The 57,671-nt window shown below is 45.7% G+C and carries 46 protein-coding genes (2 of these 46 only partly in view); 8 read left to right on the top strand and 38 right to left on the bottom strand.

Annotated elements, in window-relative coordinates:
- From P5V12_RS01590 to murJ, 11 genes are all read right to left on the bottom strand, one after another.
- On the bottom strand, positions 1-4,535 hold the 5' portion of the coding sequence (locus P5V12_RS01590) for a pilus assembly protein (RefSeq protein ID WP_316955485.1). The gene continues 523 nt to the left of window position 1, outside the view; 4,535 of the gene's 5,058 nt are visible here — the first part of the coding sequence; its start codon is at positions 4,533-4,535; the stop codon falls past the left edge of the window.
- 41 nt (positions 4,536-4,576) lie between these two features.
- The gene (locus P5V12_RS01585) at positions 4,577-5,263 is read right to left on the bottom strand and encodes a PilX N-terminal domain-containing pilus assembly protein (RefSeq protein WP_316955484.1); all 687 of its coding nucleotides are present in this window, start codon (positions 5,261-5,263) and stop codon (positions 4,577-4,579) included.
- A gap of 11 nt (positions 5,264-5,274) precedes the next feature.
- Positions 5,275-6,417, bottom strand: a complete 1,143-nt coding sequence (locus P5V12_RS01580; protein ID WP_316955483.1) for a PilW family protein — start codon at positions 6,415-6,417, stop codon at positions 5,275-5,277.
- Positions 6,418-6,450: 33 nt separating this feature from the next.
- A complete protein-coding gene (gene pilV, locus P5V12_RS01575) occupies positions 6,451-7,038 on the bottom strand; it encodes a type IV pilus modification protein PilV (RefSeq protein ID WP_316955482.1) in 588 nt (195 codons plus the stop codon).
- Positions 7,039-7,072: 34 nt separating this feature from the next.
- Positions 7,073-7,714, bottom strand: coding sequence for a GspH/FimT family pseudopilin (locus P5V12_RS01570; protein ID WP_316955481.1), 642 nt, complete (start codon positions 7,712-7,714; stop codon positions 7,073-7,075).
- A 122-nt stretch (positions 7,715-7,836) separates the two neighbouring features.
- Positions 7,837-8,769 (bottom strand): 4-hydroxy-3-methylbut-2-enyl diphosphate reductase, encoded by a 933-nt coding sequence (ispH, locus tag P5V12_RS01565; protein WP_316955480.1) that lies wholly within the window; start codon positions 8,767-8,769, stop codon positions 7,837-7,839.
- A gap of 7 nt (positions 8,770-8,776) precedes the next feature.
- On the bottom strand, positions 8,777-9,220 hold the full coding sequence (locus P5V12_RS01560) for a peptidylprolyl isomerase (protein WP_316955479.1): 444 nt from the start codon (positions 9,218-9,220) through the stop codon (positions 8,777-8,779).
- Between the two features lie 20 nt (positions 9,221-9,240).
- A complete protein-coding gene (gene lspA, locus P5V12_RS01555; RefSeq protein ID WP_316955478.1) occupies positions 9,241-9,744 on the bottom strand; it encodes a signal peptidase II in 504 nt (167 codons plus the stop codon).
- A complete protein-coding gene (gene ileS / locus P5V12_RS01550) occupies positions 9,731-12,538 on the bottom strand; it encodes an isoleucine--tRNA ligase (RefSeq protein WP_316955477.1) in 2,808 nt (935 codons plus the stop codon). Before ileS ends, lspA begins: the two co-directional genes overlap by 14 nt.
- Before the next feature lie 27 nt (positions 12,539-12,565).
- On the bottom strand, positions 12,566-13,564 hold the full coding sequence (gene ribF / locus P5V12_RS01545) for a bifunctional riboflavin kinase/FAD synthetase (RefSeq protein WP_316955476.1): 999 nt from the start codon (positions 13,562-13,564) through the stop codon (positions 12,566-12,568).
- Positions 13,565-13,655: 91 nt separating this feature from the next.
- A complete protein-coding gene (gene murJ / locus P5V12_RS01540) occupies positions 13,656-15,182 on the bottom strand; it encodes a murein biosynthesis integral membrane protein MurJ (RefSeq protein WP_316957399.1) in 1,527 nt (508 codons plus the stop codon).
- A 175-nt stretch (positions 15,183-15,357) separates the two neighbouring features.
- Between murJ and P5V12_RS01535 the strand changes: the two genes are divergently transcribed.
- Together P5V12_RS01535 and P5V12_RS01530 are read left to right on the top strand one after the other, a co-directional pair.
- A complete protein-coding gene (locus tag P5V12_RS01535) occupies positions 15,358-17,148 on the top strand; it encodes a DUF885 domain-containing protein (protein ID WP_316955475.1) in 1,791 nt (596 codons plus the stop codon).
- Positions 17,149-17,370: 222 nt separating this feature from the next.
- Positions 17,371-18,060, top strand: coding sequence for an OmpA family protein (locus tag P5V12_RS01530; protein ID WP_316955474.1), 690 nt, complete (start codon positions 17,371-17,373; stop codon positions 18,058-18,060).
- A 501-nt stretch (positions 18,061-18,561) separates the two neighbouring features.
- Here the strand turns inward: P5V12_RS01530 and P5V12_RS01525 are convergent.
- On the bottom strand, positions 18,562-19,467 hold the full coding sequence (locus P5V12_RS01525; protein ID WP_316955473.1) for a hypothetical protein: 906 nt from the start codon (positions 19,465-19,467) through the stop codon (positions 18,562-18,564).
- A gap of 661 nt (positions 19,468-20,128) precedes the next feature.
- The gene (locus tag P5V12_RS01520) at positions 20,129-21,769 is read right to left on the bottom strand and encodes a sigma-70 family RNA polymerase sigma factor (protein ID WP_316955472.1); all 1,641 of its coding nucleotides are present in this window, start codon (positions 21,767-21,769) and stop codon (positions 20,129-20,131) included.
- Between the two features lie 178 nt (positions 21,770-21,947).
- Here P5V12_RS01520 and P5V12_RS01515 point away from each other — a divergent pair, with 178 nt between their 5' ends.
- The gene (locus tag P5V12_RS01515) at positions 21,948-22,418 is read left to right on the top strand and encodes a nitrogen fixation protein NifB (RefSeq protein WP_316955471.1); all 471 of its coding nucleotides are present in this window, start codon (positions 21,948-21,950) and stop codon (positions 22,416-22,418) included.
- Between the two features lie 278 nt (positions 22,419-22,696).
- Here the strand turns inward: P5V12_RS01515 and P5V12_RS01510 are convergent, their stop codons facing one another.
- The 6 genes from P5V12_RS01510 to P5V12_RS01485 form a co-directional block, all read right to left on the bottom strand.
- Positions 22,697-23,338 carry a hypothetical protein gene (locus P5V12_RS01510; RefSeq protein WP_316955470.1) on the bottom strand — a complete coding sequence of 214 codons (642 nt, stop codon included), beginning with the start codon at positions 23,336-23,338 and terminating at the stop codon, positions 22,697-22,699.
- A complete protein-coding gene (locus P5V12_RS01505) occupies positions 23,338-24,216 on the bottom strand; it encodes a hypothetical protein (protein ID WP_316955469.1) in 879 nt (292 codons plus the stop codon). The genes P5V12_RS01510 and P5V12_RS01505 overlap by 1 nt, the downstream gene beginning before the upstream one ends.
- 219 nt (positions 24,217-24,435) lie before the next feature.
- On the bottom strand, positions 24,436-26,376 hold the full coding sequence (gene aceF / locus P5V12_RS01500) for a pyruvate dehydrogenase complex dihydrolipoyllysine-residue acetyltransferase (RefSeq protein WP_316955468.1): 1,941 nt from the start codon (positions 26,374-26,376) through the stop codon (positions 24,436-24,438).
- Positions 26,377-26,391: 15 nt separating this feature from the next.
- The gene (gene aceE, locus P5V12_RS01495; protein WP_316955467.1) at positions 26,392-29,046 is read right to left on the bottom strand and encodes a pyruvate dehydrogenase (acetyl-transferring), homodimeric type; all 2,655 of its coding nucleotides are present in this window, start codon (positions 29,044-29,046) and stop codon (positions 26,392-26,394) included.
- A 410-nt stretch (positions 29,047-29,456) separates the two neighbouring features.
- Positions 29,457-32,306: an insulinase family protein gene (locus tag P5V12_RS01490; protein ID WP_316955466.1), complete on the bottom strand. Its 2,850-nt coding sequence runs from the start codon at positions 32,304-32,306 to the stop codon at positions 29,457-29,459.
- 143 nt (positions 32,307-32,449) lie between these two features.
- On the bottom strand, positions 32,450-33,529 hold the full coding sequence (locus tag P5V12_RS01485; RefSeq protein ID WP_316955465.1) for an AI-2E family transporter: 1,080 nt from the start codon (positions 33,527-33,529) through the stop codon (positions 32,450-32,452).
- A 344-nt stretch (positions 33,530-33,873) separates the two neighbouring features.
- Between P5V12_RS01485 and P5V12_RS01480 the strand changes: the two genes are divergently transcribed.
- Complete coding sequence (locus P5V12_RS01480) at positions 33,874-35,325, top strand: M48 family metalloprotease (protein ID WP_316955464.1); 1,452 nt, start codon at positions 33,874-33,876, stop codon at positions 35,323-35,325.
- Here the strand turns inward: P5V12_RS01480 and P5V12_RS01475 are convergent.
- Positions 35,322-37,442, bottom strand: coding sequence for a putative bifunctional diguanylate cyclase/phosphodiesterase (locus P5V12_RS01475; RefSeq protein ID WP_316955463.1), 2,121 nt, complete (start codon positions 37,440-37,442; stop codon positions 35,322-35,324). The genes P5V12_RS01480 and P5V12_RS01475 overlap by 4 nt on opposite strands.
- A 367-nt stretch (positions 37,443-37,809) precedes the next feature.
- Here P5V12_RS01475 and P5V12_RS01470 point away from each other — a divergent pair, with 367 nt between their 5' ends.
- Positions 37,810-38,694: a UDP-2,3-diacylglucosamine diphosphatase gene (locus P5V12_RS01470; RefSeq protein ID WP_316955462.1), complete on the top strand. Its 885-nt coding sequence runs from the start codon at positions 37,810-37,812 to the stop codon at positions 38,692-38,694.
- Positions 38,695-38,703: 9 nt separating this feature from the next.
- On the opposite strand, the gene P5V12_RS01465 is transcribed toward P5V12_RS01470, so the two are convergent.
- Positions 38,704-39,516, bottom strand: a complete 813-nt coding sequence (locus P5V12_RS01465; RefSeq protein WP_316955461.1) for an ion transporter — start codon at positions 39,514-39,516, stop codon at positions 38,704-38,706.
- A 58-nt stretch (positions 39,517-39,574) separates the two neighbouring features.
- On the opposite strand from P5V12_RS01465, the gene yciH reads away from it, so the two are divergent.
- Both yciH and P5V12_RS01455 read left to right on the top strand, forming a co-directional pair.
- The gene (gene yciH, locus P5V12_RS01460) at positions 39,575-39,895 is read left to right on the top strand and encodes a stress response translation initiation inhibitor YciH (RefSeq protein ID WP_316955460.1); all 321 of its coding nucleotides are present in this window, start codon (positions 39,575-39,577) and stop codon (positions 39,893-39,895) included.
- An 86-nt stretch (positions 39,896-39,981) separates the two neighbouring features.
- Entirely contained in the window at positions 39,982-40,518 is a 537-nt protein-coding gene (locus P5V12_RS01455; protein ID WP_316955459.1) for an energy transducer TonB, read from the top strand.
- A 218-nt stretch (positions 40,519-40,736) separates the two neighbouring features.
- Here the strand turns inward: P5V12_RS01455 and P5V12_RS01450 are convergent, their stop codons facing one another.
- The 17 genes from P5V12_RS01450 to P5V12_RS01370 all read right to left on the bottom strand — a co-directional run bounded on the left by P5V12_RS01450 (position 40,737) and on the right by P5V12_RS01370 (position 56,865).
- Positions 40,737-41,237: a PilZ domain-containing protein gene (locus P5V12_RS01450; RefSeq protein WP_316955458.1), complete on the bottom strand. Its 501-nt coding sequence runs from the start codon at positions 41,235-41,237 to the stop codon at positions 40,737-40,739.
- Positions 41,238-41,494: 257 nt separating this feature from the next.
- Positions 41,495-42,079: a ribonuclease HII gene (gene rnhB / locus P5V12_RS01445; protein WP_316955457.1), complete on the bottom strand. Its 585-nt coding sequence runs from the start codon at positions 42,077-42,079 to the stop codon at positions 41,495-41,497.
- Positions 42,069-43,235 (bottom strand): lipid-A-disaccharide synthase, encoded by a 1,167-nt coding sequence (gene lpxB / locus P5V12_RS01440; RefSeq protein ID WP_316955456.1) that lies wholly within the window; start codon positions 43,233-43,235, stop codon positions 42,069-42,071. The genes rnhB and lpxB overlap by 11 nt, the downstream gene beginning before the upstream one ends.
- Positions 43,235-44,020, bottom strand: coding sequence for an acyl-ACP--UDP-N-acetylglucosamine O-acyltransferase (gene lpxA, locus P5V12_RS01435; protein ID WP_316955455.1), 786 nt, complete (start codon positions 44,018-44,020; stop codon positions 43,235-43,237). Before lpxA ends, lpxB begins: the two co-directional genes overlap by 1 nt.
- 11 nt (positions 44,021-44,031) lie before the next feature.
- Positions 44,032-44,472: a 3-hydroxyacyl-ACP dehydratase FabZ gene (fabZ, locus tag P5V12_RS01430; protein WP_316955454.1), complete on the bottom strand. Its 441-nt coding sequence runs from the start codon at positions 44,470-44,472 to the stop codon at positions 44,032-44,034.
- 56 nt (positions 44,473-44,528) lie between these two features.
- A complete protein-coding gene (lpxD, locus tag P5V12_RS01425) occupies positions 44,529-45,551 on the bottom strand; it encodes a UDP-3-O-(3-hydroxymyristoyl)glucosamine N-acyltransferase (protein WP_316955453.1) in 1,023 nt (340 codons plus the stop codon).
- 7 nt (positions 45,552-45,558) lie between these two features.
- Positions 45,559-46,068 (bottom strand): OmpH family outer membrane protein, encoded by a 510-nt coding sequence (locus P5V12_RS01420; RefSeq protein ID WP_316955452.1) that lies wholly within the window; start codon positions 46,066-46,068, stop codon positions 45,559-45,561.
- Between the two features lie 23 nt (positions 46,069-46,091).
- Complete coding sequence (gene bamA, locus P5V12_RS01415) at positions 46,092-48,812, bottom strand: outer membrane protein assembly factor BamA (RefSeq protein ID WP_316955451.1); 2,721 nt, start codon at positions 48,810-48,812, stop codon at positions 46,092-46,094.
- A 53-nt stretch (positions 48,813-48,865) separates the two neighbouring features.
- Positions 48,866-50,221, bottom strand: coding sequence for an RIP metalloprotease RseP (rseP, locus tag P5V12_RS01410; RefSeq protein WP_316955450.1), 1,356 nt, complete (start codon positions 50,219-50,221; stop codon positions 48,866-48,868).
- A gap of 29 nt (positions 50,222-50,250) precedes the next feature.
- Positions 50,251-51,429 (bottom strand): 1-deoxy-D-xylulose-5-phosphate reductoisomerase, encoded by a 1,179-nt coding sequence (gene ispC, locus P5V12_RS01405; RefSeq protein WP_410483330.1) that lies wholly within the window; start codon positions 51,427-51,429, stop codon positions 50,251-50,253.
- A 28-nt stretch (positions 51,430-51,457) separates the two neighbouring features.
- Positions 51,458-52,282, bottom strand: a complete 825-nt coding sequence (locus tag P5V12_RS01400) for a phosphatidate cytidylyltransferase (protein WP_316955448.1) — start codon at positions 52,280-52,282, stop codon at positions 51,458-51,460.
- Positions 52,275-52,973 carry a polyprenyl diphosphate synthase gene (gene uppS, locus P5V12_RS01395; protein ID WP_410483329.1) on the bottom strand — a complete coding sequence of 233 codons (699 nt, stop codon included), beginning with the start codon at positions 52,971-52,973 and terminating at the stop codon, positions 52,275-52,277. The genes P5V12_RS01400 and uppS overlap by 8 nt, the downstream gene beginning before the upstream one ends.
- A 69-nt stretch (positions 52,974-53,042) precedes the next feature.
- A complete protein-coding gene (frr, locus tag P5V12_RS01390) occupies positions 53,043-53,600 on the bottom strand; it encodes a ribosome recycling factor (RefSeq protein WP_316955447.1) in 558 nt (185 codons plus the stop codon).
- A 36-nt stretch (positions 53,601-53,636) separates the two neighbouring features.
- On the bottom strand, positions 53,637-54,368 hold the full coding sequence (pyrH, locus tag P5V12_RS01385; RefSeq protein ID WP_316955446.1) for a UMP kinase: 732 nt from the start codon (positions 54,366-54,368) through the stop codon (positions 53,637-53,639).
- Positions 54,369-54,486: 118 nt separating this feature from the next.
- Positions 54,487-55,356, bottom strand: a complete 870-nt coding sequence (gene tsf / locus P5V12_RS01380; RefSeq protein ID WP_316955445.1) for a translation elongation factor Ts — start codon at positions 55,354-55,356, stop codon at positions 54,487-54,489.
- Between the two features lie 143 nt (positions 55,357-55,499).
- A complete protein-coding gene (rpsB, locus tag P5V12_RS01375) occupies positions 55,500-56,249 on the bottom strand; it encodes a 30S ribosomal protein S2 (RefSeq protein ID WP_316955444.1) in 750 nt (249 codons plus the stop codon).
- A gap of 331 nt (positions 56,250-56,580) precedes the next feature.
- Positions 56,581-56,865, bottom strand: coding sequence for a hypothetical protein (locus tag P5V12_RS01370; protein ID WP_316955443.1), 285 nt, complete (start codon positions 56,863-56,865; stop codon positions 56,581-56,583).
- Between the two features lie 225 nt (positions 56,866-57,090).
- Here P5V12_RS01370 and map point away from each other — a divergent pair, with 225 nt between their 5' ends.
- Positions 57,091-57,671, top strand: partial view of a type I methionyl aminopeptidase gene (map, locus tag P5V12_RS01365; RefSeq protein ID WP_316955442.1) — the 5' portion only. The gene runs 190 nt beyond the window's last position; the window shows 581 of its 771 coding nt (coding positions 1-581); it begins with the start codon at positions 57,091-57,093; the stop codon falls past the right edge of the window.

Raw genomic sequence — 57,671 nt, 5'->3', positions numbered from 1 at the left:
CCTATTGACTGACCTCTTTTTCCTAGCAGCTGCCCGTTAGTTACAATCATCGTTGTATCAACAATATCGGTACCCACAGGATTACCTTGTTTGTATTGCAATTCCACGCCAGTTAATTTGCCTAAACTATCTTTCGGCTCTTTTAACCCATAGAACGAATTTTGATACTCGTAAAGATTATCTTTTTGGGTATAAAGTCTGCCCGTTCCCACATATATCCAATGCTCACCATAGGTATCAGTATAAGCAAGAGGTGGCGCGGAAAACGGTTGATTAGTGACATTTAACATGCTCGATACAGAGCTCGTTAAGTTACTAGTAACACCCGTCGATGACGAAAAAGGTACGTAACGGGAAAGTCTCCCTCCAGGAACCTCAGGCGTGCCATTTACTGTTCCAAAGTAAATTACATCGTCTTTATAATCCCTATCCCAATCGGCAACCTCAATACCACCAACAAAGCTATCGGCTAATCCGGTATCGACAGGTCCACCAGACTTAAGCTCAAGCGTATCAAGATTTAACATAAATAGTTTCGCAGTCTGGTTACTGACGCCAAAAGTAATAGCATCCTTTCGAGTGGCGTCTGTTGATCCACTGGGTCCAGAACCAAAAACTAAATACCAGGCATCCGATCGCTCATCACCAGCCGTAGTTGCGTCATCCAACACAACACTTTTTACCACCATTGGTTCAACAGTTGTGAAACCTAAATTCGGGTGAGTAAATTCCGCGAGTAATTTTGGCGGACTCTCTGGGTCAGTCACGTCCAGAACCACATAGGCTGATTTAAAATTAATGGCATCACTTAAGTCACCATCTTCATTTGGATCCACCTGATATAAGCCACCGCCAAAGCGCATGCCAACAACTAAAATAGCTTTCCATTCACCATTGATTTTCACATCAAAAACCTTGGTGGAACCATCCATGTAACTGACATGGGGATAGTTTTCCCGGCCAAGCCACTGTAAGTGGGGTAACAGGTTATAGGGAACATAAGCCCAAAGCTCATCACCTAATTGTGCTCTGGCATCAGACGAATAAGTATATTTATTTTTTGTCCCCGCATTGAACGCATGAATCATACCGTCATTGCTACCAACAAAAACCACATTACGCCGACTTTCATTAGCCTGCATATATGTCTGGTAAGTTTTGTCATCATAGACACCGTAATAACCGAATTTTGCATCATCAGGAGGGCCTAGAACCGCAGGAGAAGAATGGATAATATCTCCCAACAACCATGGTTCAGCATCCGTAGTTGACGTAATAAAATCGACTGTACGAGAGCGGAATCCAGCAATCCCTTCTTTACCTCGAATAAAGTTCACCAAATTATCGGTTTTCGTTTTTATCGACTCCTTACTTTTCGGATCTGAAGCACTGACAGAAGGGTCATATGAAGGGAAACCTAAGAACCGGTAGCGAGGCACACCATCTACCACATTCGAGCTAGATGTAGGATCAAACTCACCGGTAACAAAATCAACAAGAGTTGCTTCAGTTCCTTTAATAACACCGTCTCTGTTTGTATCAAAAGCCGTTACAATATAACGCCCGGATAATGCGCTATTACTGTATGTCCGTTGATTGACGTAATCGGTCACCTTCGCTAATTGATGATGACCTTGCCATACAGGATTCAACTCAGACAGAGGGAAACTTCCTTCAAACGTTTCGTTGCTACTGCGGAGCGCTGCTGTATATTTTTCCACAGCAAGTTCACCTAGTGACTCGTTATATCTGATCGAAATAATTTTATCACTATCTTCCATGATCCCGTCTCCGTCAGAGTCTTCTCGAAGACGTTTGTTGCCTCGACCGTAGGATTCAAGGAAAAACGCATTCAAACTACCCACCCAGTTTACAGAGCGATCATCCTCACCATTGAATTTCGGGTTATACAATGCCTGAACAACAATCCCGGCACCTTCCGTTGAACTCGCCACCACCGCAGCAGCTGTACCCGCTGACACTCGAGACGAAATATCGTTTAATGCTTCAACAAGATATTCTTTTAAATCACCAGGGTTTTGCGAGAAGAAATACTTATCAGGGACACCATCCTTATTCTCATCCCATTCGTAATGGGGGTTGTCCGTAGTTCCATTGGGAATGGCATCGTCATTCTCATCATTAAAACCGCCGTACTTTGCAGTATAAAATAGCGGCTGCTCCAGGAATTCTGCCGATGTGCCATTACCAAAGCCAAATGTCATTTGAACCGCACTATCTCCAACATTACAGCCGGAACAACCAAAACCGCTATATCCATTAATACCGGAATAGATATGAATGCCATCATCATCAGTACCACTTAGGATATAACCAAAACCAAGAACAACACTAGCTAGCTGGTATACCGCATCTGAAGATACCTTTAACTCAGTGGCACTCACTTCATATTGAATAATACCGCCAACATCCAGATCAAAGTCACCACCATGCTCGGTATCATCCCATACCACGTAAAAGGTACCGCCATGAACACCGGGAGAGATTTCATGGTCAGGCTCAATTATTTTAAAATCAGCCAATCCACAAGCCCCACTCCCACCAGCCATTAGGGCGTTACACGCAGGCACAATAGAAAGTTTTTTGCCTTGATTGGCCCCGGCAGGAACGGTAATTTCAATTTTTGGCACATTTGGAGCTAACGCAATACCATAAGTATTAACATTTTGCTCGCCAGAAATCAGAGGATTAATATCTTCGGTACGAGCAAAATACGACAGTCCTGCCGAATGGTAACTTCCTCTCAACCGAGGTGCCTCTGGACAGGTTCCAGAAACCTTGGATAAGTCCGTTATACTTTTTGCAGTACACTGACCATCATTACTGCCACCAGAAACACCAACAAAATACTTGTTCGTGCCAGCTCCTGTAATGCCTTCCAACTCACCAATGTACTTGGTATAAGCCTGGATATTACTTCTTGAGCTGGCACCGGAGAAATATGCGAAATCGCTATCAGCCAAGTCCGCATCAAATGAAATCGTACTTGCATTAAACGCCAGCACATTAAGTTTCGCACAAGAATTTTCTTCCTTAAGAGGCGAAGAAGAATTTGGGTCAGCGCCAGCCTTAGTACTCCAATTATCGTCAGACTCTAAACCGGAAATATACGTTGTGTCATCAGCTGAATGCAGAGGAGACCCTGCACCACCAAGGTATCGATAACATTCCAATAATATCTCACCAAAAGGGTTACCCCAGTTGGAACAGTTCCCATTGAGGAAGCTTAAGGTTCCCCAATTACAGCCATCATACAAATACCAACCGGAACCGTTATCTTCGGCAAAACGGTAATTTGCAATTCTGAACTTATCAATGGTACTAACAATACCGTTCACACTGGTAAAGGTACCATCGATAGTCGAATTAACCTCGTTACGAAAACTACTTACTTCTTTACGTAACGCACCACCTTCCATATTGCTGTCGTAAGAACCGGTCATTAACCCCCAATAAACTTGGTCGTCTTCACCAAATTTTTGTAAGACACCAACAGGTTTATAAGTACCATTTGGGTATTGTTTACAATCGCTTTCCAATAAGCCAACTTTACAAACTTCAACACGGGCAACGTAATCTCTAATGGTATTACCGTCACCTTGTGTTGCTCTGTCAGCGGTATTCGGAGCTCCGGCATTAGAATAAATACCAACATCAACCGGATCCGCAGAGTAATTTTGCCAGCGGTCAACAACATTCGGCTCATCACGATAAATACACTGCTGTCCAGTCAAACTTCCCCAGAGTAGGTAATTGCCTTCTACGACTCGCATTAATGGGGGCGCAGGACTATTACTGGAATTCCTGTTTGAGTAGGCATAACCATTCGAGGTATTACAAATAGTAATACCAGCGGCTTTACGCCTATCCGCATAATTGGAATTGGAAGGAGATAAACCGATATAAGAAGATTGATCCTTAACATTGTTAAAAGGCGTCAACTTGCCAACATCTTCGCCATCATAGTGTTTGGCAAAAGAATGCACATCCATAGGCAAAAAACTTCGTTCCAAAACAGTTTGGTTTGCACCATCTGTATACCTGTACCCTCCGTAGAGAATCTTTCTAACATGGTCAATACGGGTCATGCTCGCCCAGTTAAGAAAATTCCCATGCCATTGATTTCCCGCAGTTTCATTACAATAGTTGCCAGCTGCTGAAGCTTTTGACACAGGTTCAAAAAGTAAACTGCTACTGCTATAAACATAACATTTTTGAGGGTCAAAATAGCCTTCGTATGTAATGGAATGCTTATAACCAACATCTGGCCTTCCATCCCCATCCAGGTCATCCCAGTCAGTGTATGATTTAAAATACAACTGATGGTCATTGGACATCGCCAACATAACCAAAGGCGTTTCATTTTCAATCGTTGGGGGTATATAAATATAGTCTGTAATGTCTTGCGCTTGAGCATAACTAGAGAAGCAAAGCGAAAATAGAGCGCCAGACAATATTTTTTGCCAGCCCCTTTTGGATTCAGCTATAAACTTGGATATCAATATAGTACTCATAATATATTTCCAATCTGGGTCCGTATTAAACGCAACACAGGTTAACAATCAACGCAATTAACAACATAGGTACTTTGAAGTGCCACTGGCGCCACTCTTTTTCCACCAGCAGTAAAGGCCGTTATTCGAAAAAGAGGTTGCCCCCCATCGGGGTTCTGACCTGAAGCAATTCCGAAAATATCATTATCCGAAGGACTTGGATCCACAAAACACAAGAACTCAACAATATATTTCACTTCTATATTGTCATCTGACACCGTAACCACTCCATGACGCCCCGCGGTATCCCACACATCCAAGGTTTCGTCAGACCAAAACTTTACTCTTTCGCCGCCTGCTGCTGCGGTTTTTCCCACGGAACATTCGTATTCTGTTTTGGAAAACGGCCAAGAGCCATCGAAACAAAAACCTGGATAATCTTTTCCTCCAGTGCAATTATCAGTAAAACAAAAAGTCGTAGCCGGGTCGCAGTCATCTTCCAAATTTTCCCGGCGAATCTCTAGTTTTTTGGATAAGAGATATTCAACTTCCGTCAGCGCCGCATCAGCAAGAGCAAAAGCATCAGATCGATCCCTGTCATGAGAAACCATTTTCATCTGCATGTTTGTGGTTTCCATGTTAGAAACGCCTATAAGCGTTATCACACCCAATATCACCAAACTAACAATTAAGGCTGCGCCAGATTGCAGCTTTCGCGCCCTAATTATCGGTTGAAATTTCCTCTTCATAAAAACCTCAACTAATTCATTAAATCACGACGAGAACGGCTACGAATCTGAGCGGTCAAGCTCGCTGTGCGCCATAAAAATCTATCGGGACCAAAATCAATTCCGTGTAGCGTGGTGACTTGATCTGCATCGAACACATCACCTTGAGAACGGAAAAATAAATTTACTTTAACAGCTAACACTTGGTTCCAGTCAGCAACCGCATCAGCTCTTTGGTAGCTATCAATAATTCCATCGCCCATATCAGACAGCCAGTTGGGATTATCTATATGAGTCCGAATATCTTCATCAACACCATATAAGACTTCCATCCGCTCCACACCTTGAACCAACTCTTCCAAGCGCACACCAGAAGAGAGAAGTGTTGCCTTTTTAAGTGCAGGCATACCAGGGATAATCGCTGAATTACCGATATAATATGCAGCAGAATAAAATCTAAACACCGACGAGCCAGGTGAATATTCCGCAGGGCTGTTACCACCGCACGAAGTGGAAGTACAACTTCCATCACACTCAAAAGAAGAGATTGAAGCTTTAATCACTTTGGTACAATTTTGGTTGCTACCGCTTCCCGTATTGTGAACGATATGATCTGCGGGCAAGCTACTATCACTTGGGCCGCTAACCGAGAAAAAACCCATTTCACCACAATTAGAGTCCACGACGATTAGAGGTGTTCCCACACTAAAATTATGGCTCCCTGTCAATTTAATCTCTGCAGAATTGGGAGAGTGAGAAGCAACAGACACTTCCGTCGAAGTATCTGCGTAACGCAAAAGAATTGAGTCCGAATCGTTATACTGATCAGCTCTATATTCGACCGGGGCGAGCAAATCACCCTCATACCCCTCTATTGCCGTGAGGTTGAGAAAACTGTCGGCAGCAGAATTATCAATAGAGTTTGCAATTCTAAATTGAGATAAGGTACCACACTCAAAAAATCCCGCATGCTGAATATCCCGGGTTAACACATCAACAGAATAGCGAATATTTTCTTGAATATATGTCGACTCTTCCTCCACCCTATAGGTGTTGTTACTGTTCAATATTACATTTACCACACCGCCAAATATAATCATTGAAATCAAAATAGAAACCAGCAGTTCAACCAGAGAAAAGCCTGCATCTTTCTTTACCATCTTTACGGTACTCATATTCTCTGCCTATAAATCCTCAATAACTTTTTACTATCCACCCAAATGAACAATGGTAGTTTTTAACGTGACACGCTCTTTAATTACATCAGAGGGAACAACACTTCCTCCCTGACGCCCAACCGCATTCGATTCCCTGTCCACCCCCAAAGAAAACTCAATAGTAATGGTCACATCGTAATTAGTTGTATTATCAGGAGTTGTACTAGCAACATAACTAATCGCCCCTTTGCCAGCAGGCAACTGGTTTTCTATATTTTCACGCCATTCACGTATGTACCACCTGGCCAAATCAGCATAACCACAGGTACTACCTTCACAGTTAGCACCACCAGGAGAGGAATCATCCAAACCGATTTTAAAAAGTTCAATGCAAGCCTTGGCATTGTTACCCCGATCACCGCAAGAATGAATAGCTTCCAGAATTTCTTTGGAAAGCATATCGGCTTGAGAATATAGATACGCGTTATTGTTTAATTTAATAGAGTTAGCCTGCATTGCTAAAACACCCAGCATGCCAACAGCAAGAAGAAAGAGTGCGACCATCACTTCAATTAATGAAGAACCGGCAGTTTTATCTACTCTCTGAACTCGATTGCCTAAAACTTTTTTTAAGCTCATATCACTCGTATTCACTTCAAATTCTCTAGTTAATTTACGGACAACTAATCTCTTCACTGAACACAGTACCATCATCCTGACTGAGTACGACTTCATGAATGCCATTTGCATCCAGATCATGGGACTGGAGCGTTCTTCCATTTAGCTCAACCAATAAGCCTCTGGCATTAGAAGCAATATTATCTACAGGACAGACAACAATAAAATGTCTTAAGTTGCTAAGGCTGTAACCGCGGAAATTAAAACCAAATGAGGCCACATCTGTGGATGTGTTTGTTCTACTTCTAACAGAGACAGTCGCATCACAAGAAGGGGTATAGCTCGAATAGAGTTTCTCCGTTGCGTCTCTTACTCCGTTGCCTGTCTGATCAGCAGCAACTGAATCATCCTCAAAAACAATAAAACCACTACTCCAATCGGCAGCAGTAGCACAAGTCTCACCATCCACTGAAGCACACAAACGCATGTTATTTTGCGTATCCATTGCTAAGCGCCTTGCGCTAAGAATCGTTGCAGCAAAATTATGTACTCCAGCCGTAACACACTTTTTGTTTTGGTAAGTTGTCATGGAGGGGGCAGCGATAGAAGCCAGAATCGCTACGATAAGAACCGTCACCATTAGCTCAAGTAGAGTGAATCCAGCTATCTTTGACTTGGGAGAGCTACAAAATTTCATAGGGCGAAAAGACCTGAAGACTGTTAACTTAGTTATATCAGGGCCTTTCCGGGGATGAAAGCCAGCTCGGACGACTGGCTTTCAGGGGCGATTAACCGCGGGAATAATTTATAAAAGGTGAACTAGCGCAAATCTTTTGGCAGGGAGAAGCTGATGTTCTCTTCACGGCCGTGCATCTCAACCGGCACCTTAGCTCCCAGTTGCTGCAGTCCTGAGATAACATCTTTCACTAACACTTCTGGCGCTGAAGCTCCCGCAGTTATGCCTATGGATTTCACATCGGCAAACCATTTCTTCTTGATGTCTTCCGGGCCATCAATCAGAAATGAGCGCGCACCACACCGCTCAGCTAACTCTCGCAGACGATTAGAGTTTGAGCTGGTTGGCGAACCAACCACCAACACCAAGTCACACTCAAGAGCCAGCTGCTTCACGGCATCCTGGCGATTTTGCGTGGCATAACAGATGTCGTCTTTTCTCGGTCCAGATATTTTGGGAAATTTCTGCCGCAAGCTATCGATGACCTTGGCCGTATCATCCATTGAGAGTGTTGTCTGAGTTACATAAGCCAGTGAATCCGGATTCTGAACCGTTAGTCGGGCGACGTCCTCTTCGTTCTCGACCAAATAGATTGCCCCGCCATTCGCAGTATCATATTGCCCCATGGTGCCAACCACTTCGGGATGGCCTTCGTGACCAATCAAGACACACTCACATCCGTCCTTACTATACTTTGCCACCTCCATATGCACCTTGGTTACCAAGGGACAAGTTGCATCGAACACTCGCAAACCGCGATCGGCAGCTTCTTTTCTCACTGCCTGAGATACGCCATGGGCACTGAAAATCACGATCACATCATCAGGGATCTCTTCTAACTCCTCGACAAAAATCGCTCCGCGTTCTTTCAGGGACTCGACCACAAATTTATTGTGTACCACTTCGTGACGCACATATATCGGCGCACCAAAAACATCCAACGCTCGGTTCACGATATCAATGGCGCGGTCGACACCGGCACAAAAGCCTCTTGGGTTAGCAAGTTTAATTTCCATAACGCTATTAATTCTTCACCACAGGTTGGACGTCAATTATTTTGACATCAAAGACAATCGTTTTACCGGCAAGGGGATGATTAAAGTCGATCACAACTTCGTTATCATCAAAGCTTTGCACCATACCAGGCCGCTCTGCGCCCGCAGCATCCGCGAAAGACACCACTAAACCGGGTTCAAGTGTGAGACTTTCATCAAACAGGCTTTTCTTCAATACCTGAACATTATTCGGGTTGGGCATGCCAAACCCATCGGCAGGCGATACTTTAATCGACCGCTCATCGCCAGAACGCAAGCCCATCAAGCTTCGCTCAAACCCCGGTAATAGATTTCCATCACCGACGGTAAAGGTCGCTGGCTCGGCATCAAAGTTGGAATCGATAACCGAACCATCTTCCATACTCAGGGAAAAATGCAAAACGACTTGGGTATGGGAATCAATCACACACATACAGACTCTTCGCTCCGCACCTAATTCGCTTTTTCTGCGTCACTGTGACGACCAAAAAATGCATCCAATATTAACAGCGCCGCACCAACGGTAATCGCGGAGTCAGCAATGTTAAACGCCGGGAACCAGTGGAAAAAGATAATGAAATCCACCACCTCCCCCATCATGACGCGGTCGTACAAATTACCAACAGCACCGCCTAACACCAGGGCCAAGCCTAACGCTTCAAATTTACGTGTTTTATCGACAAGTGCTATCCAGAAAATTAAACCGAGACTGACCACAGCCGATAAGCCGCTTAAAAAATATTGTTGCACTCCGCCCCAATCCGCAAACATGCTGAAAGCAGCGCCTGGGTTATAGCGTAAAGTAAACGCAAAAAATGAGGTGAACTCCATAAGCTCACCTTCGTAAAAATTCGCGACAACTATATGCTTTGAACTTTGATCAACAACGATAACCACCGCGGCGATTGCGTAACAAATCCAAGTCCAGCGCTCACGTAAACCTTTATGCAAATTCACGCACTTCCCCTTCGCCTTCAATATTGGTTACACAACGGGCACAGATAGATGGGTGTTCAGCATTACTGCCAACATCTTCGCGGAAGTGCCAGCAACGTTCACACTTCTCATGTTCCGCTTTAGTTACGGCAACACGCAAACCCTGCACGTCAGTGGCTTCGCCTTTGCTTTCATCAAAACTTTCCAATTGAGTGGAAGAGCAAATCAAGACAAAACGCAGTTCATCTTTTAGCGATAGCAACTGCTGCTTCAGTTCATCCGAACAATACAAGGTCACTTCGGAAGCCAATGAACCACCAACTACACCTGCATTACGTTTTGCTTCGATGGCCTTATTCACAGCAACTTTGACTTTGGCGATTTTCTGCCAGAATTCGCGAGAGAAAGTTTCGTTATCCAAGCGAGGTAAGCTTAACCATTGCGCAACAAAAACGGAGGATTCTTTCTCGCCGGCAAAACCACCATCAAGCTCTTGCCAGATTTCATCCGCAGTGAACGACATGATCGGCGCAATCCAGCGAACAAAAGCATGCACAATATAATGCAACGCAGTTTGAGCAGAGCGACGAGCCACACTATCAGTTTTAGCTGTGTACTGGCGATCTTTAATAATATCGAGATAAAAACCACCCATATCCACCACACAGAAGTTATGTAACTTCTGATAAATAAGATGCAAATTATAATCGTCGTAATGTTGAAGAATTTCTTCCTGCAACTGCGCCACACGATCAACGGCCCATTTATCCAGTTCTACCATTTGATCAAATGGCACCATATGCTCAGCCGCATTAAAACCGTTTAGGTTCGACAAAAAGAAACGCGCGGTATTACGGATTCGTCTGTAAGAGTCGGCGGTACGCTTAAGAATTTCATCAGAAACACTCATGTCTCCGCTAAAGTCCGTAGCCGAAACCCATAAACGCAAAATATCTGCACCCAACTCGTTCACCACTTTTTGTGGCGATACGGTATTGCCCAACGACTTGGACATTTTTTTGCCTTCCGCATCCACGGTGAAGCCATGGGTCAATACTTGTTTATACGGCGCGGTTTTATTAATCGCCATCGCAGTTTTTAATGAAGACTGGAACCACCCCCGATGTTGATCCGACCCTTCAAGATATAAATCCGCGGGATAACCCAAGTTGTCACGCTGTTGCATAACGGAGTAATGCGTAACACCGGAATCAAACCAAACATCCAGAGTGTCTGTCACTTTGCTGTAATAATCCGCTTCATCGCCCAACAACTCAGCAGCGTCCAATTCAAACCACGCATCCATGCCTTTTTCGTCGATACGTTTTGCCACTTCTTCAACAAGGCGGGGCGTATCCGGGTGAAGCTCTTGGGTTTCTTTATTCACAAACAATGTAATTGGCACACCCCAAGTACGCTGACGGGAAATACACCAATCCGGGCTTGCCTCTAACATGGAACGGATACGTGCTTCACCCCAATCGGGAATCCACTGCACACCATCCACTGAGGCTTTTACATCATTTAATAAGTTATTTTTTTCCATGCTGATAAACCATTGTGGTGTTGCACGGAAAATTAATGGCGTTTTGGTTCGCCAACAGTGAGGAAAACTATGAACAAATTTTTCCTGATGTAACAAAGCGCCTTTTTCTTCTAACAAGGCAATGACTTTCTCATCGACTTTATAAACATGGTCACCGGCAAAAATTTCAACGCTATCGCGATAAGTACCGCCCTCGTCCACATAATTCAGAGTGCCGATGTCGTATTTTTTACCCACCACGAAGTCTTCCATACCGTGATCAGGCGCAGTGTGTACACACCCCGTACCTGCATCGGTTGTCACATGGTCGCCCAATAAAACCGGAACACATTTATCGTAGAAAGGATGAGATAACTGCAAACCTTCCAGCACAGAACCGGAGCAGTTACCCACGACGTCCAACTCACCCAATCCCGCACGCTGGCAAACCGATTCCACCAAGGCTTCGGCCAGCAATAAACGTTCACTACCGTTTTGCAGCACAACGTAATTGATTTCGGGGTTCACACTCACAGCCTGGTTTGCAGGGAGCGTCCAGGGCGTTGTTGTCCAGATAACAACCGATACTTTGCCGGAACCTTTCAGGTTTGGAATGGCAGTCGCCAGTTTTTCTTCTTCCGCTACGGCAAAACGAACATCGATAGAGAATGAGGTTTTATCCTGATACTCCACTTCTGCTTCCGCCAATGCAGAACGGCCAACCACACTCCAATAAACCGGCTTAAAGCCTTTGTGTAAATGGCCATTTTGGACGATTTTACCGAGAGCACGAACCGTGTCGGCTTCGGTTTTAAAATCCATTGTCAGGTAAGGCGTATCCCATTCACCCAACACACCCAGGCGAATAAAATCTTTTTTCTGACCTTCTACTTGCCGCGCAGCATACTCGCGACACTTTTTACGAAACGTCGCATGGTCAACTTTCTCCCCCGCTTTACCGACTTTCTTCTCAACATTGTGTTCGATCGGTAAACCGTGGCAGTCCCAACCGGGAATATAGGGCGCGTCAAAACCACTTAAAGTTTTGGCTTTGATAATAATATCTTTCAACACTTTGTTAACGGCATGGCCAATATGAATGTCACCATTCGCATAGGGAGGGCCATCATGCAGAATAAATTTGTCCCGTCCAGCACGCGCCTGACGAATGGACTCATATAATTTCTCCTGCTGCCAACGTTTTAACATTTGCGGCTCTCGTTGTGCGAGGTTCGCTTTCATTGCAAACTTGGTTTGAGGCAAGTTCAGTGTCGATTTGTAATCGCTCATAATGTTTACTTAGTGTTGTTGTCGATCTTAGTTAAGTGTTGAATCGTTAAAGTTATCTGCGAAAAAACGTTTCGCTTCTTCTGTATCGATCGCTATTTGCTTTTGTAAAGCCTCCAGCGATTCAAATTTTTTCTCGTCCCGTATTTTTCGTTGAAAAACTACCGAAACATAATTTCCGTACAGGTCGCCGTCAAAACCAAAGAGGTGCACTTCTAATATCGGTTTCTTTTTTCTACGTCCATCACCGTCGATGGAAGGACGCATACCGACATTGGCCACACCTTGATATTCACGCGCACCAAAACCATCGCGGGTTTCCAGTGTAACCGCAAACACGCCATTAACCGGTGAGCGGAATCGTCCAAGTGCCACATTCGCGGTGGGAAAACCAATTTGTCTTCCCAACTGGTTGCCATACACCACTTTGCCAAAAATGCTGTAGGGCCGACCCAAAATACGCTCGGCATCGGCTAAGCGATTTTCCGCTAATAACTGCCGGATACGGGTACTGCTAATACGCTCCCCGCTGTCGCTCAATGTTTTGGTGTCTTCAACAGAAAAACCATACTGCTCACCAGCCTGCTTTAACTTATTGAAGTCACCGGCTCGGTCACAACCAAAACGAAAATCATCGCCGATAATCAAGTGCTTTACCGCCAGGCCTTTCACCAATACCCGCTCGATGTACTCCTCCGCCGATAAAGACCGCAAGGCCTCGTTAAACTTCAGGCACACCACCTTATCGATGCCCAAAGAAAGCAACTCGTACACTTTTTCTCGCAGCCGGGACAACCGGGAAGGCGCCTCATCCCGAGCAAAAAACTCATAGGGCTGGGGCTCAAAAATCATCACCACCGAAGGCAGCGAATACTCACGCGCCTTGCTCATGACAGACTCAAGTAATTGCCTATGTCCCAGGTGTACGCCATCAAAGGTCCCAATGGTTGCTACACAGCCTTGCCCATCGGCATTTATCTGCTCGGGTCGCAATGCGGAAAGGCCATGCACAAATTGGTATTGATTCATTTTGGGATCAGTTTTGACAAAGCGGCAAGTATACCCTAGCTCCCCCACGCAATGCAGGCAGGATAAAGGTTTTTGCCTGAAAATACTTGATTTAAGCTGCTTTTGGACGAAGATCTCCAGGCCTTAGCCCTGAAACCAGCAAGGTGACGACATACGCCAAAAATCCTCCGCCGCACAGCATGGCCACAGAGAGCACCCGAGACTGCCACACCATGTCGATAAAAGGGCTGACCTGCGCCTGTAAAACCACCAGGCACACCACCATCACCATATTGGCAGCAAGCATTCGCAGGGCAAAAATTCCCCAGCCGCTTCCAGGTAAATACGCCCCCGAACGACGCAAAGCCAGGAACAGTAAGCCCGCATTAATAAACGCCGATGCCGAGGTTGCCAGGGCCAAACCCGCATGGCCAATCGACCAGACAAAATACGCCGGTACCACAAACACCACATTCAACACCATATTGGCGATCATGGCGATCACGCCGATTTTTACCGGCGTTTTCGTATCCTGCCGAGAGAAGTGAGCACTCGCCAACACTTTGATCAACATAAAAGCGGTGAGCCCCACCGCGTAGGCCTGCAAACTGGCAGCAGACATCGACACATCCCGACTGGTGGTGGTGCCATATTGAAACAGCGTATACAGAATAGGCTCTGCCAGAACAAACAACGCCAGAGTCGCGGGCAACGCAATCAGGAAGATCATACGCAGCGCCCAATCCAGCGTGTGGCTATAGGAATCACAACCGGACACATGCTTACGCGACAAGCTCGGTAAAATCACCGTGGCAATGGCGATACCAAATACCCCCAAAGGCAGCTCCGTTAATCGGTCGGAATAATACAGCCAGGACACACTGCCAGACGGTAGAAACGAAGCCAGTATGGTGTCGAAGGTCAGGTTAATCTGGCTGACAGACACGCCGAATATGGCGGGAGCCATCAGCTTCAACACCTTACGTATCGATTCATCCCCCCAATCGATTTTTGGATGAGGCAACAACCCCAACCGCATCAAAAAGGGCAGCTGGAAACACAACTGCAAAATACCCGCCGCAATCACCCCCCAGGCCAAGGCCATAACCGGCACATCCATCATGGGAGAAACCACAGCCGCAGCGGTAATTAAACAAACATTCAGCAGAACCGGGGTAATCGCTGGTACAGCAAACTGGTCGTACGAATTGAGAATCGAACCGGCAAAGCCCGTAAGGGAAATCAACAATAAATAGGGAAAGGTAACGCGCAATAAATCCGTTGTCAGGGCAAACTTTTCCGGGTCAGCCCCCGCACCAAACAAAAAGCCACTGGCAAAAATCACCGTCACCAGGGGTGCCGCCAAAACCACAAACAGGGTAATACCCAACAACGAAATACCCAGACATCCGGCGACCCGATCAATAAAATTCTGCACCGCCTCGCGGGCACCTTTTTCACGCAACTCCGAAAGAACCGGCACAAACGCCTGGGCAAACGCCCCTTCGGCAAATAAACGACGTAAAAAATTGGGAATCTTGAATGCGACAAAAAACGCATCCGCGGCTTCGTCTGCACCGATAAAACGGGCGAAGATCACATCTCTGGCCAAACCCAAGACTCGGGACAACATAGTCATTGCCGACACAACTACGCTGGATTTAACTATACTTTTTTCCGACTTTTGGGAGGAGGCGATATCGCTCAAGCTGAAATCCTGATATTTTGCAGTTCAAAAACTGACGCGAATTGAGCCACGAAATTCATCAGAAAACAATACACAATTGTGGCGCCGATTGAACAGGATACGACCAATGAAAAGACTGATGCTATTACTTGCTATCATTGTTCCTCTATGTAGCAACGCCTTTGCAGCAATTCAATCAGCAGATCAGCAGGCCGAACAGCTTTTCTCCGATGTCTTCGAATCATGGAAAAGCCGCTCGCCGGAATTTCAAACCGAGCTTGGCCTGAAAACCAATTACGATAAATGGGATGAAAACACTCCCGAATTCGAAAAAGAAGGGCATAAGATCAATATTGAGTTTCTGCGCCGCTCACGGCAAATCGCCGCAGAGCGACTCACCGAAGAAAATCGCCTTAGCTTGCGCTTGCTCGATCAAGACCTGAACGACAAAATTGAAGACTATAAATGGCGTTACCACTGGTTCCCCGTCAACCAAATGTTTGGTCGACACACCGGCATGGTCAGCTTACTCATCGACCAGCACAGCATCGACTCCTATGAACACGCCATCGCCTATATCGAGCGAACCAAAGGCACCAAACAACAGATAGAACGGCTGATCAATACAATATCCGAGCAGGAGAAACGGGGCATTATTCCACCCAAGTTCGTTTTCCCGCACGTAATTCAATCCTCCAAAAACCTGCTAACAGGCCAGCCGTTTGATACCAGAAAAACCGACTCGCCCCTGCTTGCGGATTTTAAACAAAAGATTGCCAAGCTTGAGTTAACGGAAGAGCAAACACAAAGCCTGATCGAAAATGAACGGCAAGCACTGAACAACTATTTTCAACCGGCGTATCAGCAACTGATCAAAAAGCTGCAGCGCTTATCCCATAAAGCAGACAATCGCCCTGGCATTTGGAAACAACCCAAGGGCAAAGAATATTATTTACACGCTCTGAAGCAAACCACCACCACAGATTTAAGCCCGGAAGAAATCCATCAAATTGGCCTACAGGAAGTCAAACGCATTCATCAGGAAATGATGGCCATTGCCAAACAAACCGGATTTAAAGGTTCGCTCCAGGAATTTTTTGATTTTATGGGGCAAGACAAACAATTCTATTACCCCAATAACGAAGCCGGAAAAAAACAATACCTCGTCGATACACAACATATTATCGGCGGCATAAAAGAACGCTTACCTGAACTGTTTAATGTTCAACCTAAAGCCGACCTGATTGTTAAACAAGTCGAAGCTTACCGGGAAAAATCTGCGGGCATTGCCTTTTATTACCCACCAGCGCCAGACGGTTCACGCCCCGGCATCTACTACGCAAACCTTTCCCGCATGGAAGACATGCCCAAGTATTCCATGGAAGCCCTGGCCTACCACGAAGCCCTGCCCGGCCACCATATGCAAATTGCCATCGCTCAGGAGCGGCAAGCCATTCCCGACTTTCGTAAATACTTACACCACACCGCCTATGTAGAAGGCTGGGGGTTATATTCTGAATTAATTCCGAAAGAGATTGGTCTTTATACAGACCCATACTCTGATTTTGGCCGACTCAAAATGGAAATCCTGCGCGCCTGCCGTTTAGTGACCGATACCGGCATTCACGCTATGAAGTGGGACAAAAACAAAGCCGTCAATTATTTACTCAACAATATGCCCATTACCAAGCCCGATGCCGTAAAAGCCATCGAGCGCTACGCGGTTATGCCATCCCAGGCCACAGCCTATAAAGTGGGCATGTTAGAAATCCTGCGCTTGCGCGAATTCGCCAAAACCAGACTGGGCGACAAATTTGATATTCGCGACTTTCACGATGTGGTGTTAAAAGACGGCTCACTGCCGCTCAATATTCTTGAAGAACAAGTTTCTCACTGGGCTCAGCAGAGCACTAATTAATCCTTCCTCCCTTGGCTTGATGCGGATTTAACCCTCTTCAAGCCAAGCTTTACTTTTCCGCCTAAATTTTCCCCGTCCATAATTTGCCATTTTTTATCGGCGATAAGCCTGAATAACTCCATAAGCCTGCCTACATCGAGATGTTTAATAACACTCGAGACAACAAGAAAGCACATCGCTCTTGTAGAACAAAAAATACAAAAGACTTTTTGGAGAAACACCATGAAAAAGACAATCTTGACCGCTTCTATCTGTGCCGCTTCTATTTTTACTGCAACTTCTTCTTTTGCCGAACCAACCGGTAAAGAAAAAGCCACTGCGGCAGGGTTCTTTTCCGGCGGTGCAGTAATCGGCGCAATTGCGGGGGGCCCTATAGGTATGGTTATCGGTGCGCTAGGCAGTTCACTCTGGCACGAACATGACAAGAAACAGGATGAGAAAATGCAAGTAAAACTTTCCCAGGCACAAGGCGATATTTACACTCTCGAAGAAGAAGTTGCCGTTCGAGACATCTATATACAAGAACTGGAAAAAGCCACGCAGAACCAACTGGCTTTTCAAATTACCTTCCCAACTGGTACAGACACATTAAACGGCGCGGACGTTGAACGCTTAAGCGCGTTAGCCACTTACTTAAAAGACAACCCCAAACTGAAAGTACGTTTGGATGGCCACGCAGACCCACGAGGCACAGACGAATACAACAACGTGCTATCGGAAGAACGCGCCCTATCGGTACTCACCGCCCTGGAAAAACGCGGTATCACCAAAGAACGAATCGACCTCTATGCACACGGGTCCAGTAAATCACAATCCATTACTGGCGACTACGATAGCTACTCCAAAGACCGACGCGTGGATATCGAAATCTATTCACCCGAGCAAAACAACTCGGTGGCGCTAAGCAACTAACCCTATTTATATGCTCCTGACCTGAGCCTTTGCCCGGCACTTGCCACCCAAGCTGCCGGGACTTTTTTTTGCACATGGATGTGCTTATGCCGCGGAGGGCAGGACGCCCGAGAGCGGCGCAACATGGATGTACTTATACCGCAAAAGGCAGGACGCCCGAGAGCGGCGCAACATGGATGTAGTTATACCGCAAAAGGCAGGACGCCCGAGAGCGGCGCAACATGGATGTACTTATACAGCAAAAGGCAGGACGCCCAAGAGCGGCGCAACATGGAAGTTTATGTTTAACAAGGAAGTTGTTGTACCACCCTGGGCAGGATGCCCTGAAGAAGCAAAACACGGAAGTACCTATGCAATAGAGGAACGGAAGCAACCAAAGGAGAAGTACAACAGGACGTAACTGTATTGCATCAATTAAACCTGGGAGCGGTATCACATGGAAGTGCTTGCTTGACGAAAGTAAACCGAAAATCTCAAGCAAGCATGTGGCCTAGTAAAAACTTAATCCGAAATACGTATTCCCAACTCGGCCTGCACAATCGGTTTGCCATCAAACATCGCATGGCATTGAATTACATCCACATCGTGCGCCTGCTCAAGATGAATACATTCCAGTTTTAATACATCGTGAAATGAATCCTGAACCTCGTTTTTAATTTCCGCATATTTCACCGCGTAATGGTAATGGCGTTTACCGCGACGCCCCGCCGCCATGCGGGAAGCCAGGGTAGATAACCCGGCCACAATAAACGGCACGGGGTAACAACGTAGAGTATGAATGCAGTTTTCCTGCACACCATCCAAACGCAAACGCAAATCCGCTTCACCGGTTGTATTACTCAGGCGAACATGGCTGATGCTTTCATTATCGTAACGAAACACACTCAAGCCATCGGACACCAATGAGCGATGAGAAATAAATAGCTGGTCAGAATTAATCAGGTAGGTATCGGCCAGGTAACTGTTGTCCGGCTCTTTAATTAATTCATATTCAAACACCACAATATAAATTAATTCGCCCTTCATACCTTCGAGGCGGGCGGTCACCGTCAGAGCTTTAGAGCGGCGTAATTTACGCGGCACTAATTTAGCCCGAACGACAAACTCTCCGGTCGAATTCAGCGTATTGGAATCCGATGTGCGGGTAACTTTGGCACTGCGCATATAACAGGAGGCCTGCACCGATGCGTATTTGGTGGAAATCGCCACCAGCTTGCCCAAGGTACCCAGGTGACGCACTGCTTCGGCCATAGACATAGGCTCCCACTCGTAGCGGGAAATATGGCTTTTATTTATCAAAGCACATAGCCAGCCGTTGGCGTCGACACAGACGTTATTCAGCCCCGCAAAGGAGCGGCTAGTGCCTAGGCGCTCGTCAATACGGCTGCGAAAATGCTTATGGATCATAAGCTTGGATACCAACCTACTACCTCCTATGCATACAAAAGCAAATATAGGCGACATTAAGTATTAGCAGTTGGTACAGTAAACGCAAGCAATTAGTTTTTGTTAATTTGAACAAGGTATCGAAACAAAACCGTCATTTTGTATCTTTTTTAACCCGTTCGTATTTTTTTAGAACATAAAGAATTGATTTGGAAGATAGATAGAAGCAACTTACTCGCCCTGTTTCAATAGGCAGGAACTGTTAATAAGGTTAGCAAGCCCAAATGAAGAAGATTTAGGCCTGGAATATAGATTGGTAGGATCGGAAAACAATCAACCAGCTATACATCAAAGATTAATAAAATCACTCAACAACAGGTAACACAAACTCTGTTTAGTCACTCTTCCCACAACGAATTTATTCCTAAAATTTTAAAACCAAACATAAAAATGGGGATGGAATCAAAATCAGAAAGAGGCATGCCAACACTTAATATTAACTGGATATATCGACTGTTTAATGTATCTCAAAAAAAAAGAATGTATTTTGTAAAGTACGGTTTCTTGAAATTGTTAAAAAATTCGGCTCGCACTAACGATAAAAACAGGTAGATGTTTTTCGTTAGTGCATGTTTCAACGATTAGAAATCGATATTAAAGCGTTTAGTTGAAGCAGGCACTTCTAACAAAAGCTATCTTGTTTATTTTTTTTGGCCATCCGCCTGCGTACCATATTTGAGTGCCATATAGCAGGAACAATGACTAGAACCGCCATAACAGTCAAAACCCAGAGATAGTTTTGACTAAACGCCGAGAGGTTCACCAATTCCCCTGCCAACTCACTATTAACATGTTCTGCAAAAGCAATCGGCGCTATCGCAGCATCCCTCGCCGCAGCAAACCCTGCACTAAAGGCACTTTCCCAACCGAGGGAAGAAAGTGATGAATAAGCTTTATAGGCGATCGCCGAAGCGCCAAAACCAATCACACCAATCGCCAGTGTGCCAATAGCAATCGGCCCCAGCCCAACTGCGCCAATGGAAACAATACCAACTGACACGATACCAACACTAATAGGAGCCATCGCATAACCGCCCCAGGCAAACAACAACCCATAAGCTCTATCGCCACCAGCTATCCAAGCAAAAGCCGGGCTATCTCCCTGCTCTGGCATCCCCAGTTTAAAATGCAGCAAAGGAATTCCTAAAAATTGAAAGCGGGTTTTAAATTCCCGTTGCCGCGAATTAATCGTATCCAACTCCCCCTGAAACGCTTCAGGAAACAACCTGCGCTCCTGCGCACGCATTTTCGGCAAACCTTTTAACATGTATATTAAAAGCAAGATATACGCTAAACCGAAACTAAAAGCTAACGCATGAGCGGCTATTGAGTAAAACACCGTTGCACTCATGTCAGCTAAGGCTAAACGCTTAAACACCAGCATACCTATCACATAAACAATAGCGATGAAAAAAAACAGTGATACGTGCTTAATGGCAGTGTGTTTTTCTCGCTTTGTACGAGATTGGTCTAAGCTCGCCCGCAAACTAAAAAAGCTACTGATAACCCCGGAAAAGGACGCCAGCATAGTCAACACGCTAGCCAATTTAAACCAGGAACCGGTTTGTACAACACCGGCTCCCAATACCGAAGCTTTCGTTTTCGGTGCAGCAATACCCACGATAGCCAATAGCACGGCTGAAGTAAAAGATGCTCCCGGCTTACTCTTCTGTAAAGCATCTTCTACAAAAATGATCATAGCCTGTTGCAATAATTTTCGGCCGCGAGACAAACGCTTTTTAACAGTCGCTTCCGTGAGATCCAACTCCGTCGCAACGTGCTCAACGGACTGATGCTCTCGATAAAACAAAATTAAAGGCTCTCGGTAGGTATTAGGTAACTTCTCCAGTGCTTGCCAAAGCAACTGTTGCTCCTGCTCCTTGATTACACCATCGTCAACCTTGGATTGTTTGGTTTCACTATCCTGAACATCATCCAACTGACCAGCACCGCCAAGCGGCTGCCTGGCCTCTTTGCGTCGATAATGGCTAACTTTGAACCTCAGAATCCCACACAACCAGGACTTGAGTTTCTCCGGATCACGGAGAGTAGCCAGCTTGTGCCAGGCATCGATGAACACCTCCTGAGCAATATCTTCACTGTGTTTGATATCCCCCACAGATGAGTAAGCCAGGGAACATAGAAGGCTCTGATAGCGCCCCACAATTACACCAAAGGCATCGCGATCACCACCCAGCGAAGCTGACACCAACCCCGCGTCACTGAAGTCACTAAGCTGAACTTTCTTTTTAAAAATACCCATAGATCGTTATCTCGAAGCTAGAAATGAAGAATTACAACCTAAGTGCCCTACTAGCAAGAAAAGGTGACAACAATTAGCAAAAATATTTCGAAGCCAAATGAAGGCACCCACCTTTATTGTTGCCAAACATGCGGTATTTCGATAGCCGCTATAAGCACACATGCTCAAGGAGAGAGTCATGCCCAAACCGAGAAAGGAACTCATTGCTTTAGATGCCACGCCATACTACCACTGCACTACCCGATGTGTACGCCGCGCCTTTCTGTGCGGGAAAGATAGTGTCACAGGTCAATGCTTTGAACACCGCAGGAAATGGATTGAAGATCGCATTCTTCAACTATCGAAAGTATTTTGTATTGATGTCTGTGCTTATGCTGTGATGAGCAATCATTATCATGTGGTGCTCCATGTGAATCAGAAAAAAGCCCATCACCTGGACGATTTAAAGGTCGTTTTGTTTTGGCATCAACTATTTAACGGCACAGAACGAACAAAACAATTTGCTAAAGGTGAGTTTCTGGAAATAGCCAAGTTAACGGCGGTGCACCAGAAAATTGAACGTTGGCGTAAACGTCTGGCGGATATTAGTTGGTTTATGCGCTGTATCAGTGAGCCCTTGGCCAGACTAAATATCGATTCAAGGCAGTGAATAATACTCACCACAAAATTCGAAAGCCGATTTAAGCACATCATAGGGGCTGCGGAATCGACAAAAAGCTTAGCCAACCAGTTTAAATACACACGCCCAAAAACTGGCACTTTACCGGAACACAAGCTCATTCCAGCCAATAAGAACAGTACATATTTATTCCAACGAATTTATGACAATCGAAAACCTGGGTTTATCTGATTATGACTGTCTTATTTATTTGTCAGAATCCATAACCAGACATTGGAAGACTGAGGACTTAGCATCTTCATACAACCTCACTTAACCAAAATAAAATATTTTACGTAATCCTCAAGCACCTTGTATGGCGCGACATTTTTCAGATATTCGATCAAAATTTTTCTGGAAATAACATACGCAAAAAGGATGTAACCAAAAACAAGAAGTATAGCAAGAACAATACAAACCACTTTCAAATATATAGATAAGACCAAGTACATTATGCAAACCATAAAAGCAGTTTCAGCACTTTCTTTATAGATATCTATGGATTTAATTGAAGCCTTAGCTACCATCTTTTTCGCATCAAAAGACTCTTCAACAACCCTCTCAATATTTTCTTTCGGAGATCCTCTAAGACATTCAATTCGCTCCACCAAAGAACCAGCAATAGAAATATTTTTTGATATTATAAATTTAATTATATAGCTGTTAACAAACGGAAGAAAAAAGTAACAAAGGGCAGCCAAAAAAAAAGCAACCACCACTTTTGACGAGGAAAGAATCTCTCCAAACAACGCAACAAGACTCTTTAAGTCTATTAAATAAAAATCCTGAGAAAACAACTTATCCAAATCAGGAGAAGTTAAAACCAGAGAAACTATTAAAAAAAAAGTCCTCCACCTAGTTATTACAGGAGAAGCCGTTTCAACAATAGCATCAACAATTCCATCAATCATTATAGCCGCTCGATAAGCGAAGCAAACACTATATCCCCGCGCAGATGATCAAATGACTCATAAACTGCCAGGGGGCATGCCCAAATGGAAAACTTTTTTTTACTAAGATTAAATTTATTAAGAGCTACGGCATCCATTTCACTCACGAACAGAAGGTTCATTTCTTGACCTGTTAAAGCACTAACAAATATTCCAACACACGGAAAGGTTTTGCCTCCCGTTCGCTTAAGCCCTTCAAGGATCCCATCATACTTTACAGGTTTAGCAAGCCTCTTTTGTGTAACAATCTTACCAAACGTTTTAGCATTCACATGAGAAAATGAATAGTTTGCCGTTTTCCCTAAAGTATTATTAACAAGCTCAATAGTATCATCAACACTAGACTTGGCGCGTAATGGTGAAAGCATGGTATTTATATCTTTTAGCACTGCTGTCTGCGCATAAGATCGCTCTAGCCTATTAGCACCAGCATTCAAATCTTCCTGAGTAATATTCTCAACATTTTCTCTCTCGATATTTCCTCGGACATTGTCAAGCTGGTTAGCCAACGATCCGTACTCATACTCTAGATCCTTAGCGGCTTTATCGTATGGTTCTCGAAGAAATTGATTTAACCTTGCGCCCACACCATCTAATAGATTGCCTACCAAAGGGATTTTTACAGATCCGTCTTCAAAGGGGGCCAAAAACAAATCTGCACTTTCATATAGAGATGAAGGTAAAGCGGATCGTTTCTTTAAATCTCCATATTTTTCATACAAAACCACTTTATCAATTGCCCGTTGCAAGTGAGGCAGTGTATGCGATACCGTCCTTAAAGAGATTTTGTTATCTGGAGCAAGCGTTCCGCTTATTCGTAATATAAGCTCTCTATTCATCAGTTCATCCCAGCTTTCCAATAAAAGATCAAACTATATGATTGCCAATCAAATTAACTTACATAGATAAACTCCCGCATCACATCTATGCATATTGAAGTAATATCCACAAAGCATCGCAGATAAACCTTAAACCCGCAAATAAAGCAGGTGATTTTATGCTACCCACAAAAAAGCCCGCAAGTGCGGGCTTTAGTGGAATCAATTTTAAGCGCTAAATTAAAGTATTAGCTGCCGTAAATCGCCCAATATGGAGCTGAGGTAAGTAAAGAATCGACCTGCATCTGCACCATTGATTGCTCGATGGTCGTAGGACAAACACAATGGCAGCATTTGTCGAGGTTCGAATTCTTTGCCGTTCCAAACCGGTTTTATGGAGGCTTTGGAGACACCCAAAATTGCCACTTCCGGTGCGTTTACGATAGGTGTAAAGCCTGTACCACCAATTGGCCCCAAGCTGGAAATGGTAAAGCAACCGCCTTGCATTTCCGCTGGTTTTAATTTGCCTTCACGGGCTTTGTTGGCCAGTTCGGTCGACTCTTTCGCCAATTCATAAATACCTTTTTTGTCGACATCGCGAATGACGGGCACAACCAGACCGGCTGGCGTGGCCACGGCAACACCGATGTGAACGTATTTCTTCTGCACGATATGTTCGCCATCCGCGTGCATGGAAACGTTAAAGCTTGGCTCGTATTTTAATGCTGCGGCACAGGCTTTTAACAAGAAAGGTAATGGCGTTAATTTCACACCGGCTTTTTCGGCCTGTGCTTTCATATCCTTACGGAAGGCTTCCAGGTCGGTGATGTCGGCATCGTCAAACTGGGTAACGTGCGGCACGTTTAACCAGTTGCGGGTCATATTGGCCGCAGTGAGCTTTTTAATTTTGCTCATTTTCTGCAGTTCAATGTCACCCCATTGTGAGAAGTCCACTTCCGGGATAGGCGGAATGCCAGAGGTTCCCGCAGCCGGCGCGGATGCCGGTGCAGAGGAGCGCCCTTGCATAATAGATTTCACGTAAGCGTTAACGTCGTCTTTGTTCAAGCGACCTTTTGGCCCGCTTGATGGCACTTTGCTGAGGTCCACACCCAACTCGCGCGCCATTTTACGAACGGCTGGGCCGGCGTAAACGGAGTCACTGGAAGAAAATTGGGGGTGTAATTCGTTGCTTGGTGTTGGGCGGGAGGATTTAACTTGAGGAACTGCGACAGAGACATCGGCGGCGGGAGCAGCGATTGCTGGCTCGGCTTCGGCGGCTCCACCTTCTACCTGTAACTGGCAAATAGGATGGCCAACAGAAACCTTATCGCCTTCGGCAATGGTCAACTTAATAATCTTGCCCGCTTTCGGAGAGGGCACTTCCATTGATGCTTTATCGCTTTCCAGAACGATCAGTGAATCGCCTTCGGCAATCTCGTCACCTTCAGCCACGCAGACTTCAATCACGTCGACATTTTCGTCGCCACCCAAATCCGGGACATTGATATTTTCGATGGATGGACCCGAGCTGGCTTTAGGTGCAGCCGCAGGCACTGGTGCAGCAGGAGCTTCGGCAACAGGTGCTACTTGAGGCGCAGCCGCAGAAGTGGATTCCAAGATCAGAATCTCATCACCTTCAGAGGCCTTGGCCCCTTCTTTAATGGAGATGCTTACCACTTTCCCGGAAGCAGGAGATGGCACTTCCATGGAGGCTTTATCGCTCTCCAATACGATGAGGGAATCCCCCTCTTCGATGTCATCGCCGACTGCAACACAGATTTCAATCACGTCTGCACTGGAGTCACCACCAAGGTCTGGAACCGGAACCACCAGTTTACCACCGGATTGTGCGGCGGGTGCCGGTGCGACTTCAGGCTCAGCCTTGGGCGCTTCTGCCGCAGGGGCAGGCGCTTGTGCTGGCTCACTTTCCGCTTCGCCAGCGCCTTCGGTTTCCAGTTCAATCAGCGCATCACCTTCGGAACAGGTATCCCCTTCTTTAAGCAACACGGAAATCACTTTACCGGCTTTCGGTGAGGGAACATCCATAGACGCTTTATCGGATTCCAGGACAACCAGCGTGTCTTCCACAGCAATCACGTCACCTGGCGCAACGCTGACTTCAATAACGTCGACGTTTTCGGAACCGCCAATATCAGGTACTTTAATAATTTCTTTAGCCACTGATTAACGCTCCTATTAGCAAGTCATCGGATCAATTTTTTCGGGGTTGATGCCATATTTTTTGATGGCTTCAACAACGTCGGCTTTCTTCATGCTGCCTTCTTCGGCCAGCGCATTTAGCGCGGCAATCACCACATAGTGACGATCCACTTCGAAGAAGTGACGCAATTTGGCGCGGCTATCACTGCGACCAAAGCCATCGGTACCCAATACCGTGTAGGAACCAGGAACAAACCGGCGCAATTGTTCACCGTAGGCTTTCATGTAGTCAGTCGAAATAACGAATGGGCCATCGGCACCTTCCAACTGCTGAGTCAGATACGGCTTACGCGGTTCTGCTTCCGGGTGAAGAAGGTTCCAACGCTCTGCGGCCTGACCGTCGCGCGTAAGTTCGTTCACGCTGGTCACACTCCAGATATCGGATTCCACGCCCCAGTCTTCACGGAGTAATTCTGCTGCCGCTTCCACTTCACGAAGAATTGAGCCACAACCCATAAGTTGTACTTTTTTCTTCTTAACGTTTTTCTTGCCGTCTTTGAGCTTGTAAATACCACGGATAATGCCTTCCTCAGCGCCTAGCGGCATGTCTGGGTGGCTGTAGTTTTCATTCATGGTCGTGATGTAGTAGAAGCAGTTTTGTTTTTCAACAAACATGCGCTTCATACCGTCGGTGATGATCACCGCCAACTCATAGGCATAGGTTGGATCGTAAGATCGGCAGTTTGGAATGGTATTTGCCATCAAGTGACTGTGACCATCCTGATGCTGCAAGCCTTCACCGTTCAATGTGGTACGACCTGAAGTTGCACCAATCATGAAGCCACGCGCCTGGATATCACCGGCCAACCAGGCCAGGTCACCAATACGCTGGAAGCCAAACATGGAGTAATACACATAGAAAGGCACAAGCGGGATATTGTATGTGCTGTAGGAAATACCACAGGCAATCCAGGCAGACATTGCACCGGCTTCGTTGATGCCTTCTTCCAGAATCTGGCCTTTTTTGTCTTCTTTGTAGTACATGATCTGATCGTGATCATGTGGTGTGTATTTTTGACCCGCTGAAGAGTAGATGCCCAACTGACGGAACATGCCTTCCATACCAAAGGTACGCGCCTCGTCTGGCACGATAGGCACAACTTGTTTGCCTATATTTTTGTCTTTGGCCAGAGTCGATAGGTAGCGAACAAACGCCATTGTCGTTGATATTTCACGATCGCCGGTAGACTTAAGCAGGCCTTTAAAGGTATCCAGGGAAGGAATATTCAAGGCATCAAAGTCTGCCTGACGCGCTGGCAGGTAACCGCCTAACTCTTCACGACGCTTACGCATGTAGACCATTTCTGGCGAGTCGGGTGCTGGACGATAGTAAGGCACATTTTTCAGATCATCGTCGGATACCGGAATCGCAAAACGGTCGCGGAATTTTTTCAGGCTTTCAATATCCAGCTTCTTCACCGAGTGGGTGATGTTGGCTGACTCGCCCGCTGCACCCAGACCGTAACCTTTTACTGTCTGAACCAGAATGACTGAAGGCTGACCTTTATGGGCCGCCGCTTCAGCGTAGGCTGCGTAAACTTTCTGAGGATCATGACCGCCACGATTGAGCTTCATAATGTCATCGTCAGACAGGTCTTTCACCAGTTCCAGCAACTCTGGGTATTTGCCGAAGAAGTGTTTACGTGTGTAAGCACCGCCATTGGCTTTGTAGTTTTGCAGTTCGCCGTCGACTACTTCGTTCATGCGCTTTTGCAACAAACCAGTAGTGTCTTTTTCCAGCAGGCGATCCCATTGGTCACCCCAGACAAGCTTGATGACGTTCCAACCTGCACCGCGGAAAACGCCTTCCAGCTCCTGCATGATTTTACCGTTACCACGCACAGGGCCATCAAGACGCTGAAGGTTACAGTTGATGACGAAAGTCAGGTTTTCCAACTGTTCGCGACCGGCCATGGAAATCGCACCTAAGGATTCCGGCTCGTCCGTTTCACCATCGCCCAGGAAGGCCCAAACACGACGGTCGCCACGTGGCGATAAACCGCGCGCGGACATATAACGCATAACGTGTGCTTGATAGATTGCCTGGATTGGCCCCAAGCCCATGGATACGGTTGGGAACTGCCAGTAATCCGGCATCAACCAGGGGTGTGGGTAAGAAGAAAGACCGTTGCCGTCCACTTCGCGACGGAAGTTATCCAATTGCTCTTCGGATAAACGACCTTCAACATAGGAACGGGCGTAGATACCGGGAGCACTGTGGCCCTGGAAGAAAACCAGGTCACCTAGCTGGTCGCCGTTGTTGGCCCGGAAGAAGTGGTTGAAACCCACTTCATATAATGTTGCCGCCGAGGAGAATGTCGAGATGTGCCCACCAAGCGCATCTTCATTGTCGTTGGCGCGCATGACCATTGCCATAGCATTCCAACGTACCAGGGAACGGATTTTCCGCTCCATGAATAAATCCCCTGGGTGACGTTTTTCGTCGCTAGCAGGGATTGTATTCACATAAGGTGTAGTGATGGCGGAGGGTAGTCTCACCCCAGTTTGTGTTGCCTTGTTAGCAAGCTGAGACAACAGGTAAGCTGCGCGCTCTGAGCCATTGTGCTTAATGACAGACTCAAGTGCATCCAACCACTCCTGGGTTTCGAGAGCATCGGTATCCTCAAGCATTAAAGCCTCCTCGATGACCGCTTTTGTGTTTGCGGCGTAAATAGTCTAGAAAAAACTGTATCAATCAACTGCTCTTTTGAAGCAGCTAAATAACATGTGTTTAGAAAGTGTCTTGATCAAAGATTTCTGTAAAGAATGTACTGAAGACAAATCAGCGAGTGCTTTTTGTCGCGATTGACCAGTACGGCATTTACAGAAAATACCTCGCCCAAATGTTCAATGAGCCAGGTCAATCGAACACAAAAAGTGTCACGATTCTACACACCTAAAACAGATATATCCAGCGCCTCTTTAGCTGCAGCGCAGCAAAATCAAGGCCTGCGCCCCAGTTACCAGGCTCTGCCACGGAGAAACACAGTGTTACCCTGTGGCGTAAAACATGTCTCATTCCAGCATTATTGCCAACCACTTTAAGGGTAGACGTAGGCCTTTTGCTTTGCCCGGAAGGCCTCATAATCCTCTACTTTCCTCAGCGGCAAGGCCGACTGAGCAGAAATTGGAGTCAAAACCACTAATGGCTTGGCGGACTCGACAAATACTGAGCGGTAGAAAGTCTTCATATCTTCCAGGGTGAATCCCCTGACCAGGTCGGCCATGCGCTGGTATTCATCAAAGGTCAGGTCGTCGACCAGAATGCTCGTCCACCATTGGTTTACCTGCTCTGCCTGCCCCTGAGCTTTTTCCGTCAATATATTGATCAAGGCCTGCTTGTCCCGCTCCAACTGCGCAAACACCTGGCTCTCGGAATCAATAAAAAACTGGTGAATGTGCTCCAGAATTTTCTCCGGCTCGACACTTGGGGACTGAACCAACGCGACTATAGCGGGAACCTCCCGGATCGGATAGAACGAGGCATTCACAATATAACCAAGCTGCTGTTCGGTTCTCAAACGATGGTAGAACAACGTCTCAATGCTTTGCCCCAACAACCTCATTCGCGCTTGCGTCGCCAAGGTGTCGTCCGGCCCCTGGTAATATGCCACAACCGCTTTGTCCTGGTGATTCACCGGCACTTCAACGGTTGGAATTGTATCGGTTTGCGGTAGGTTAACCACTACCCCTTCGGCAATAACCGGTGACTTGGCACGCTTAACGCCAAAAACACCGTCGAAACTTTTTATGATTTTTAATACCGGGCGGGATACGGCTCTGGCTTCAACCGAGGTCCAGTTACCATAAATAAAGACTTCAGCTTGCGCCGTATCCAGAAGCCTCTCGCTGTAACGGGAAAAACTGTCGAAGGTGATATTTTCCAGCGCTGTATTTTCCTCTTCCCACGACCAATAAGGGTGGTATAACACCGCGGGCATTTCGGTTAACAACTGATGATAGGGTGTCGCCAGCTTTTTATTTTTGTGTTCTCGAATAAAGTCGTTTCGAATTTGTTCAAAATATTTTTTGTTTAACGCCTTACGATACTTCTTGTTTTTCCGGTATTTGCGAATGTCGCTGGCCACATCCAAGACTAATTTGTCCAGAGAGTCATCGTAGCCCGAAAAATTCAAATCAATTCCACGGCTGTTGGTTTTTAGTTGGTAGCTCAAGCCTCCCATCGATGCCGCATAGGCAGTTTCATTCATCGATTCTTTCAGCAACTCGAGTGCAATTTTGGCGGCAATGTAACCTTCGGCACTGGAGGCAACATCCGGCAATTTAAAACGGGCTTTCACATAAGCAACCGGCAGTTCAAATTCATTATCCGGGGCATACCACACCTTGTAGGCATCGGCCTGATCAATAAGAATCGGTTGTTTTTGTTCTGTCTTACCCTGCAAGGTAAAGTTTTCTGGTAAATAGCTGTTGGGTTCTGGCAACGCCAAACTTTGCTTCAGGCTGTTGCAGACGTCAGATTGACAGGCCGCTTTCACCGCAACGTTTTCCATAAAAACATAGGGCGTTTGGTAAAACGGACTCACCTGTTCCGATTCCACACCGGGTGCAACAATTTTTCTCACTAAGTTGCGCGGTGACAGGTAAGACAAGTAACGACGAATCAATTTCTCGTCATAGTTTTCAAACAGGTACAACGAAGAAAAAATATCCCGAATGGGAACGTCATGCATACTTCGGGAGTAATACATGGCTTCGCGATAGGCCGAGATTTTATCCGCGTACTGGAAATTCATCTGCCCGGACTTTTTCATTTCTTCGAACCGCCACTTGGCGATTCCCTTGTTCTTTAACAGCGCGGTATATTCAAAAAATAACGCTTCAATATCCGCGATGTGCTTGACCCCTTCTTCCGTTAATTCCATCTGTACTGAAAATAACTCTCCACCGGGCCAATCCATTCCGGCTCCTGCACTAAGAGCCGTCACCCAATTGTGGGTTTTAAGTGCAGAAAGCAGGCTCCCCTTACCTTCATGCCCCAGGAAGAAACCAAGATACGACAAGGGTTTTTCCCGGTAATACTCCACTGTGGGCGGAACAGGAAATAGCAAACTTAGGGTGCGTGATTCTGTCAGGGGTTGAATCTGGATTTCTGCTGGCAGGCGATCCTTAGCAATAAATTCGGCAGAGCTGGTTATGGTGTTTTTCACTTGGCGTTTTGGCACATCGCCAAAAAGCTCCTGACTCAATGCCGCTAGTGCTGCAACCGATTGGTTACTCACCAGTACAAGCGACATGTTGTCTGCAGAATAATGCTCTTTATAAAAACGGACCAGGTCATCGTAAAGTGGCCTGGGTGAATCTACGTTAAGCGTATCCAGATTGCCGGTAGAAAACTTGGCAAGGGGGTGGCTGGAATCGAGGACGGTGCGCAACACATCCATTTGCCTCCGCCCCTCGTTACGATATTTTGATCGGAACTCTGAGTGAACCGCGTTTCTTTCACGCTCAATATAGGTTTGATCAAATAACGGGGAAATGAAAAACTGGGCAAAGCGATCCAGCCCCTGTGCAAACGCCGAATTTTCGATATCAAAAACATAGGCGGTATGCTCCAGGCTGGTGTAGGCATTATGCTGTCCGCCGTGCCCGGTAACAAAATCCTGAAACTCGGACGATGATGGATATTTTTTGGTGCCAAGAAAAAGCATGTGTTCTAAAAAGTGGGCAAGCCCCATACGGTCTGCGGGGTCATTGCCACTGCCGACATTCACATCCAGCGCCGCCGCGGAGCGTTCTGCTTCTGAGTCTGAAATAATGAACACCCGCAATCCGTTTTCCAGCTCCAGATATTGGTATTCACGCTGATCGCTAACGGGTGTAACAATATCCAGGGTGGAGGATTGTTTATTCTCAACCCCGTAAGCCATATTCCCGCAGGAACAAATAAGAATTAGAAGGGTAAAGAACAAACGACTATGACGGGAAAGACGCAACATAAAAACTCTATTCTGGTTAGAAGAAAGCCTCCACTTTTGCGAAGGCCACTCACGAAACGCTACTAAGACAAGGCTTACACCGGGGAAGTTTCAGCCGTCTCCTGCTTATGTTTAGTTGGCCAGGCATTCATAATGGCCTTACACAACGTCGCCAAAGGAATTGCGAAGAACACCCCCCAAAACCCCCAAAGACCGCCAAAGACCAGAACCGCGAGCACAATCACCACAGGGTGCATTTTTACCGCTTCAGAAAAAAGCAACGGAACCAGAATGTTGCCATCAATGGCTTGGATAACACCATACGCGATCATCACGTACATCAGATCTGTCGACCAGCCCCATTGAAAAAACGCAATAATGGCAACTGGCAAGGTAACCACCGCCGCACCGATATAGGGGATTAACACCGACATCCCCACGGCAACCCCCAACAGCAAGGCATAGTTCAACCCCAGAAAGCTAAAGGCAATGCTGGTCACCACCGCAACGATGAAAATTTCCACCACCTTACCACGAACATAATTGGCGATTTGTTCGTTCATTTCCCGCCAGATTTTACGCATCACAGGACGTTCTCTGGGTAAAACGCTGGTCAGCCAGGCAATCATTTCCTTGCCATCTTTTAAAAAGAAAAATACCAGGATAGGCACAAGTACAACGTATATTAATACCGCAACCAAAATTGGGAGTTGAGCCAAAGAAAACGAAACAACTGATTGCCCCACATGGCCCAGATCCGCTCTTAAGCCACCAATCAATCCTTTCACCTGCGCTTCTGTAATCAGACCGGGGTACTTTTCCGGTAACAGCAACAGCACAGACTGACCTTCCATAAGCATTCGGGGAGCTTCGGCAAACAGGTTCAGCAGTTGTCGCCATATCGCGGGAAGAATATAAATTAAAGCGACAACAATGCTGCCAGCCAGAACGAGAAACGCAATCGACACCGCCAACAGGTGGCCACAGCCCCAGGATTCCAGCCGCTGTACCAACCCCTGCATGAGAAAAGCAATAATTAATGCCGCGATCATGGGCGCCAATACCACCCCCATGCTCAATACCACAGCAAGACCAGCGATGAGCATTACCGCAACTAATACCGCTTCTTCATCAGCAAAATAGCGATCAACCCAACGTTGTATAATATGAATCACAGACTATTCACCTTCGTATAAGACGAAACCGTTTGATTATTAACCAGCCTGCAGAAAAGCAGGACACTGCTTTGATAAAAGAATGATTCGCTTTCTGCGTTGTCACCCCCTCTGCCTAGCCAACTTTCCCATTGCGTCCTGCTACATGGCAATCACGCCATCGCAATAACATCTCCAGTCTTTTCTTCTACGGGCATAACGGGAACCTCATGCCGGCTGCGCAATCTAACACACATAACGGCAAGCCGCAGCGAAGCGGTTTGCGCAGGCAGTATAGTGCATTACACTTACGCTCTTGAGAAGCTATAACTGGCAAGATAAAAACTATTTAATCGAGATTTAAATTGGGACATTCAATACGGTTCTTCATACTTTGGCTATTGCCAGTTTTCACCCTATTATCCCTACCGGTCAGCAGTTCCACGGAAGTTGAATTACCGGACCTTGGGCAATCTGGCGGAGGCATGCTCACCCTGGCTCAAGAATACGAGTTGGGGCAAAAATGGTTACGGGTATACCGGTCACACATTCCCACATCGACCGACCCTTTTTTGCAGGACTATGTTGAACAAACCATTCTAAATCTCGCCCGTTATAGTGCGCTGGAAGACAAACGTCTTGATGTTCTGGTTATCGAAAACCCGGCAATTAACGCATTCGCTGTACCGGGAGGCGTTATCGGTGTGCACACAGGGTTGTTTAAGTATGCAGAAAACCAGTATCAGTTTTCGTCCGTACTGGCTCACGAATTGGCCCACTTAAGTCAACGACATTACTCTCGCCGATTAGAAGCACAAAAAGACGCGCAAATCCCCACGCTTGCCGCCATTATCGCCAGTATTCTTCTTTCTGCTACCGCAGGCGGTGACGCGGGTATTGCTGCCATTTCCGCAACCCAAGCCGCGGCGATGAGCAACCAACTAAGTTTTAGTCGACAAATGGAAAGAGAAGCGGATCGTGTTGGAATGGAAACCTTAGTTCGCTCTGGTGCAGACCCTTCTGCCATGCCAGACATGTTCGAAGAGATGTTAAAAATCACTCGCTATCAGCGCCGTCCCCCCGAGTTTCTGTTAACTCACCCGGTAACAGAATCCCGTGTTACAGATTCAAAACTGCGCGCACAGAAGTACCAAACCCAACCCCAGTTTGCCAGCCTAGAGTACCTTTTATTAAAAGCCCGCACCAATTTATTGCACGAGCATAACCCGCATAAAGCCGTGCGTATTTTTGAGTCGATGCTGGAAAGCAAAGTCACTCCCGTTGAACCAGCAAAGTATGGTCTTGCACTCGCCTACACCCGCACAAGGGAATTCGCCAAAGCGCAAGAACTGCTGACAGAATTACTAAAAGGCGATTCGAAGAACTTTTTTTACATTATCGCCCAGTCCAAACTCTGGTCCGAGGAAGAACAATTTCAAAAAGCGGTCAAACCTCTTGAGGCATTACTCAAAGATTACCCGCGCAATCACCCGCTAAATGTTTCTCTGGCAGAAATATATATGCAGGCAGGTAAATATGAACAGTGCCAACAATTGTTAGAAAGACATGTTGAGCGCCGCCCCAAAGATGACTATGTGTGGTACTTACTTGCCGAAGTACACGGCTTGGCAGGAGATATACTGGAAGTCCATCGCGCCAGAGCCGAATACTTTATGCTGAACGGTTTGCCTGACAAAGCGGAAATTCAACTTAAAAATGCACTTAAGCTGGTGGATTCAGATAAATACACACGCGCAAAAATCGAACAACGCTTAAAAGACGCAAGAGATATGAAGAAGGATATGGAAGGCAACTAGTTGGGCATATCCAATTTGGGAATTTCCCAGCTTGAGCTTTCCAGCCAGTCACAAATTTCATTTTCGCTCATTGGACGGGCAATGTAATACCCTTGAGCGCTATCACATGATAGCTTTTCCAAACGATCATAGGTTTCCATACACTCCACACCTTCTGCCACAACGCTAAGACCCAGATTATGCGCCAGGTTTACTGTGGAGTTAACGATTATCTCGTCCTGCTCATCACAAAGCATGTTGAAGATAAACGAGCGATCTATCTTCAAACTCTGAACAGGCAAACGTTTTAAATACGCCAATGACGAATAGCCCGTCCCGAAGTCATCAATTGCTAATACCACACCCAAAGCGTTAATTCTTCGTAGTTGAATCAACGCACGATTGGGGTCGGACATCAACGTGCTTTCGGTAATTTCCATTTCCAGATATTCGCCGGGAAGACGATATTCCTGAAGCAGCTTGGCTAAATCGGTAATCAATCGGTCATCGGTAACATTTCGCGCAGACAAATTCATCGCAACCGAAATATCCATTCCCATGCTTCGCCATTTTGCACATTGCTTGATACTGTTTTCCAACACCCACAAGGTCAGCGGATAAATTAAATTCGATCGTTCGGCTATCGGAACAAAATCTGTCGGCGGAACAAACCCCATTTCAGGATGATTCCATCTTACTAGCGCTTCAAAACCGTAGATTTGATGGTTTTTCAAATTAATCTTCGGTTGGAAATGTAAAAGTAATTGTCCTTCACGAATCGCAATACCAAGAGCGCCCATTAATTCCAGACGCTTGGGTGAATGAGGGTCAAAACTGGAATCGTAAATTGCCACCCCCTTCATGGTGGTTTTAGCCTGGTACATCGCCACATCAGCATATTTCATCATGGTGCTGACGTCACAGGCCTGATCCGGGCACAACGAAATTCCGATACTGGCGCTAATTTCTGTTCTGTACCCCTCAACTTCAAAAATCTGGCAGATGCAATCAAGAAATCGATGACCCAACACTGCCGCTTGTTGTGTATTGCGAATGTTGGGCAAAAAGATAGCGAACTCATCTCCGCCAAGACGGGCAACCGTACCGGGCGTATCGCCAAGCTCAGCTTCTAATCTGGGCCCGAGTAATTTAAGTACTTTATCCCCTGCTGCATGACCGAGTGTGTCGTTGATCTCTTTAAAGCGATCAAGGTCAATTAGCATTAAGGCCATTTTTTGTTTTTCTTTTCTATTCACCAACGCTTCATCAATACGTCGATATAAGAGTGTTCGGTTAGGTAAGGTGGTCAGGGAATCATGAGTCGCCAGATACTCCATCCGATCGATATAGCGTTTTTGATCGGTAATATCACGCGTGGTCCCCCAAGCTCGAGTCAGAAAACCATTTTCAATAATGCCCGTCGCTGAACTCTGCAAACAGTTGCGTTCGCCATGACGATTTATACGGGTAAACTCTCTGTCTTCCAGACGATATCCTCCCTGAACAAAAACCAGGATATCTTTTTTGGTGGAGAGCGATCCATTTCGATGGATAGGAAGTCCAAGCAGGTCGTTAATGTGTGAGGCATCGAAAAGCCGTGCCAGCCGTTCATTACACTCCACAAGAATTGCGCGCTTTATAATCAGTTCGGCTTGTTCTTCCGGCGGTAGACGGGTATCGACAGGAGGGCAGACATCGTAACGCCAAATAGCATCTGCACTGTTGGCAATAAACGCTCGATAACGGGATTCACTTTCACGCAACGCCCGCTCTCTGACAACGTTTTCGGTAATATCGGTCATCAATAAAAGGACGCCGGTGATCCTGCCATCGTCCTCCGCTGTCGGTACTTTATCAACTTGAAACCAGCGCTCGACACCGAGGTTGACTTCCCGCTCCCGAACACCCCAAGCCGGTGTCCCGGTACGAATCACCTGCATGATTTCTCGCTGCCTTTCCGATGGGTCATCCCAATGCACAGCGATTTCAAGAAAACTTTTACCTTCTATACCATCCAGAGGGCTCCAATGCTCGATTGCTTTTTGATTTCCGTGTTTTATAACTCCCCAACGGTCCATATAAAGAACCACAGAGTGCATAGCGTCTAGCAACTCTTGAAGCTCACGGTTATTGGACACAGAGAAGCTTCTGAGTTGACTACTCTTCCTTTGCGTGGGCGACTCTTCAAATAAGGAGATGCCCCTAAAGTCAGCTCGCAGTTTGCTCATACAAAACCAAATTAGTTCAGCATTTAGGCTAGTCCCTGCATTATTTACGTTATTCCCAGCCGCAATGTACGTTAATAAACCCCACACCTACTGCGGTATCATTGAGTATAGACCACCCTCAACGCGAATCAGCAACAAAATGACCTTTCAAATCAAATACCTTCCACATAGAAATAAATCGAATATCACTCCTTGATTTCGTATACATAACTTTGCTTTCACAGGAATTTAATAAATACATAATACGAGTTTCATAGAAGCTTTTAACAATACGCGGATGCACGAATTAACCAATACCATTGTTAAAAACATTTCAGCAAAACGCGCCGGTCAGAGTGAAAGCGGAACGACACCGCCTTCAGTGAACGACTTTCGGACAATTTTCATTTCTGATGTTCATTTAGGCACCAAAGACTGCAAAGCGAAACAACTCAATAACTTTTTGAAACACTATTCCTGTAACGAGCTATATTTGGTCGGCGATATTATCGATGGCTGGAAAATGCGTTCCGGGATCTACTGGAACAAACAATTTAACCGTTTTGTTCGACGTGTTTTAAAACTATCCAAAAAAGGAACACCTGTCTTTTATATTACTGGTAACCATGACGAATTCTTGCGTAGGTTTGCCAACAATCGTTTTGAAAACATTCAATTGCTGAATAAAAAAATTCATATTACGCAAGATGCAAAACGTATTCTCGTCATACATGGCGACCAGTTCGATGGCGTCACGCGGTGCAGCAGATGGCTAAAGTTTATTGGCGACCACGGTTACGAGTTTTTAATGATGCTTAATCGACTGTATAACCGTATCCGGGCAAATTATGGTTTTGGTTACTGGTCTCTCGCCAGCTTTCTAAAGCACAACATCAAGCGGGCAAAACAGTACATTCATGACTATGAAGACGCAGTGACTCTGGCTGTAAAAAAACAAAACTTTGACGGTGTAATATGTGGCCACATCCACCATGCAGCCATAAAAGATTCGGAAGGGTTCCAGTACCTGAATACGGGGGACTGGGTTGAGTCCTGCACGGCGATTGTGGAAGAACACTCGGGAGAGTTTCGATTAATTCACTGGCTTACTGACCCCAACAATACTGCCGTAGAACCACATAAAGCAGCGAAGATAAAAGCCCCCAGCCCTGCGCTTGCTTGAAACCGGCCGTCAATCGGGGATCTTCCCTCCGCAATATTTACAGAAGTGCGCATCGACATCATGCCCATACCGGTCACAAATACCACAAGCCTTATTATTGCGCTCTCGCTGTATTTCCTGTGATAACTCGGCGGTTAGAATTCCTGTCGGGATGGCAATGATCGAATAGCCGGTCAACATCGCCAAAGAAGCAATGAACTGTCCTAGTACCGTGTGCGGTGTGATATCACCGTAACCAACGGTGGTAATGGTCACGATTGTCCAATAGATACTTTTGGGAATACTGCTAAAACCGTTCTGGCCACCTTCAACAATATACATAAGCGAGCCAAACACCGTGGACAAGACCAACACCGATATAAAGAACACCAGGATTTTGCGTCTCGCCATACCCAGGGAGCGTATTAACACATTCGCTTCGGACAAGTAACGGAATAACTTGAATACTCTGAAAACCCGTAGTACCCGGAACAAACGAATCATTAATAAGTAGTTAGCGCCGGAGAAGAACAGACTCAGGTAACTTGGCAAAACAGATATTAAGTCAATAAAACCATAGAAACTGGTGACATAACGCCAAGGTTTTGGCGAACAGTATATCCGCAGCATATATTCCAACGTAAACAATATGGTGAAAAACCACTCGGCAATACGGAGGAAGTAGTGATATTCACTGGCCAAAGCCTGCACGGAATCCAGCATTAGCACCAACATACTGATCAGGATGCAGGCGATTAAAGTGATATCGAAATATTTACCCGCTGGCGTTGTGGTACCAAAAATGATGGTGTAGATCTTTTCTTTATGTGTTTGATCATTCATAGCAAAACTGAGGGTTATAATGGCCTGATTTCGCGAAACAATACGAGAATGTCGAGATATGAGCAATTCAAGACTGGTTTACTCTACAGATCAGGGCCGCATTAAACCAGAGAAGGAACAAAAAACACGAGAACCCGGCGATGGCGTCATACGAATTCGCAAAGAAACCAAAGGCCGGGGTGGAAAGGGCGTATCCATTATTACCGGCTTCGATCTGAGCGATGACGATTTAAAGACTCTGGCCAAGAAGCTAAAACAGCTTTGCAGCACCGGGGGAACCGTCAAAGACGGCACCATAGAAATCCAGGGTGATCACCGACAAAAACTCATGGAACACCTGAAAAAACTCGGTCATACCGTCAAACTCAGCGGCGGCTAAAACCAGAATGTAATATTGGAGTGATTTTTGCACTTAGTCTTATGTTACATGACAAAGTCAAATAGTCGTCGCTTGAGGAATTATCTATGCTAACTGGTGACTTATGGCCAATTATTGACACAGGCATTAAGCTGGCCCTTGGTGCAGGTATGACGGTTGGTGCAATCTGGTTGTATTCATTGAAACGCGCCAAGTTTACGCGCAACGAGTTTGAGCCACGCCAACACAGAGTGGCCTTGTTCGAACAGATTTCATCGGATGTCGGACAGGTAAACCATTCGTTCGCAAAATATTCGGCGCTGGTGATTGAATCTACCCGTTTTGGCAAACGCTGGCCTGCGGCGAGAAAACAGGAGCTTGAACGTATTAATGCTGAGCTGGTTCGCGATTTTGACAAGTTGGCCGCTTCCGAGGCCAAGCTGTTAATGCTGGGCGAAAAAACTATGGAAAAAACCCTTCGCTTATATGGAGCCAAAATCGCGCTCTTTAGAAAGCAGGTATATATCGGCAGACAAGACATCAGTGATCAGGAAATCGCAGAGTTAAAACAAGGTATTCTGGAATTACGCGAACGTTTTTACGATTTACTCAGTCGCCGTTATGATCGCTTACTTACGGCTTAATTAAAAACGCGATCACCAACGCGGCTCAAAGCACCAATAACCTTGGTGCTTTTTTTGTGCCTTAAACCAAGTTGCCAATTACCCCGGAAACATAGCCAAACAAATTCAACCAAGCGTCTCACCGACACAGGTCGGTTTAAGCCGAGGAAAAAATAGACGAAAAAAAGATATTTAAGTAATCCCCTTAGCTATAAAGAGAAGAACTCAAGAGAAGTTAACTATCTGGGAAAATCAGCGGCATACTTTGCGACCCATTCTCTAGCCGCTTCTTCGCTGGTCAAATCGCGCCCTTCGTGCTGGAGTACGTTCACTCGATAGTCTTCGATATGGCAAACCTGCTCTACCATGCGAACGCTGTATTGGGTTGAGGTGTCTTCAAATTTAACACCGACTGCATAGTGATCTCCCTCTTGATGACACCATGCCACCTGACCATCTGCACGATAATCGCTGGTATCAACCGGGATTTCTATACGAATATGTGCCCCCGCTCGTAGCGGACATTCTGAATTAAAACACAGACCACCGCGGCTGACGTCTTTTAGCCGTTCTGCCTTACCTTCAGATTCTTCCAAACAATAGCGAATGGGAATACCTGACGGATGTCGAATATAGCGTCTCATAATTGAACGCCCCTCAAACACCAATTTCAGCCAGTTTGAGTAAAGACTCTTCCATGCGCTCATTTTGCTTTCCATTACTTGGCATTTTGTTTCCACAATCATCACCTCAATTTCTGAGATTCGGGTGCCAAAAAATGACCACATTTTTTGCTAATTATAAATAATGCAAAGTCTCTACCAGAGTGACCCAGGACGTTATTTTTTGCGCCTCTTTTATCGCACTATCTCAATTAGCGGGAATCAACAGAAACTGTCCATCCCCCCACCAGTATATGTAGGTATAGCTGAATATACCTACAAAACAACCGTCGTTAGGGGTTTGCGGATAAAAGGTTGAAATGGCCTATAAACGCTCAAAAGAGCGTTTGCTGGGAAATGACTGCTTTGACTGGAGCAAAAGATTTTCGATGATGTTTAGTCACACCATATTCCTTTATGGCATCCATGTGAACTTTGGTGGGATAGCCTTTATGTTTGGCAAAACCGTACTGGGGAAATTCTTTATCCAACAGAACCATTTCCCGGTCTCTGGTCACCTTTGCAAGAATGGAAGCCGCGCTGATAGAAGGGATTAAACTATCCCCCTGGACAACCGCCTCAGCTTGATATTGCCATTGCGGTATTTTATTACCATCGACATAAACAAAAGTCGGTTGCACATCCAACCCTTCAACGGCTCTCTTCATGGCCAGAAGGCTGGCATGTAAAATATTCAGCTCATCAATCTCGGCAACATTTGCCCTGGCAATACACCAACTTACCGCCTGTTCTTGGATCTGACCGAACAATAATTCACGTTTCTTCTCAGAAAGTTTTTTTGAATCGGTTAAGCCCTCGAGCTGAAAGTCGTTTGGAAGAATGCATGCCGCGGCAACAACGTCACCAGCTAAAGGCCCTCTCCCCACCTCGTCCACACCCGCAATAATTTTATTTGTCATTTATTTCAGCCAACCTGCTTTCAATTGCCTTTACTGCCGTTGCTCCGGCTTGTTTTTTTAGCTCAATATGAATTCGCTGGTATTCTGTTAACAGACCATCTTCTGTTTGACTTTCACGCAACATAGCCATGATTGACTGAGCGATATTTTCAGCCGTCACCTCGTCCTGAATTAACTCAGGCACCAGCTTTCTTCCCGCCAATAAATTGGGCAGACCGATGAATTCAATATCCACCATACGGGAAAGAATCTTGTAGGAGAAATTGGCAAGGCGATAAGCAATCACCATCGGTTTTTTCAACAACAGCGCTTCAAGCGTTGTCGTCCCGGAAGCCATAAGTACTGCATCCGCAGCAGCCATAACAGTGTGCGACTGTCCATCAGTTAAGACGATATTTAAATCTGAATAACTCACCATGTAGTTTTGCAATTCTGCATATCTTTCCCGGTTCGCTGCTGGAATGAGAAACTGCATATCTGGCATTTTATCAGCACATAATTTCGCACCCTGAAGAAAAACATCTGCCAGTTTATCCAACTCGCTTTTACGACTCCCCGGTAGAATGGCTACCGTCGTTTTATCTGGATGATATTCTTTATAGACCGTTAGCTTTTCTTTAGCGCTATCGATATCCAATTCCAGTGGAATTTGATCCGCAAGTGGATGACCAACACATACGCAATCAATATTATTTTCGTCGTAGATTTTCTTTTCAAACGGAAAGAGTGTGAGCATCAAATCTACGGATTTGGCAATATTCTTAATACGCCCTTTGCGCCATGCCCAAACAGAAGGACTCACATAGTGAACCGTAGTTATGTTTTTTTCCTTCAGTTTTCGTTCTAAAGGAATAGTAAAATCAGGAGAATCGATGCCAATAAAAACATCCGGAGGATTTTGAATAAAATGCTTCTTAAGCTGAGATCGAATAGATAGAAGTTGGGGCAAGCGTTTTAGTGGCTCAACGATCCCCATAACCGACAGGACATCCATCGGAAACAGAGAAGAAAAACCCTCTTCAATCATTTTGCTTCCGCCGACGCCTTCAAAAATACAGTCTGGGTGACGTAGCTTTAACTCACGAATTAAATCCGCACCGAGAATATCCCCAGAAGCTTCTCCGGCAACAATTCCCACGCGTCGAATGTTGGACATCAACGCACAATTCCGCGTTGAGAAGCCTCCAAAGATGCCAACAAGGTTTGCATAAATTCCTGAGATGCAGAAGACATCGTGTTTATTTCTTCAATCGCAGCCTCTTTGGTCAAGCCTCGACGATAGATCAGCTTAAACGCTTTGGTAAGGTCTGCAATTTGCTCTTTGGAAAAGCCTCGTCGTTTTAGACCTTCCACATTAATATTTCTGGCAGCGGCAGGAGCACCCGCAACCATAATGTATGCTGGTATATCTTTACCAACGGCACAGCCCATACCGGTAAACGCGTGTGCACCAACATAACAAAACTGATGAACCAGAGTGTAACCACCTAAAATAGCCCAATCATTCACGACCACATGACCAGCAAGAGAGGCGTTATTTACCAGAATACAATGATTACCGATCACACTATCGTGCCCGATATGGACATAGGCCATTAGTAAATTGTCATTGCCGATGGTTGTTTCACTACGATCCTGAACGGTACCGCGATGAATCGTGACACCTTCACGAATAATATTGCCATCACCGATAACTAAACGTGTTGGCTCTCCCTGGTATTTCAGGTCAGGCGTGTCTTCCCCGACAGAGGAGAATTGATAAATCCGATTATTTTTCCCTATCCGAGTTGGGCCTTTAATCACAACATGAGACTCAATAATTGAACCTTCCCCAATAACAACATCCGGTCCAATAATGGTGTAAGGACCGATACGCACGTCGTCTGCAATTTCTGCATTAGAATCGACAATAGCTGTTGGATGTATTAGTGGGGAGCTCATCACTAACCCCTTTACCCTACACTTCTGTCTGCGCACATAATTGTCGCACTGGTCACCAGTTCATCATCAACTTTAGCACTGCATTCGAACTTCCAGATACCACGTTTTACCGAGACAATTTTGGCTTCAAAGAATACTCGATCGCCCGGAATCACTTGTCTTTTAAATCGCACATTATCGATACCGGCAAACAAATAGACGGAGCCGTCATCCGGCGTTTTATCCATTGTTTTAAAACCCAAAACACCACATGCCTGAGCCATAGCTTCAACCAACATAACACCAGGAAATACTGGGAAATGCGGAAAATGTCCCTGAAAGACTTCTTCATTTACAGAAACGTTTTTATACGCAACGATAGATTCACCTTCGATTAGCTCAACCACTCGGTCAATAAGCAAGAAAGGGTATCTGTGGGGTAAGTATTTTTTGACTTCAAGTATGTCCATCATTCTTAATGTTGCCCTAGAACATGTATGTGTTTTATGGAATTGTAGGTAGGCCGAAGCTATTCTTTCGAATCCAGCATCTTTTCCAGATGCTTTATGCGAGTAGCCAGGTCATCAAGTTGAGTATATCGAACGGAATTTCTACGCCACTTTTTCACATCCATTAATGGCGTGGCAGATGCAAACTGCCCTCCGGTATCATTTCCCTTGGTGACAATTGTACCACCGTGGAAGTGTGTGTTATCGGCTATTTCAATATGGCCGTTAATTGCTACAGCACCGGCAACAGTACAATTGGCACCAATGGTTGTACTGCCGGCAATTCCAACGCAGCCAGCAATAGCAGAGCGCTTGCCGATTCGTACATTGTGAGCAATATGTACCTGGTTATCGATAATGACACCATCTTCTATCACAGTATCTTCAATTGCCCCCCGGTCAATTGCTGTGCACGCACCGATCTCGACGTCACTACCAATAATCACGCCACCGATCTGATGAATTTTTTGCCAACCAGCAGCACTTGGCGCAAAGCCAAAACCATCAGAACCAATCGCGGTACCACTGTGAATGATTACCCGATCACCGATAGTGATTCCAGAATAAAGGGTAACGTTGGCATGCAGCAAACAATTCGAACCTATTGTTGTGTTATCACCAATAACAGTGCCAGCAAGGATTTCACATCCTGAACCAATGGAAACATTATCTCCGATAACACAATTAGCACCGATAGCAACATCTTCACCTAACGATGCTGTTGTACTCACGACAGCCGTTGAATGAACACCCGTTATGGAAACACGCGGTTCAAACAACCCGGATATCTTTGCGTAAGCAAGGTATGGGTCTTCAACTAAAAGCTTATTCCCGGAAAAGGCGTCGGCATGTGCAGGCTTCAAAATCAAACAGCCTGCAATACAGTTATCTACAGCAGATAAATATTTATCGGAAGCGACAAAACTAATTGCCATTTGATCCGCCACCCCAAGTGGCGCAATCCTTCCGACCTTATGCTGTCCGTCACCGACAAGTTCAGCCTCTAAGAAATCACTAATATACTGAAGAGTGTATTCTTTCACGGGTATATTATTTCGCTTTATTTAAAGCATCAGTAACTTTTTGAGAAATATTACGGGACGGGGCAGCGTAAACTAATGCTTCGGGCGGAAGAACAAGCTCAATTCCTTCAGACTTGATAATTTTTTCCAGCTCTTTAAGTGCTTTAGGTTGCAACTCTTTTGCCACCTCAGCCTTAACCGCATTCAGCTCTGCCTGCAGTTTTTTACGAATTAACTTGATATCTTCCTGAATGAACTGCATTTTCTTCTCGGACTCAGCCAACTGCTCCTGAGACCAAGTTAAACCTTTTTTCTCTCTTTCTTTGTCCAGATCTTTTAATTCAGCCATCAGGCTTTCGTGCTTTTTCTTAAGTTCTGAATATTCTGCGTTCTTTTGTAATTCCTGATCTTTTGCTTGTGCAAAATCAGTACTATAAATGGCTTGTTTGATATCAAAGACAACAATATTTTCTGCGAAAACAGAGGCAGACAAAAAAGTAATCAAAAAAGCTAAAATGCATGTTTTATTCATTTTCATTTTTTTATCCCATGATTAGAAAATTAAAAGCCAGCACCAAAGGTAAACTGGAAACGCTCCACTAAATCCGCAGAACGAGTTGGATCATTTTTTACATCTTCCGTGGTTACCCTATCAATGGGGATTGCGTAGCTAAACGTCATCGGCCCCATTGGGGAAATCCAGGTAAACCCCACTCCATATGACGACTTAAGTTCTCCCAAGTCGAAAGTGTAACAATCCTTCTGAGTATCTCGACAATTATCAGAAAATGCGTTGCCCGAATCCACAAATAGAACCAGCTGAGTGGAATTAGAGGGAAGAGGTAATATCAACTCTGACCCAAGCTCAACAAGGATATTCCCCCCAAATGCATTCTTATTTGAATAATTACGCGGCCCTATATCCAGTTTGCCAGGAACACAAGGGTACGCTGTCGCCCCTTGCGCATAAGGGTCTTCACATAAAACATATGCCCCCCGTGAATCCGATCCTGCTGTATTAGGTCCGAGTTCTTCACGATCAAGATAGTTTCCATCACCATCCTTATCTTCCCAGCTGGAATATACCGTTTCATAATGAATGGCGGGGCTTGCTTTAGGGCCTAAGGTCGATCGCTCATATCCTCTGACCGAACCAAAGCCTCCAGCATAAAAATTCTCAAAGAACGGCAGTTCGTCCATATCACCATAACCGTCACCGTAACCTAAAGTGGTTTTAAATCTCAATGTAAAATTTCGCGTTAACGGCATAAAGGCTTGGGCGTCATAAGTCACCTTATAATACTCCAATTCACTACCTGGAACCGTCGCCATAAAATTAAACCGTTGAGAGCTACCTCTCGTAGCCAGGATTCCACGGTTCAGAGTTATACGACTCCAATTCAAACCGAACCGTGCAGTATTAAAGCTATCTCCATTTTCATCAAGAAACCCCGGTTCGGTGTCGAAAAGCATATCTTCCGTTACAGCATAGGTCGGGATTGAATACTCTTGATATTCTCCATTAACTAGCGGTGGAGCTGTTCCAAGCGTTCCACCTGCTGCAAATTTCTCCAAGAAAACATCCTGGAGATCAGATTGGCGTACATATACCAGCGAAGAATAATCAAAAATGTGGGGGCTCCCCTTAATTTCCTGCGGTGCGTAGATACCTGTTTCAACAGACTGATGTACCCAACCCAGTGACGCCCCCAAACGAGATATCTCCGAAATCGGATAGCCAAAGTTGACCTCCACACCATGGGAATCAGTTGTGTAGGATGTCACGTTGATTTTTTCGTAATCACGAGTTCGATAAAACGCGGTAAAACCACGACTCACACCGTCAGGAGTAAAATAGGGGTCGTTATAGTTAAAGCTGTAAACCGTTTGATAAGAGTTTTGCTGAACTCCAAAGTCTACTCGCTTACCCGTTCCCAACCAGTTTGTCTGCTCGACATTTAAACCAACGCCAATACCCGTGCTTTGCGCGTAGGTCAAACTCGCGTTAATTGTACCGGAGGGCTGCTCTTCAACTTCATATACAACGTCAACCAAGTCTTCAGAACCGGGAACATCAACAGTTTCAACGCTAACTTCTTTAAAGAAACCCAAACGCTCTAATCGAACCTTGGATTGTTCAATTCTTGCGTTAGATGCAGAGGAGCCTTCAAGCTGGCGCATTTCCCTACGCAACACTTCGTCTTTAGTTTGTGTATTGCCTTTAAACTCGACACGTCTTACATAGACACGCTTGCCAGGGTCGATAAAAAAGGTTAGGTCTACTTTTCTCTCGTCCCCTTCCTGCTTAATGGGGTTACTTTCGACTTTCGCATTGGTGTACCCAATATTGCTAAGAAGCGTAGTCATATACTCAGTGGTTGCAGTAACTCTTGCTTGAGAATACACATCACCTTTAGAAAGCAGAATAAGGGATTTCGCTCGAGCCTCTGAGACAATTGGATCGCCAGCGATATCAACTGAGCCAACGGTATAAACATCTCCTTCAGAAATATTGAGCGTAATAAATACTGAGCGCTTGTCTGGACTAACTGAGATCTGAGAGGAAAGAATTTTAAAATCAAGATAACCCCGATCCAGATAATAAGACTCCAACGTCTCAATATCACCGGTTAGCTTTTCTTTTGTGTACTTGTCTGAGCTGGAGAAGAACTTCCACCAAACCGATTCGCGTTGTTCAAAATCATCCATCAACTCTTTATCGTTAAACGTGTTATTGCCAACAATATTGATGTGCCTGATTTTTGCCGCCTTACCTTCATCAATCAAAACCTCAATGTCCACCATATTGTTTGGTAGATCTTTGATCTCAGTTTTTACCGAAGCGCTATAACGACCTTGCGAAATATACTGCCGACCAAGTTCACGAGTAATCCCTTCGAGCTTGTGTTGCTGCAGAATCTCACCTTCGGATAAACCATTATCCAAGAATATGTCATTAAGCTGGTCAGTCTTGATGGCCTTATTCCCATCAAAGGTTACCGACTTAATAGCGGGAAACTCTTTCAAAATGACAATCAGGACATTTCCGTCGCGGGCAACCTGAACATTTGCAAAGAAACCGGTTTTAAACAGCGCCCTAATCGTACTTCTCACCACTTCGGCATCGGCAATATCACCTGCCTGTACCGGTAAAGCTGCGAAAACGGGGCTTGCAGAAACTCTCTGGAGACCTTCTATTCGAACATCTGAGACCTTAAATGCATCGGCGAATGCTACGGTTGAAAGAATCCATAGCCAAAAAAACAGTAAAACCTTTCTCATATTTAAGGGTGCAACTCTAACGAAAATATTGTTTTATTTATCTACAATCAGGATCACAGACGGAGGATATCGTTGTAAAAGGCAATCACCATAACACACAACACCATCGCCAACCCCAGCTGGTTACCAATCATCTGTATCTTTTCAGATACTGGGCTGCCCGATATCCACTCAACAATCCCGTATATAATATGGCCGCCATCCAGAATAGGAATAGGCAGTAAGTTGAGCACTCCAAGGTAGACACTAATCATGGCCAGGAACTGTAGAAACGTCCATGCACCACTTCTGGCGGAATCGCCCGCCACTTTAGCAATGCCAATTGGACCACTCAAGTTTTTAATTGAAATCTCTCCAACTAAAAGCTTTTTCATAGACAGCAAGACAAACGAAGAAGTTTCTTGAGTTTCTTCAACAGCGCGAATAAAGGATTGAGTAAAGGAGTAACTTGCCTTTTTTACCATACCTTCAGGGTAGTCCTCGACTTTGGGACTCACACCAACCAGACCAATCACAGTACCATCGGGCTTTTTATACTCGCGAGGAACGATATCGAGCTGAACAAGCTCTCCGTCACGCTCGACCTCAAAACGTATTTCCTGGCCCGGGCGTTGACTTACGTAATCCCGAAAAGTTTCCCACGAATCCAGAGGTACATTATCAGCGGATATAAAGATATCCCGAACCTTAACACCGCCCTCTTCAGCAGCAGAACCGGGGGATACATAAGTGACTTCTCTGGTGATCGGTGGATAGAAGAACTCTAGCCCCAACCCCTTCAATGGGTCTGGATTTTCCTCCCCCTGCAACCACTTATCAATCCTACCCTCAGATTCATATATCAGATCTGAGTTTTGATACCTTACGGAGAAACGAATCTTACCACTTTCCCCCAGACGACCGAGAAGCACCATTGCCACTTCACGCTGAGTGGAAACCTTATGGCCATCGATTGCAACGATCTCCTGCCCAGGCTCCAGTTTTGCTGAATAAGCAACCGAACCTTGTTCCACGGTGCCAATAACAGGAGCAATACCAACCGTTCCCTGGGCAAAAAGCAACCAATACAAGAGCACGGAAAGAATAATATTGGCTAAAGGGCCGGCAAACGCGATGAAGATCTTTTGCCAAGGTTTGGCAGCATTAAACGAGAGATGGCGCTCTTCAATAGCAACCTCTCCCTCACGCTCATCGAGCATCTTGACGTATCCACCCAACGGAATCGCAGAAAAGGCCCACTCGGTGCCGCGTTTATCGGTCCACTTGAATAAGCGATGCCCAAAACCGATTGAGAAACGAAGAACTTTTACCCCGCAACGTCTCGCTGCATAGAAGTGTCCATACTCGTGCACGGCGACCAGCACACACAATGCAACTAAAAACCAAAGAACCGTTGTTAATGTATCCAAATCAAATCACCCGAAGCTTATCGTGTAAATTACGATAACTGTGCTAAATAATTTACGGCAAGCGCCCTTGCCCTCGAATCTGCATCTAAGACCTCATCAAGCGAAACAGGTTCGCGATTTGAAGCCTGACTCATCACATACGCATTAATTTTGGCGATGTCTGTAAACCGGATTCGTCCAGCCAGAAAGCTTTCTACTGCAATCTCATTGGCAGCATTCAATGCGACCGGCGCCTCTCCCTTTGTCTCTATGGCCTGAATAGCGTATTTGAGACAAGGGAAACGCTCAAAATCCGGCGCTTCAAATTTCAAATCGGCCATTGTATAGAAATCCAACGAAGCAACGCCAGACTCTATCCGATCAGGCCAGCCCAAGCAGTGCGCAATCGGAGTTCTCATATCGGGGTTGCCCAACTGAGCCAAAACGGAACCATCCACATACTCCACCATAGAATGAATAATGCTTTGAGGATGAACCACGATATCGATATTCTGAGGAGACAAGTCAAACAGCCAGCAGGCCTCAATAAACTCCAACCCTTTATTCATCATGGTTGCAGAATCAACAGAGATTTTTTTCCCCATTGACCAGTTCGGATGGTCACATGCTTGCTCTGGAGTCACGCCATCAAGCTGGTGTAAAGGTAGATCACGAAAGGGACCGCCCGAGCCAGTTAGCATTACTTTTCTAATCCCGAGCTCCTGAAAAGAACGGTTTTTCCCTGAAGGTAAACATTGGAAGATCGCATTATGCTCACTGTCAATTGGCAACAGTTCGGCATTGTGGCGTTTTACTGCCTGGGTCATTAGTTTACCGCTCATCACCAGGGCTTCTTTATTCGCAAGTAGAACTCGCTTCCCCTTACATACAGCAGCATACGTGGAGGGCAGACCCGCAGCCCCCACAATAGCAGCAACCAATGTGTCTACCTCGCTTGCGGATGCCACACCAATTAATGCCTGATCCCCGCCCAAGACTTCAGTCCGAATTCCGGCGTCGTTCAGACGCTGCTGCAGCCCAGCCACCTCGTCAGGGGTAGCCAACACAGCATATTGCGGATCAAATTCCCGACACAACTCAAACAGTTTTTCTACTCGACGGTGGGCAGATAAAGCAAAGACTTCAAACCTTTCCCTGTTGCGTCGAATTACATCCAACGTACTTTCGCCGATAGAGCCAGTCGCACCCAGGATTGAAATTGTTTGAATAGAACTCAAGAAAACACCCCCAAGCTGGCTATAGATGCCACGGAGTTGATATGTAAGCTAAGGTAAAAACCGGAACTGCGGCAACTAAACCATCGATTCGATCCAGCACCCCACCATGCCCCGGTAACAACTGACTACTATCTTTAACACCGGCATGGCGCTTCACCATACTCTCGAGCAAGTCACCAATAACGGACACCAATGACGTCGGTATAGCAATAGCTAAAAGAGGCAACCAATATCCCGCCTGAAAAATAAAGTTGAACAAGGTCGCAAGTAACACTGCAGCGACCAGACCACCCCAGACCCCCTCCCAGGACTTACCTGGACTGACATCAGGGGCAAGCTTTCGAACACCGAAAGCACGCCCAGTAAAATAAGCACCAATATCCGCGCTAGCAACCAAAAATACGATAAATAGAATCAACCAATGACCGTTATCGCGGGAGTATATATAAGTCGAGGCAATCCAGGCGGGAACAATCACCAGCACGCCCATCAAAGCCCTGGGAATCATTCCACCCCATATCACAGAACTGCTTGGATAGCCCTGAATCCAGAAAAAGGAAAACGCCCACCAGCAACAGGCAACAATCAGTATTGATTGCACAAAGGCAGTATCACTGCCCCAGTCACTCCACCAATATCCACCGGCGGAGAGAGATAACAATAAAAACGCGTATACAATTCGGCCGATTTGAGAATTAATGCCCGATAAACGAGCCCACTCCCAAGCCGCCACACAAAATATGACCGAGACGAAACAAGCAAATATGTACCAAGGAAGGAAAAAAAGCACCAGTAGAAAGCTACCAGTCAAGACCAGGGCAGTGAATACTCGTTGTTTAAGCACGCTTTTTCTCCTGAGCGATTTGGTCACTGGTTTTACCAAATCTGCGCTGGCGCTGATAATATTCATCAACAGCCACGTTTAATGCAGCCGAATCGAACTCAGGCCATAGCAGATCCGTGAAATAAAGCTCAGCATAAGCAGCTTGCCATAATAAAAAGTTACTGATCCGGTATTCACCACCTGTACGAATCAACAAATCCAAAGGGGGCAAGTCTGCAGTGGAAATATTCTTTGTTATAAGCTCCTCAGTAATATCTGAGGGCTCAATGAGTCCACCTTTAACCTGAGAAGCGAGAACCTGGGCGGATTGAGCAATATCCCAGCAACCACCGTAATCAGCCGCTATCACCAAAGTCGCATCGCCTTTACATGCGAGCGCTTCGGCCTCATCAATTGCATTGCGTAGGCTTTTAGTGAAACGGGTTCGATTGCCAATAACCTTAAGAGCCACGCCCTCGTCGGCCAGCTTGCGCGCTTCCTTTTTCAGGTAGCTGTAGAACAGCCCCATCAAAGCCTCTACCTCTTTGGGAGGGCGACGCCAATTCTCACTGCTAAAGGCAAATAAGGTAATAACTTCGATACCACGCTCTCGCGAGGCGGATAGCACATCCCGAATACGCTCGACACCCGCACGATGACCAGCAATCCCCTGTTTACCTTCTCGCTTAGCCCAACGATTATTGCCGTCCATAATCATGGCAACATGCCGTAGTGGGTGTTCACTCACCTGATGTTTCTCCAGTCTGGTACAAAGAAGACCTTAAATTTCCATTAGGTCTGCTTCTTTCGCAGCCAGAGCCTTTTCAGCTTCTCCGATGTACTTATCCGTGAGTTTTTGGATTTCATCCTGAAAACGACGCTCATCGTCTTCAGTGATTTCCTTTTCTTTCAGTAGATCTTTCGCGGATGCAATGGCATCTCGACGAATATTTCGGATGGACACGCGACCATTTTCAGCCTCATTGCGAGCCTGTTTAATATAGTTCTTACGTGTTTCCTCGGTTAGAGGAGGCATTGGCACCCGGATAAGGTCTCCGGTTGTCACAGGATTCAAACCTAAATCGGATTTATGGATCGCCTTTTCAATCTCTGGTGTCAGCTGCTTTTCCCAAGGACTAATGGACAAGGTTCGAGCATCCAACACCGAGATATTGGCGACCTGAGATAGCGGAGTGTCATTACCATAATACGAGACAGATACACCCTCAAGAATGCTCGGGTGGGCGCGGCCGGTCCGTATTTTGTTAAAATTCTGACCAAGAACATCCACACTTTTTTTCATTCGCCCTTCGGCGTCTTTTTTTATCTCGTTAAGCATCTTTTTCTCCGCGTTGATCTATTCAGCCGGGAAAACTTATTTCCCAGCGTGAATCAAAGTACCTTCGTTTTCACCACGAATAATATTCATTAGAGCACCTTTTTTATCACTCTTATAAACATAAACAGGCATATCGTGGTCTTGGCACAAACAAATTGCAGTTAAGTCCATAACACCCAATTTTTGAGCAAGGACTTCATCGTAAGACAGACTGTCGTATTTCGTCGCAGTCGGATCTTTCATTGGGTCAGCAGTATACACACCGTCAACTTTAGTTCCTTTCAACACTAGATCAGCGCCGATCTCAATACCACGCAGACAAGCAGCAGAGTCCGTTGTAAAGAACGGATTACCAGTACCGGCCGTAAAAATCACCACTTCACCGGCATCCAAAAGACGCATGGCTTTACGACGATCATAGTGTTCAGTAACACCATTCATAGCAAAAGCGGACATTGCAGTACAAGGCTTGCCAATTTTCTCCAATGCATCGCGCATTGCCAGGGCGTTCATCACAGTTGCCAACATACCCATGTGGTCGCCAGTTACGCGATCCATACCGGCTTTGCTTAATGCTGCGCCGCGATATATGTTTCCACCGCCGATAACCAGCCCTACTTGCACACCTGCATCTACTAAGCCACCGACCAAATCGGCCATTTTAGCCAAAAACTCTGGATCAATCCCGAAATTCAGGTTACCCATGAGCTGTTCGCCGCTCAATTTGAGAAGAACTCGCTTATATTTGACATCTGAGGTGTTGGACATAGGACTCTCCATTCGAGTTGGTCAAAAAAATCGCCGGAAGTGTATCAGCAAAAAGGCGGGATATGTATCCCGCCCTTTGATATGACCAAAGAAAAGTGCGACTTCTTTGATTCGGCTCTTATTTGGCTGCAGCAACCTGTGCAGCAACTTCAGCAGCGAAGTCTTCTTCTTTCTTCTCGATACCTTCACCCACTTCAAAGCGAACGAAAGCAACAACTTCCGCACCACCATCTTTAGCCAACTGGCCGACAGTGACTTCTGGGTTTTTAACAAATGGTTGATCAATCAAACTGTTTTCTTTCAAGAACTTATTGATGCGACCAGTCATCATTTTCTCGACGATTTCGTCTGGCTTGCCGGCCATATCAGGCTGAGCCTTGATGATTTCTTTTTCAGACTGAACCACTTCTTCCGGCATATCTTCTGAACGGACAACACGAGGGTTAACAGCAGCAACATGCATCGCGACATCTTTCGCAAGCTCAGACTCACCCGCACTCAACTCAACAACAACAGCGATTCGGTTATTTGAATGAACGTAAGCACCGACTATTCCAGACTCTGGCTGCACCAAAGCTACTCGACGAATACCAATATTTTCACCGATTTTCTGTACTAGCGCCTGACGAGTGTTTTCAAGCTCTTCATCAACCAAAGCCTCAATAGAACCAGCTTTTTCATTGAACGCCTTATCCAAAACAGAGTTAGCAAAGGCCAGGAAACCGTCGTCACGGGCAACAAAGTCCGTTTCACTGTTAACTTCAACAAGCACGCCATAGCTGCCATCTTCTGCAACTTTAGCCGCTACAATACCTTCCGCAGCAGTGCGGTCAGCTTTTTTAGCCGCTTTCAAGCCAGAAGCTTTACGAAGATTTTCAATCGCTACATCAATATCACCATCGGTTTCTTGAAGCGCTTTTTTACACTCCATCATACCCAAACCGGTGCGTTCACGAAGTTCTTTCACTAAAGAAGCAGAAACTGCCATTGTGTGATCCTCAATCTAATTTATCTAAAAATCTCAACAAAAAAAGGGGCTTATCCCCCCTTTTTTGTTTGCCTGGCCAGCCCACTTAAACAGACCGACCTTCTCGACTGCATCAACATACAGCCTGGAGGTTGCAAGATGATTTACTCGCCGGACGCTGCTGGCTCGTCATCAACCTCTACAAATTCGTCTTTATTAGGCACACCACTTGCGTCCTTCGCTCCAAACATACAAGCATCAGCCATAGCTGTTGTGTATAGTTTGATTGCGCGAATCGCATCGTCGTTACCTGGAACGATGTAATCAACACCGGCAGGGTCACTGTTTGTATCAACCACGCCAATTACAGGAATGCCAAGCTTGTTCGCTTCCTGAACTGCAATACGCTCATGATCAACATCGATAACAAATAGCGCGTCAGGCAAGCCGCCCATATCCTTAATACCACCGATAGACAGCTCAAGCTTATCCATCATACGGGTACGCATTAACGCTTCTTTCTTAGTAAGCTTTTCAAAAGTTCCATCCTGGCTTTGAGTCTCCAATTCACGGAAACGACGGATAGAAGCACGGATAGTTTTGTAGTTAGTCAACATACCACCCAACCAGCGGTGACTAACATATGGCATACCAGCGCGGGTAGCTTGCTCTTTAACAGACTTCTGAGCAGCACGCTTGGTGCCAACGAATAGAATCTTTTTCTTCTGTGAAGCCAACTGCTTAACAACAGCCAGAGCTTCGTTGAACGCCGGAACAGTGTGCTCCAGGTTGATGATATGAATCTTGTTACGCGCACCGAAGATGTATTGAGACATCTTTGGGTTCCAGTAACGGGTTTGGTGTCCAAAGTGAACACCCGCTTGTAGCATTTCTTTCATGCTTACACTTGGCATATTTCTTTCCTACTATTTTTAGTGGGTTAGGCCTCCATATACCCCACAAACCAACCAAGCTATGACGCCAAGGCACCCAGGATTGTGTGACGGTATATGTGTGACTATATTGATTTATTTGATCCGACAGGAGGGTGGCCTCCGAGCCGGGCGCGCTTTATACCATATCCGAGCGCAAACTTAAAGAAAAAGAGCAAAAAGCATCCAAAGATCTGACGAAGAACGAGCCACCAAACCTCTAGCTAAAGAGGGGAAGCCGGAGTAAAAACAAAGAATGGGGCGGAAGAACACCGCCCACAGTCTGCACGGCTAGAACAAGTAACCGCCCCGGCTACTCAACCGAGCTAACCAAACGGAGATTGGCCCCATCATCAGCCTTTAATTCGGCAACGACACTTTTGGCCGCTTTATAGTCCTGATTCGCATCCCGTAGAGCGCTAAAGCACTCCTTTCTCGCCATCCCTTTTGAAATTGCACACAGCTTTCTTAACTCCTGGTACTTCTTAATCGTTGCCTTAGCTTCCAACACTTCAGCACGATTCGATTCTGATCCGCTCGCATTAACAGAAAAACAAAACACAGAAAGTAAAACTACAACTGCACGAGTAGTTAGCATTTAGTAAGCCTCAAGGAGAATGAAGATGAATATATTTATTTTTGTGAGGTTATTCTATGGCCAGTATGCTTACAAAAAAGTTACGAGTTCTCAAAAATAATACTCATACACGCACGTATACTAAAATTTCTATCATTGTGAGATTGATTTCAAAAAAAGCACGTCGCCCCAAATTTTAGGTTAAAATGCGCGCTCCCCATAATGAATACACTAGAGAGAAGCACCTTGTCTGTTACGATAAAAACGCCTGAAGAAATCGAAAAAATGCGAGTCGTTGGTAAAATGGCAGCGCAGACCTTGGAGATGATCGAAGAATATGTTGTTGCCGGAGTAAGCACGGCGGAACTGGATCGCATATGCCATGACTTTATCACCAAAGACCTTAAGGCTATTCCGGCGCCATTAAACTACAAGGGCTTTCCCAAATCCATTTGCACTTCAATTAATCAGGTCGTATGCCACGGAATTCCCTCTGCAAAAAAAATATTAAAAAGCGGCGATATATTAAATATTGATGTCACTGTTATTTTTGACGGCTATCACGGGGATACAAGCAAAATGTTTTATGTTGGTCAGGTCGCACCACATGCCCACCGACTATCAAAAATCACCCAAGAGTGTCTGTATAAAGGTATTGAAGTCGTTAAACCCGGAGCCAAACTTGGCGATATTGGCTACGTTATCCAACAGCACGCAGAAGCCAACCATTACGCTGTTGTAAGAGACTATTGTGGTCACGGTATCGGAAAAGTATTCCACGAAGAGCCGCAGGTTTTACACTATGGCAGTAAAAATACCGGCATGGA

Source organism: Teredinibacter sp. KSP-S5-2 (assembly GCF_032773895.1).
GTDB lineage: Bacteria > Pseudomonadota > Gammaproteobacteria > Pseudomonadales > Cellvibrionaceae.
This window is presented reverse-complemented; position numbering and strand designations above follow the sequence as displayed.

Bases quoted from the DNA above. Each gene is read 5' to 3' on its own strand.
- P5V12_RS01585 (WP_316955484.1), bottom strand. From the start codon at position 5,263: ATGAAGAGGAAATTTCAACCGATAATTAGGGCGCGAAAGCTGCAATCT.
- P5V12_RS01580 (WP_316955483.1), bottom strand. From the start codon at position 6,417: ATGAGTACCGTAAAGATGGTAAAGAAAGATGCAGGCTTTTCTCTGGTT.
- pilV (WP_316955482.1), bottom strand. From the start codon at position 7,038: ATGAGCTTAAAAAAAGTTTTAGGCAATCGAGTTCAGAGAGTAGATAAA.
- P5V12_RS01570 (WP_316955481.1), bottom strand. From the start codon at position 7,714: ATGAAATTTTGTAGCTCTCCCAAGTCAAAGATAGCTGGATTCACTCTA.
- ispH (WP_316955480.1), bottom strand. From the start codon at position 8,769: ATGGAAATTAAACTTGCTAACCCAAGAGGCTTTTGTGCCGGTGTCGAC.
- P5V12_RS01560 (WP_316955479.1), bottom strand. From the start codon at position 9,220: ATGTGTGTGATTGATTCCCATACCCAAGTCGTTTTGCATTTTTCCCTG.
- ileS (WP_316955477.1), bottom strand. From the start codon at position 12,538: ATGAGCGATTACAAATCGACACTGAACTTGCCTCAAACCAAGTTTGCA.
- ribF (WP_316955476.1), bottom strand. From the start codon at position 13,564: ATGAATCAATACCAATTTGTGCATGGCCTTTCCGCATTGCGACCCGAG.
- murJ (WP_316957399.1), bottom strand. From the start codon at position 15,182: ATGACTATGTTGTCCCGAGTCTTGGGTTTGGCCAGAGATGTGATCTTC.
- P5V12_RS01535 (WP_316955475.1), top strand. From the start codon at position 15,358: ATGAAAAGACTGATGCTATTACTTGCTATCATTGTTCCTCTATGTAGC.
- P5V12_RS01530 (WP_316955474.1), top strand. From the start codon at position 17,371: ATGAAAAAGACAATCTTGACCGCTTCTATCTGTGCCGCTTCTATTTTT.
- P5V12_RS01525 (WP_316955473.1), bottom strand. From the start codon at position 19,467: ATGATCCATAAGCATTTTCGCAGCCGTATTGACGAGCGCCTAGGCACT.
- P5V12_RS01520 (WP_316955472.1), bottom strand. From the start codon at position 21,769: ATGGGTATTTTTAAAAAGAAAGTTCAGCTTAGTGACTTCAGTGACGCG.
- P5V12_RS01515 (WP_316955471.1), top strand. From the start codon at position 21,948: ATGCCCAAACCGAGAAAGGAACTCATTGCTTTAGATGCCACGCCATAC.
- P5V12_RS01510 (WP_316955470.1), bottom strand. From the start codon at position 23,338: ATGATTGATGGAATTGTTGATGCTATTGTTGAAACGGCTTCTCCTGTA.
- P5V12_RS01505 (WP_316955469.1), bottom strand. From the start codon at position 24,216: ATGAATAGAGAGCTTATATTACGAATAAGCGGAACGCTTGCTCCAGAT.
- aceE (WP_316955467.1), bottom strand. From the start codon at position 29,046: ATGCTTGAGGATACCGATGCTCTCGAAACCCAGGAGTGGTTGGATGCA.
- P5V12_RS01490 (WP_316955466.1), bottom strand. From the start codon at position 32,306: ATGGCTTACGGGGTTGAGAATAAACAATCCTCCACCCTGGATATTGTT.
- P5V12_RS01470 (WP_316955462.1), top strand. From the start codon at position 37,810: ATGCACGAATTAACCAATACCATTGTTAAAAACATTTCAGCAAAACGC.
- P5V12_RS01465 (WP_316955461.1), bottom strand. From the start codon at position 39,516: ATGAATGATCAAACACATAAAGAAAAGATCTACACCATCATTTTTGGT.
- yciH (WP_316955460.1), top strand. From the start codon at position 39,575: ATGAGCAATTCAAGACTGGTTTACTCTACAGATCAGGGCCGCATTAAA.
- P5V12_RS01455 (WP_316955459.1), top strand. From the start codon at position 39,982: ATGCTAACTGGTGACTTATGGCCAATTATTGACACAGGCATTAAGCTG.
- rnhB (WP_316955457.1), bottom strand. From the start codon at position 42,079: ATGACAAATAAAATTATTGCGGGTGTGGACGAGGTGGGGAGAGGGCCT.
- lpxB (WP_316955456.1), bottom strand. From the start codon at position 43,235: ATGTCCAACATTCGACGCGTGGGAATTGTTGCCGGAGAAGCTTCTGGG.
- lpxA (WP_316955455.1), bottom strand. From the start codon at position 44,020: ATGAGCTCCCCACTAATACATCCAACAGCTATTGTCGATTCTAATGCA.
- fabZ (WP_316955454.1), bottom strand. From the start codon at position 44,472: ATGATGGACATACTTGAAGTCAAAAAATACTTACCCCACAGATACCCT.
- P5V12_RS01420 (WP_316955452.1), bottom strand. From the start codon at position 46,068: ATGAAAATGAATAAAACATGCATTTTAGCTTTTTTGATTACTTTTTTG.
- bamA (WP_316955451.1), bottom strand. From the start codon at position 48,812: ATGAGAAAGGTTTTACTGTTTTTTTGGCTATGGATTCTTTCAACCGTA.
- uppS (WP_410483329.1), bottom strand. From the start codon at position 52,973: ATGGACGGCAATAATCGTTGGGCTAAGCGAGAAGGTAAACAGGGGATT.
- frr (WP_316955447.1), bottom strand. From the start codon at position 53,600: ATGCTTAACGAGATAAAAAAAGACGCCGAAGGGCGAATGAAAAAAAGT.
- pyrH (WP_316955446.1), bottom strand. From the start codon at position 54,368: ATGTCCAACACCTCAGATGTCAAATATAAGCGAGTTCTTCTCAAATTG.
- tsf (WP_316955445.1), bottom strand. From the start codon at position 55,356: ATGGCAGTTTCTGCTTCTTTAGTGAAAGAACTTCGTGAACGCACCGGT.
- rpsB (WP_316955444.1), bottom strand. From the start codon at position 56,249: ATGCCAAGTGTAAGCATGAAAGAAATGCTACAAGCGGGTGTTCACTTT.
- P5V12_RS01370 (WP_316955443.1), bottom strand. From the start codon at position 56,865: ATGCTAACTACTCGTGCAGTTGTAGTTTTACTTTCTGTGTTTTGTTTT.